49 protein-coding genes (2 of these 49 running past the window's edge) are annotated in these 57671 nt (G+C 61.6%); 20 read left to right on the forward strand and 29 right to left on the reverse strand.

Features of this window, described 5'->3' with window-relative positions; genetic code table 11:
- Window positions 1-730, reverse strand: partial view of a monovalent cation:proton antiporter-2 (CPA2) family protein gene (locus OC71_RS13120; RefSeq protein WP_041069626.1) — the start only. 983 nt of this gene lie to the left of the window's left edge; the window shows 730 of its 1713 coding nt (coding positions 1-730); it begins with the start codon at window positions 728-730; its stop codon lies off the left edge, out of view.
- A 201-nt stretch (window positions 731-931) separates the two neighbouring features.
- Here OC71_RS13120 and OC71_RS13125 point away from each other — a divergent pair, with 201 nt between their 5' ends.
- From OC71_RS13125 to OC71_RS13135, 3 genes are all read left to right on the forward strand, one after another.
- The gene (locus tag OC71_RS13125) at window positions 932-1168 is read left to right on the forward strand and encodes a glutaredoxin family protein (RefSeq protein WP_041069630.1); all 237 of its coding nucleotides are present in this window, start codon (window positions 932-934) and stop codon (window positions 1166-1168) included.
- Window positions 1169-1316: 148 nt separating this feature from the next.
- Window positions 1317-1634: a transcriptional regulator gene (locus OC71_RS13130; protein WP_003226726.1), complete on the forward strand. Its 318-nt coding sequence runs from the start codon at window positions 1317-1319 to the stop codon at window positions 1632-1634.
- Window positions 1635-1715: 81 nt separating this feature from the next.
- Window positions 1716-2606, forward strand: coding sequence for a pseudouridine synthase (locus tag OC71_RS13135; protein WP_041069634.1), 891 nt, complete (start codon window positions 1716-1718; stop codon window positions 2604-2606).
- Window positions 2607-2682: 76 nt separating this feature from the next.
- On the opposite strand, the gene OC71_RS13140 is transcribed toward OC71_RS13135, so the two are convergent.
- Both OC71_RS13140 and mobA read right to left on the reverse strand, forming a co-directional pair.
- Window positions 2683-2904 carry a YgdI/YgdR family lipoprotein gene (locus OC71_RS13140; RefSeq protein ID WP_003226722.1) on the reverse strand — a complete coding sequence of 74 codons (222 nt, stop codon included), beginning with the start codon at window positions 2902-2904 and terminating at the stop codon, window positions 2683-2685.
- A 78-nt stretch (window positions 2905-2982) separates the two neighbouring features.
- On the reverse strand, window positions 2983-3585 hold the full coding sequence (gene mobA / locus OC71_RS13145; protein ID WP_041069637.1) for a molybdenum cofactor guanylyltransferase MobA: 603 nt from the start codon (window positions 3583-3585) through the stop codon (window positions 2983-2985).
- 82 nt (window positions 3586-3667) lie between these two features.
- Between mobA and moaB the strand changes: the two genes are divergently transcribed.
- Together moaB and glp are read left to right on the forward strand one after the other, a co-directional pair.
- Window positions 3668-4207: a molybdenum cofactor biosynthesis protein B gene (gene moaB, locus OC71_RS13150; protein ID WP_003226719.1), complete on the forward strand. Its 540-nt coding sequence runs from the start codon at window positions 3668-3670 to the stop codon at window positions 4205-4207.
- Window positions 4191-5417 (forward strand): gephyrin-like molybdotransferase Glp, encoded by a 1227-nt coding sequence (gene glp, locus OC71_RS13155; protein ID WP_041069640.1) that lies wholly within the window; start codon window positions 4191-4193, stop codon window positions 5415-5417. The genes moaB and glp overlap by 17 nt, the downstream gene beginning before the upstream one ends.
- Before the next feature lie 75 nt (window positions 5418-5492).
- On the opposite strand, the gene OC71_RS28385 is transcribed toward glp, so the two are convergent.
- On the reverse strand, window positions 5493-5801 hold the full coding sequence (locus tag OC71_RS28385) for a hypothetical protein (protein ID WP_174377176.1): 309 nt from the start codon (window positions 5799-5801) through the stop codon (window positions 5493-5495).
- A 321-nt stretch (window positions 5802-6122) separates the two neighbouring features.
- On the opposite strand from OC71_RS28385, the gene yegS reads away from it, so the two are divergent.
- Window positions 6123-7040, forward strand: a complete 918-nt coding sequence (yegS, locus tag OC71_RS13165; RefSeq protein WP_041069646.1) for a lipid kinase YegS — start codon at window positions 6123-6125, stop codon at window positions 7038-7040.
- On the opposite strand, the gene OC71_RS13170 is transcribed toward yegS, so the two are convergent.
- From OC71_RS13170 to OC71_RS13180, 3 genes are all read right to left on the reverse strand, one after another.
- On the reverse strand, window positions 7024-7683 hold the full coding sequence (locus tag OC71_RS13170) for a response regulator transcription factor (protein WP_041069648.1): 660 nt from the start codon (window positions 7681-7683) through the stop codon (window positions 7024-7026). The two genes, yegS and OC71_RS13170, sit on opposite strands and share 17 nt — an antisense overlap.
- Window positions 7680-8573 carry a sensor histidine kinase gene (locus OC71_RS13175; RefSeq protein ID WP_041069652.1) on the reverse strand — a complete coding sequence of 298 codons (894 nt, stop codon included), beginning with the start codon at window positions 8571-8573 and terminating at the stop codon, window positions 7680-7682. The genes OC71_RS13170 and OC71_RS13175 overlap by 4 nt, the downstream gene beginning before the upstream one ends.
- Window positions 8574-9066: 493 nt before the next feature.
- Window positions 9067-9537 (reverse strand): hypothetical protein, encoded by a 471-nt coding sequence (locus tag OC71_RS13180; RefSeq protein ID WP_041069656.1) that lies wholly within the window; start codon window positions 9535-9537, stop codon window positions 9067-9069.
- A gap of 455 nt (window positions 9538-9992) precedes the next feature.
- On the opposite strand from OC71_RS13180, the gene OC71_RS13185 reads away from it, so the two are divergent.
- Together OC71_RS13185 and OC71_RS13190 are read left to right on the forward strand one after the other, a co-directional pair.
- Window positions 9993-10928 (forward strand): chemotaxis protein CheV, encoded by a 936-nt coding sequence (locus OC71_RS13185; RefSeq protein ID WP_041069659.1) that lies wholly within the window; start codon window positions 9993-9995, stop codon window positions 10926-10928.
- A gap of 198 nt (window positions 10929-11126) precedes the next feature.
- Entirely contained in the window at window positions 11127-11933 is an 807-nt protein-coding gene (locus OC71_RS13190) for an MOSC domain-containing protein (protein WP_041069662.1), read from the forward strand.
- Between the two features lie 70 nt (window positions 11934-12003).
- Here OC71_RS13190 and OC71_RS13195 read toward each other — a convergent pair whose 3' ends face one another.
- The 8 genes from OC71_RS13195 to OC71_RS13230 form a co-directional block, all read right to left on the reverse strand.
- Window positions 12004-12288 carry a pyrimidine/purine nucleoside phosphorylase gene (locus OC71_RS13195; protein ID WP_003226701.1) on the reverse strand — a complete coding sequence of 95 codons (285 nt, stop codon included), beginning with the start codon at window positions 12286-12288 and terminating at the stop codon, window positions 12004-12006.
- A 114-nt stretch (window positions 12289-12402) separates the two neighbouring features.
- Complete coding sequence (locus tag OC71_RS13200) at window positions 12403-12945, reverse strand: exonuclease domain-containing protein (RefSeq protein ID WP_041069664.1); 543 nt, start codon at window positions 12943-12945, stop codon at window positions 12403-12405.
- A 70-nt stretch (window positions 12946-13015) separates the two neighbouring features.
- Window positions 13016-14977: an acetyl/propionyl/methylcrotonyl-CoA carboxylase subunit alpha gene (locus OC71_RS13205; protein WP_041069667.1), complete on the reverse strand. Its 1962-nt coding sequence runs from the start codon at window positions 14975-14977 to the stop codon at window positions 13016-13018.
- A gap of 118 nt (window positions 14978-15095) precedes the next feature.
- Window positions 15096-15893, reverse strand: coding sequence for an enoyl-CoA hydratase/isomerase family protein (locus OC71_RS13210; RefSeq protein ID WP_041069670.1), 798 nt, complete (start codon window positions 15891-15893; stop codon window positions 15096-15098).
- Entirely contained in the window at window positions 15890-17047 is a 1158-nt protein-coding gene (gene atuD / locus OC71_RS13215; RefSeq protein WP_041069673.1) for a citronellyl-CoA dehydrogenase, read from the reverse strand. The genes OC71_RS13210 and atuD overlap by 4 nt, the downstream gene beginning before the upstream one ends.
- A 30-nt stretch (window positions 17048-17077) precedes the next feature.
- Complete coding sequence (gene atuC / locus OC71_RS13220; protein ID WP_041069676.1) at window positions 17078-18694, reverse strand: geranyl-CoA carboxylase subunit beta; 1617 nt, start codon at window positions 18692-18694, stop codon at window positions 17078-17080.
- A gap of 3 nt (window positions 18695-18697) precedes the next feature.
- Window positions 18698-19567, reverse strand: a complete 870-nt coding sequence (locus OC71_RS13225) for an SDR family oxidoreductase (RefSeq protein WP_041069679.1) — start codon at window positions 19565-19567, stop codon at window positions 18698-18700.
- Between the two features lie 12 nt (window positions 19568-19579).
- Window positions 19580-21370, reverse strand: coding sequence for an acyclic terpene utilization AtuA family protein (locus OC71_RS13230; RefSeq protein ID WP_041069682.1), 1791 nt, complete (start codon window positions 21368-21370; stop codon window positions 19580-19582).
- 183 nt (window positions 21371-21553) lie between these two features.
- Here OC71_RS13230 and OC71_RS13235 point away from each other — a divergent pair, with 183 nt between their 5' ends.
- The 3 genes from OC71_RS13235 to OC71_RS13245 all read left to right on the forward strand — a co-directional run bounded on the left by OC71_RS13235 (window position 21554) and on the right by OC71_RS13245 (window position 24165).
- A complete protein-coding gene (locus OC71_RS13235; protein ID WP_041069685.1) occupies window positions 21554-22189 on the forward strand; it encodes a TetR/AcrR family transcriptional regulator in 636 nt (211 codons plus the stop codon).
- Between the two features lie 80 nt (window positions 22190-22269).
- Window positions 22270-23067: an ABC transporter substrate-binding protein gene (locus tag OC71_RS13240; RefSeq protein WP_041069688.1), complete on the forward strand. Its 798-nt coding sequence runs from the start codon at window positions 22270-22272 to the stop codon at window positions 23065-23067.
- A gap of 84 nt (window positions 23068-23151) precedes the next feature.
- Window positions 23152-24165, forward strand: coding sequence for a GNAT family N-acetyltransferase (locus OC71_RS13245; RefSeq protein ID WP_041069691.1), 1014 nt, complete (start codon window positions 23152-23154; stop codon window positions 24163-24165).
- Between the two features lie 97 nt (window positions 24166-24262).
- On the opposite strand, the gene OC71_RS13250 is transcribed toward OC71_RS13245, so the two are convergent.
- A complete protein-coding gene (locus OC71_RS13250; RefSeq protein ID WP_027613402.1) occupies window positions 24263-24817 on the reverse strand; it encodes an RNA polymerase factor sigma-70 in 555 nt (184 codons plus the stop codon).
- Between the two features lie 368 nt (window positions 24818-25185).
- Between OC71_RS13250 and OC71_RS13255 the strand changes: the two genes are divergently transcribed.
- Together OC71_RS13255 and OC71_RS13260 are read left to right on the forward strand one after the other, a co-directional pair.
- Entirely contained in the window at window positions 25186-38184 is a 12999-nt protein-coding gene (locus OC71_RS13255; RefSeq protein ID WP_041069694.1) for a non-ribosomal peptide synthetase, read from the forward strand.
- Window positions 38185-38413: 229 nt separating this feature from the next.
- Window positions 38414-39226 (forward strand): alpha/beta fold hydrolase, encoded by an 813-nt coding sequence (locus OC71_RS13260; protein WP_041069697.1) that lies wholly within the window; start codon window positions 38414-38416, stop codon window positions 39224-39226.
- 83 nt (window positions 39227-39309) lie between these two features.
- Here OC71_RS13260 and dsbG read toward each other — a convergent pair whose 3' ends face one another.
- From dsbG to OC71_RS13280, 4 genes are all read right to left on the reverse strand, one after another.
- On the reverse strand, window positions 39310-40080 hold the full coding sequence (dsbG, locus tag OC71_RS13265) for a thiol:disulfide interchange protein DsbG (RefSeq protein ID WP_041069700.1): 771 nt from the start codon (window positions 40078-40080) through the stop codon (window positions 39310-39312).
- Window positions 40056-40925: a TlpA disulfide reductase family protein gene (locus tag OC71_RS13270; protein WP_041069703.1), complete on the reverse strand. Its 870-nt coding sequence runs from the start codon at window positions 40923-40925 to the stop codon at window positions 40056-40058. The genes dsbG and OC71_RS13270 overlap by 25 nt, the downstream gene beginning before the upstream one ends.
- On the reverse strand, window positions 40926-42659 hold the full coding sequence (gene dsbD, locus OC71_RS13275; RefSeq protein ID WP_041069706.1) for a protein-disulfide reductase DsbD: 1734 nt from the start codon (window positions 42657-42659) through the stop codon (window positions 40926-40928).
- Window positions 42660-42783: 124 nt separating this feature from the next.
- On the reverse strand, window positions 42784-43467 hold the full coding sequence (locus tag OC71_RS13280; RefSeq protein WP_041069709.1) for a hypothetical protein: 684 nt from the start codon (window positions 43465-43467) through the stop codon (window positions 42784-42786).
- A 296-nt stretch (window positions 43468-43763) separates the two neighbouring features.
- Here OC71_RS13280 and OC71_RS13285 point away from each other — a divergent pair, with 296 nt between their 5' ends.
- The 5 genes from OC71_RS13285 (at window position 43764) to OC71_RS13305 (ending at window position 48320) form a co-directional block, all read left to right on the forward strand.
- Window positions 43764-44444, forward strand: coding sequence for a response regulator (locus OC71_RS13285; protein WP_007969056.1), 681 nt, complete (start codon window positions 43764-43766; stop codon window positions 44442-44444).
- A complete protein-coding gene (locus OC71_RS13290) occupies window positions 44444-45766 on the forward strand; it encodes an ATP-binding protein (protein WP_041069713.1) in 1323 nt (440 codons plus the stop codon). Before OC71_RS13285 ends, OC71_RS13290 begins: the two co-directional genes overlap by 1 nt.
- Window positions 45767-45970: 204 nt before the next feature.
- Window positions 45971-46456, forward strand: a complete 486-nt coding sequence (locus tag OC71_RS13295; RefSeq protein ID WP_041069716.1) for a GNAT family N-acetyltransferase — start codon at window positions 45971-45973, stop codon at window positions 46454-46456.
- A 143-nt stretch (window positions 46457-46599) separates the two neighbouring features.
- The gene (locus tag OC71_RS13300; RefSeq protein WP_041069719.1) at window positions 46600-48012 is read left to right on the forward strand and encodes an aspartate aminotransferase family protein; all 1413 of its coding nucleotides are present in this window, start codon (window positions 46600-46602) and stop codon (window positions 48010-48012) included.
- 83 nt (window positions 48013-48095) lie between these two features.
- Complete coding sequence (locus OC71_RS13305) at window positions 48096-48320, forward strand: MbtH family protein (protein ID WP_041069721.1); 225 nt, start codon at window positions 48096-48098, stop codon at window positions 48318-48320.
- Window positions 48321-48463: 143 nt separating this feature from the next.
- Here the strand turns inward: OC71_RS13305 and OC71_RS13310 are convergent, their stop codons facing one another.
- Genes OC71_RS13310 through OC71_RS13345 form a run of 8 tightly spaced genes read right to left on the reverse strand, consistent with a single transcriptional unit; the run spans window position 48464 to window position 54724 of the window.
- Window positions 48464-49378 carry a metal ABC transporter solute-binding protein, Zn/Mn family gene (locus tag OC71_RS13310; protein ID WP_041069724.1) on the reverse strand — a complete coding sequence of 305 codons (915 nt, stop codon included), beginning with the start codon at window positions 49376-49378 and terminating at the stop codon, window positions 48464-48466.
- The gene (locus OC71_RS13315) at window positions 49379-50278 is read right to left on the reverse strand and encodes a metal ABC transporter permease (RefSeq protein ID WP_041069727.1); all 900 of its coding nucleotides are present in this window, start codon (window positions 50276-50278) and stop codon (window positions 49379-49381) included.
- Window positions 50278-51123 (reverse strand): metal ABC transporter ATP-binding protein, encoded by an 846-nt coding sequence (locus tag OC71_RS13320; protein ID WP_041069730.1) that lies wholly within the window; start codon window positions 51121-51123, stop codon window positions 50278-50280. The genes OC71_RS13315 and OC71_RS13320 overlap by 1 nt, the downstream gene beginning before the upstream one ends.
- The gene (locus OC71_RS13325; protein ID WP_041069733.1) at window positions 51120-52049 is read right to left on the reverse strand and encodes a metal ABC transporter solute-binding protein, Zn/Mn family; all 930 of its coding nucleotides are present in this window, start codon (window positions 52047-52049) and stop codon (window positions 51120-51122) included. The genes OC71_RS13320 and OC71_RS13325 overlap by 4 nt, the downstream gene beginning before the upstream one ends.
- A gap of 35 nt (window positions 52050-52084) precedes the next feature.
- Window positions 52085-52660: a DUF6162 family protein gene (locus OC71_RS13330; RefSeq protein ID WP_041069736.1), complete on the reverse strand. Its 576-nt coding sequence runs from the start codon at window positions 52658-52660 to the stop codon at window positions 52085-52087.
- The gene (locus tag OC71_RS13335) at window positions 52657-52998 is read right to left on the reverse strand and encodes a hypothetical protein (protein WP_041069739.1); all 342 of its coding nucleotides are present in this window, start codon (window positions 52996-52998) and stop codon (window positions 52657-52659) included. The genes OC71_RS13330 and OC71_RS13335 overlap by 4 nt, the downstream gene beginning before the upstream one ends.
- Entirely contained in the window at window positions 52995-53537 is a 543-nt protein-coding gene (locus tag OC71_RS13340) for a hypothetical protein (protein ID WP_041069742.1), read from the reverse strand. Before OC71_RS13340 ends, OC71_RS13335 begins: the two co-directional genes overlap by 4 nt.
- Window positions 53534-54724: a PepSY domain-containing protein gene (locus OC71_RS13345; protein ID WP_027613387.1), complete on the reverse strand. Its 1191-nt coding sequence runs from the start codon at window positions 54722-54724 to the stop codon at window positions 53534-53536. The genes OC71_RS13340 and OC71_RS13345 overlap by 4 nt, the downstream gene beginning before the upstream one ends.
- Before the next feature lie 406 nt (window positions 54725-55130).
- On the opposite strand from OC71_RS13345, the gene leuC reads away from it, so the two are divergent.
- Together leuC and leuD are read left to right on the forward strand one after the other, a co-directional pair.
- Complete coding sequence (leuC, locus tag OC71_RS13350; protein ID WP_041069745.1) at window positions 55131-56549, forward strand: 3-isopropylmalate dehydratase large subunit; 1419 nt, start codon at window positions 55131-55133, stop codon at window positions 56547-56549.
- Entirely contained in the window at window positions 56546-57160 is a 615-nt protein-coding gene (leuD, locus tag OC71_RS13355; protein ID WP_041069749.1) for a 3-isopropylmalate dehydratase small subunit, read from the forward strand. Before leuC ends, leuD begins: the two co-directional genes overlap by 4 nt.
- 123 nt (window positions 57161-57283) lie before the next feature.
- On the opposite strand, the gene OC71_RS13360 is transcribed toward leuD, so the two are convergent.
- Window positions 57284-57671, reverse strand: the end of a protein-coding gene (locus OC71_RS13360; protein ID WP_041069752.1) for a LysR substrate-binding domain-containing protein. The gene runs 563 nt beyond the window's last position; the window shows 388 of its 951 coding nt (coding positions 564-951); its start codon lies off the right edge, out of view — the gene reads right to left on this strand; it ends in the stop codon at window positions 57284-57286.

Below are 57671 nucleotides of genomic sequence, written 5' to 3' on the forward strand. Positions count from 1 at the left end.
CCAGAAATGCGCCAAGGGCAGGGGACAGGCCGAGCAGGTGCGTCAGCCATGCGGTCAACAGCACAATCACCAGCGCCAGCAGCACGAACAATTCCGCCGAACGCGAGGCCGCCACTTCATGAAACAGCCGTGGCAGCAACCAGCGGCTGGCCAGCAACAGACCGAAAAACAGCACCACGGTCTTCACCAATGTCAGCGGCAAGGCCCAGTACCAGGCTTGCGAGCTGCTTCCGGCGAACACTGGCACCAGGGTCAGCAGCAACACCGCCACCACGTCCTGAAACAGCAAGACCCCGACCGCGTTCTGCCCGTGACTGCTGAACACTTCGCCCAGGCTGCCCAACTCCTTGGTGACAATCGCCGTCGACGACAACGACAGCCCGGCGCCGAGCAGCAGGGCCGGGGCCAGCGGCATGCCCAACAGGAGCAGCACCAGCCCGAGCAATCCGGTGCTGAGCAATACCTGCTGACTGCCCAGGCGGAACACCACCTGGCGCAGCGCGATCATCTTCGACAGGGAAAACTCCAGGCCCAGCGAGAACAGCAGAAACACCACCCCCAGTTCGGCCACGTCCGGCAGATGTTCGCTCTCGTTAACCCAGTTGAAAGCGGTCGGTCCCACCATCAGGCCCACGCAAAGATAGCCCAGCACCGGCGGCAAGCGCAGGCGGCGGAACAGGGCAATCATCACCAGGGATGAGGCGAGGATGATCAACAGGTTGGCAAACACAAGACACTCCGATGTCAGGCTCAGGCTTCTCAAGCGTAGAGGCAAAAAGCGCGGAAGCATCGCCTGATTGGCTTTTCCGTGGACTGATTTGCATCACGGTTTTGCTTGTTTGCTGCGGTGCGCCGGCCATCTGGCTGCGCCGGCTCGACGGGTTTTCGAGGCGGGCCTAGAATGAACGCTCATTTTTTCGGTTGAGCGATCATGCTTCCTGAATGTCAGTTGTTCGGCACCTTGGGATGCCATCTGTGCGAGGTGGCAGAAGCCGAGTTGATGCCGTTTGTCGAGCACGGTCTGCTGGTGGAGCTGGTGGATATTGCAGAGGATGAATCCTGGTTTGAGGCTTACAGCCTGCGGATCCCTGTATTGCGCCGAGTGGATACTGGCGCAGAACTGAATTGGCCGTTCAGTGCCGATCAGGTGGTGGCATTCCTGCGCTAAGCGATTTGTCATCCGCTGGTCGCGAGCGACCATCCTCCCGTTGGCACTCTGCGGATTATTCGTTTACTGTATGCGCATACAGTAATTGGGTTGACCTGCTGCTTGTGAAGTCTTGAGCAGGTGAATCCGGCAGTCAGAGGGACGAACCGTGGTCAATGTCGAACAGTTGAAGAACAGCGTGAACCGGATGTCGGTTGACGTGGTGCGCGAGGCGGTCCTCGAGTTGCGCCTGGACGGGCTGGTCACGGAGGGCAAGACGCCGTTCAACAAACTGCACTTCAACACCTGCTTTGCCGAGATCGAAGCGCTTTTCCAGCGTGCCGGTTATCACAAGCAACTGGATGTGGTCGGTTATCAGGGGTTGTTGTATGCCTTGTATGACCCGGGACGCTGGGAGGCGGTCGATGTATTGCGCTGGCTCAAGGAGTTCACCGAAGCGGCGGCACTCAAGTCGATTCCGGCCTGAGGCGGGCCGCAGATTGCGCACTAGGTTCGTTTCGCTCAGTGTTGGATAATGCCGGCCTGCATTGAGGGATCGAATTTCCGTATGTCCACACCAACGTTTTCTGCTGCGCAGAATCAGGCCAGCACCCTTTACCTTCCTCCGGGGTCCTGGGCGACCGTCCTTGACTGCCTGTGTGAGCATTTCAGGGCGATCAGTCGCGAGCAATGGCTGGACCGGATCGTCCGCGGCCGGGTGCTGGATGCTCAGGGTCAGCCGATTGCGCTGGATTTGCCGTACAAGGAAGGGCTTCGCATTCACTACTTCCGTGAAGTGCCGGATGAAAAGCCGATTCCAGCGGTCGAGTCGATCCTGTATGCGGATGAACATCTGGTGGTAGCGGACAAACCGCATTTTCTGCCGGTGACACCGGCCGGTGAGTATGTCGAGCAGACGTTGCTGCGCCGCCTGATCCGCCGCCTGGACAACCCCCATCTGGTGCCATTGCACCGCATCGACCGGCACACCGCCGGACTGGTGATCTTCTCGGCCAACCCACAAACCCGCTCGGCTTATCAGTCGCTGTTTCCGACCCGGCAGATCGATAAACGCTATGAGGCGATTGCCCGTGCGCTGCCGGAGCTGGAGTTTCCCCTGGTTCACAAAAGTCGCTTGATCGACGGCGAACCGTTCTTCCGCATGCAGGAAGGCCCGGGTCTGGCGAACACTGAAACGGCGGTGGAGGTCCGGGAAAAGAACGGTGATCTGTGGCGCTACGGTCTGTATCCGGTGACCGGCAAGAAGCATCAGTTGCGGGTGCACATGACCGCGCTGGGCGCGAGTATCTGCAACGATCCGTTTTATCCGCAGGTGTTGAAAGACGTTGAGGATGACTACGCCAATCCGCTCAAACTGCTGGCGCAAGGGCTGCGGTTTGTCGACCCGGTCACCGGTGAGAAGCGCGAGTTCGAGAGCCAGATCACCCTGCAGTGGTGACACCATTTACTTTTACGTACCCATGAAAAAGCCCGCATCAATGCGGGCTTTTCTGTATCCGGTGTCGACGTAAAGATTACAGCTCTTTAACGGTACGAACCTGATCCTTGTTGATGCGAGTCTCTTTGCCGTCCAGCTGCTTGAACTCGTAGAAGCCCGAATCTTCGTCATATTTCGGGGTGTCGACGGCCTGGATTTCGCGACCGTCATTCAAGGTGATCACTGTTGGCGACGAGCAACCAGCGAGCGTTGCCAGGCCCAGTGCGAGCATGAAAGTGGCGAGGGTCCGTTGAGTCATGAGTGTGTCTCCGAATGGGAATACTTTTGGTTACTGAGCTTGAGACGTATACAAGGCGTGAGAGTTCCTTGAATGCTGTCAGTCTGACACAGTGTTATGCGCATTTAACAGTTCGGGGGTATTCAGGTTGGCCAGTCGCGGGTCGTTGTCCGGGCATTGCAGGGCCGTTGCGCCGAGGTTGCGCATGACCCGGCCGGGGCTGCGTTCACCGGCGTTCCAGGCGGTTTCGAACGCGGGCAACAGGGCCACCGGAATCACGCACAGCAGGGGCTCCCAATGGTCGTCATGGCGCAACATTAAAGGTTTGTCAGGAAACTGGCCGGCAGTTGCACGCATGTCGTGCAGTAGCGCTGCGTCGATGCGCGGCACATCGCAGGGCAAAACCAGCAGATGGGGCAAGCGCGCAGCCTTTAGCCCCGCGAGGATGCCGGCCAGGGGGCCTGGAAAGTCCTCTTCTTCATCACTCACCAGTTGGTCGGCGTAGGCAGCATAACGCTCGCGATTGCGATTGCAGGAGATGATCAGATCGTCAGTCAGCGGTCGCACCTTGCGCTGCAAATGCGCAATCAGCGCTTCACCCTGCCATTCGACCAGCCCTTTGTCCTGGCCACCCATGCGCTGGCCGCGTCCGCCTGCCAAGAGCAGAATGGAGCAGGGGGGCAATGGCGTATTCGGGGTCATGGCAGCTCTCCAGCAGGGCGGCGAAAAATTCAGGCGCTGTGATATAACACCGGGCTGTTTCTCCTACAACTGGACGAGCCTAATGAAAGCCAAGGCCGATGTACCTTTCGCACCGCTGAATATTGCGGTGCTGACTGTCAGCGATACCCGAACCCTGGAAACCGACACCTCAGGCCAGGTCTTTGTCGACCGCCTGACTGCTGCCGGCCACCGTCTGGCCGAACGGGTCCTGCTCAAAGATGACCTGTACAAGATCCGCGCACAAGTTGCCCACTGGATTGCCGAGGACGTGGTACAGGTTGTATTGATTACCGGCGGCACCGGTTTTACCGGGCGTGACAGCACGCCTGAAGCCGTGGCTTGTCTGCTCGACAAGCAGGTTGACGGGTTTGGTGAGTTGTTCCGACAGATATCGGTGGCTGATATCGGTACTTCAACCGTGCAATCGCGGGCACTGGCCGGTCTGGCCAATGGCACGCTGGTATGTTGCCTGCCAGGTTCGACCAATGCGGTGCGCACCGGGTGGGACGGCATTCTCGCTGAACAGCTGGATTCGCGGCATCGGCCATGCAACTTCGTTCCTCACCTGAAACAGGCGGCGCCTTGTGAATCCCGTGGGTAAGCCGGGCAAGACCGGCAGCCTGATGCCCGTCGAGGAAGCGCTGGCTCGCCTGCTGCAAATGGCCGAGGCCACGCCGATTGTCGAGCGCGAGTTTCTGCCATTGGCGCAGGTCGAGGGGCGAGTGCTTGCCGAAGACCTGGTTTCAACGCTGGACCTGCCGCCTTGGCCAAACAGCGCCATGGATGGTTATGCCTTGAGGCTGGCGGATTGGACCGGCGCACCGCTGCCGGTCAGCCAGAAGGTTTTCGCCGGGCAAGCGCCTGCCCCCTTGAAGCCCGGCACCTGCGCGCGGATCTTCACCGGTGCGCCGGTGCCTGCCGGTGCCGACTGTGTGGAAATGCAGGAGAACGCCGAAGTCCAAGCCGACGGCAGTGTGCGCTTCGTCGAAATCATGAGCCTCGGCCAGAACATTCGTCCACAAGGCCAGGAAACCACCGTGGGTGAGTTGATCCTGGCGGCAGGCACAAGGCTGGGACCGATCGAACAAGGTCTCGCGGCATCGCTGGGATGTGACGGGCTGAATGTGGTGCGCAAGGTCCGAGTGGCGGTGCTGTCCACCGGCGATGAACTGGTTGAGCCGGGCCAGCCTCTGGGGCCGGGGCAGATTTACAACAGTAATCGGGTGGTGTTGTGCAGTTGGTTGCAGCGATTGGGCTGTGAGGTGATCGATGCGGGCATTCTGCCGGACGATCTGGACACCACCCGAGCGCGTCTGGGCGACTTGCAGGATGTCGACCTGATTCTTTCAACCGGCGGGGTTTCGGTCGGGGAAGCAGATTTTCTGGGTGTTGCATTGAGGGAAGAGGGCGAGCTGGCATTGTGGAAACTGGCAATCAAGCCAGGCAAGCCGCTGACGTTCGGCCATTTTCGCAACGTGCCAGTCATTGGCCTGCCCGGAAACCCCGCTTCGACGCTGGTGACGTTTGCCTTGCTGACGCGACCTTACTTGCTGCGGCGTCAAGGTGTAAGAGACGTTGTGCCGCTGAAGTTTACGGTGCCAGCAGGTTTCGTCTGGCCTGTGGCCGGCCATCGGCGTGAATATCTGCGTGGTCGACTCGAGCAAGGACGGGCCATCATTTATCGCAATCAAAGCTCTGGTGTGTTGCGCAGCGCTGCCTGGGCGGATGGCCTGGTAGAAGTGCTGGAGGGCCACACGCTCGTAGAAGGTGATGAAGTCGGGTTCATTCCCCTGAGCGACCTGCTCGACTGACTCTGATCCTCGCTGAGCCTGACCTTGCAAGTGCAGGCTCGACGCCTGAAAGCGTCGATCCTGCATTCTCCCGGGTCAATTGCTCATCAGCGTGACCAACTGATCGAAGCGACTGTTGGCAACCCAACCCAACAGTCCCATTATCACTGCCGTTGCACCTGCCGAATAGGCGAGTCGGTGCTTGATTGTTCTTACATCTGCGCGCACTTCATCCATATCCCGGCGTATGTATCTGAGGTGGGTTTCCAGTTCGGTCACGCGCGGTTCCATTTGTGCTTCTCCAGCGGTTCTGGTGCTCTTTTTGAAATCGGATTTGTGACTGCTGCGACTTTCGTTGAGAGGGGCAATCGGACGGGTTGAAACTCTGGCTTCATGGCTGGACATGGAAATATCCGTCGGCTGTTTTCACTGTCAGCGCGCTGGCCTTTCCGTCATTCGAACTGTCACCAGCTCCGAGGGGGTATCCACTCATTCCCTGCACATCCTTGTGTTGTTAAAAAAACGAAAATTGATACTGCCTGTACAAGGTGTATCAAGGATCGAGTCCGGTCAATTGAGCCGATTCCTTACCTGTTGTAAGAAAAAATACCGCTGTGTAGGACGTGACAAGCCGGGCGCTTGAATTAAATGGTGCTCCGATGGCTTTTTTGCCTGTGCCGGTGGTCAAGATGTTTCATACCGATTCAATTGTGGGGAGTGACCGTTATGAGTGAACGCAGGGCGCTGTTGATTCTGCATGGCAAGCAGGCACTCAATGAGGCGGTTCGCGCCGCTGTCGAAGCAAAGCGCAAGCAGGGATGGGAGTTGGCAGTACGCCTGACCTGGGAGGCCGGTGACGCTCAGCGTCTGGTGGAAGAAGCTTTGGCGGGTGGCTACTCGCAGATCATTGCGGGAGGCGGGGATGGGACATTGCGCGATATCGCTGAAGCCCTTGCCAGGCATCCGCACAAGGCCAGTCTGGTGCTGTTACCGCTGGGCACGGCCAACGACTTTTCCCGTGCGGCGGGGATTCCGCTGGAGCCGGCCGAGGCGCTTGAGCTTCTCGATGTACCGCCGCGCGACATTGACCTGGGCGCAGTCGGCGAGCAGATTTTCCTCAACATGGCGACCGGTGGTTTCGGTAGTCAGGTTACAGCCAATACATCCGAGGATCTGAAAAAAGTACTCGGCGGGGCCGCCTATCTGTTCACCGGTTTATCGCGCTTCAGTGAGTTGCACGCGGCCTACGGCGAACTGCAGGGACCGGACTTTCACTGGAGTGGCGAGCTGCTGGCGCTGGGAATCGGCAATGGCCGTCAGGCGGGTGGCGGGCATGAATTGTGTCCACAGGCACTGGCGGATGATGGCCTGTTGGACATCAGCATTTTGCCGGCACCGCAGGAGTTGGTCGGTACGCTGAAGACCCTGCTCAGTGACGGCTTCGGCATCGACAATATGTTTGTAAGAGCCCGCCTGCCCTGGGTCGAAATCAAGGTCGCCGAGGGCTTGAGCATCAATCTTGACGGTGAGCCGCTTGAAGGCGACAGCCTGCGCTTCGAGGCGCGCCCTGCGGCCTTGCGGGTGCATTTGCCCGAGCATTCGCCGCTATTGGGCGGTGCCGGGTCGATCAGTCGTCAAGACTGATGATCTGTTCGCGCACGGCGAACAGGACCAGACCCGCCACGTCGTAGATCTGCAGGCGTTTCATGATCTGCGAGCGGTGGGTTTCGACGGTCTTGATGCTCAGGCCCAAGCCGTTGGCGATCTCCCGAGTGGATTTGCCGCGCACGATCAACCGCAGGATTTCCAGTTGACGGGCTGTCAGGTTGTGCGAATCGGCGACTTCCGGCGGGTTTTTCTGCGTGCGGGTCAGGGCCTGGTTGATCACGGTGTGGGCGATCGCCGGGCTCAGGTAGCGTTCGTTGTTACGCAGGGCTTCGAGGGCATGTTCTAGTTCGGTGGCCGTGGTGTCCTTGAGCAAATAACCATGCGCTCCGGATTCCAGTGCCTGCATGATCAGCGCCGGATCGGTGTGCATCGACAAAATCAACACTTTGCTTTGGGGCCGCACCCGCTTGAGCCGTTGCAGGGCTTCAAGGCCACCGGTTTCCTTCATCGAGATATCCAGCAAGACGATATCGGGGGCCAGTTGCTCGACCATTTCAAGCAACTGCGAGCCATCGCTGGCTTCGCCAACGACGGCGTAACCGGGAATGTCGAGCACCAGAGCGCGCACGCCGGCTCTGATCAGCGAGTGGTCATCCACCAGAAGTAAGTTACAAGTCAACGCATAACCTTATTCGTACTGGCCCGCTCGAGTGCACGGGGCGCCCAGGGGAATAGTGCTTCGATTTGAGTGCCTTTGCCCGGCTCGCTGATGACGTTCAGCGTGCCGCCCAATTGTTCGATCCTCTCGGCCATCCCGGCCATTCCACGCTGTCCTTCCCGACCCGGATCTGCAGCAGGCGCGAAGCCTTGGCCGTCGTCGCTGATCAACAACGTCAGCCCTTGTGGCAGGCGCTGCACACGGATCAACAGGTTGCTGGCCTGCGCGTGGCGCAGAATGTTGGTCACCGCTTCCTGGGTGATGCGAAAGGCGGCGACCGCCATTTCTTCCGGAATGCCGTTGAGTCGCTGCTGGCAATCGAGGCTCCAGTGCACCGATGTGTTGGCCAGAGTCTTGAGCAAGTGCGCACGCAGGCTGGCTTCCAGTCCGAGGCTGGTCAACTGGCGTGGGTTGAGTATGGCTGAGACGTCGCGCACCTTGTTGAGGGTTTCTTCGAGGGTGTCGCAGAGTGTCGAGCATTGCTCTTGCAAGTCGGTTGGCAAACGTCTTTTCAGCCATTCACTTTGCAGTTTGGCTGCTGTCAGTAACTGACCGATGTCGTCATGCAGTTCACGGCTGAGGCGGTGGCGTTCGTTTTCCTGGACTTCCAGCAAGCGGTCGGCGAGTTCCTGGGGCTGGAACTTGATCGATTTGCGCGACAGCCGATATTGCACCCAGACACAAGCAGTGGCGGCCATGTTCAACAGCAGCAGTCCCAGCGAAAGCGGTGCAGACAAACCGTAGGTCAGCAGGCAGCCGGCGGTGGCAGTGACACACAATATGAGTGTGAACCGGCGTGCATTTTCCCGGGACGGTGGCCATGTGGTGATTGACTTGAGGCTGGCGTACATATCGGATGGAGCCAATGGATATTCGCTGCGGGCAGACCGGCCGTTGGCTGGCGGGTCTCTGTCTGAAAATGCTGTCAATTATGTTATTGATTTGAACGAGGTTCAGTGAACGATGTTTGACCGCCAACTTCGTTGGGGAGGACTGTCACTGAATCACTTTGCCATTAATTGATAGCAACTAACGGGCGGCATAATACCACTTAAGATACCGTTGGTCGCGTTTGCCATATATGTCCAAAGGGTCAGGAAAGTCGCCATGTTGGACGTGAGTTCCATAATGGAAAAAAGTCACCTTATTATGCTGGATAGATATCCCGTGTCGCTTGAAGTTGATCGTTACACGGACACAGGCAAACCCTGAGGCGCGGAAAATTTCTGCGGGTGTCAGGTGTGATTATTTAATTCGAATTGTCGCTGGCGGGCATGAACTATTCATTTGCGACATTCAGCGATTCGGCTCTACAGCCGCGATGTGCGCATTAACCGCTGCGAATCAGGCCTGGCGCTCGGAATAAGACAAGAGCGGGATTGGCCGGGGCGAAAGCGAAGGCTGAAACTGGTGTTGACCGACCTGGAACGCGAAGGCTTCGATCAGCGAGGTTTGCTCGCTGCTATCCAGGCTCAGTTGCCCGGTATTGTGATCGACCAGTTCAATCTGCCAGGCCATCAGGGTGAAACAGTCCTGAAGCGCATTCAGTGCCTGAGCGTGCAGATCGATAGAGTCCGGGGCATGATCGAGCAAGCTGTGAATGTGCAGGGAAAACTCGGAAATCGCTTCCAGTGCCAACGCTTCTGCACGGCTCGCCAGCTTGAGCAGGGTGCTGCGCATGCAGTCAATCGCATCCTTGTCGTTGCTGATCAATTGCAGGTGGCTCAGGCATTCTTCCGACTTGGCCAGGAGTGTTTCCGCTTCGACGAGAAATTCGGGAAAGCGTTGTGCCCAGTCTTTACGGTCGATTGGCATGCTTATCTCCACAGCGTCATGTCTGATGAGGGAATGCCGTGTGTGTCGACGATCATGAACCGTCGGGAGATCGCGCCCCGCCGCGCAAGTGCACTGGCTGAGGTTTTCCAGAGGGTGGGTTTCCACTGACCTGCGATCGCACACAATAGCCTGACTCCGTTCATGCAATGAGAATGGCGTCACATTAATGGCTATTGGATATTGCGAACATCAGGTTGGGCCTGATTGTTACTAGGGGATTCCCTTACACGCGGGAACCTGTGGCGCAAACTGTGGTCGCGCCAGAAGAGAATGTAGCAGATGAAAACGCCGGGCCAGTAAACCATGATGTTAATGTGACATCAATGCCTGCGTGTGGCATTTTGATGGTGATTTTGTGGGGATCAAGAATCGCCATAAACAGCCGATAACCCCACTTAGTAGTGAATTCATCAGAACAAGCCCAGGAGTCATTGATGGCCGGCATTCTCGACACGGTAGACCAACGCACGCAACTGGTGGGTGAGAATCGCCTGGAAATTCTCATGTTTCGACTGGCCGGACGCCAATTGTTCGCGATCAACGTGTTCAAGGTTCAGGAAGTTCTGCAATTGCCGAAGCTGACCCTGATGCCGCAACGTCACCCGTTTGTCTGCGGTGTAGTCAACCTGCGTGGCCAGACGCTGCCGGTGATCGACCTGTCCCAGGCGATCGGCATGCGCCCGCTGGTGCCGGGCCCGAACAGCACCATCATCGTCACCGAGTACAACCGTTCGGTGCAGGCGTTCCTTGTCGGTGGCGTGGATCGCATCGTCAATATGAACTGGGAAGCCATCCTGCCGCCGCCGACCAGCGCCGGACGCCAGCATTACCTGACCGCGATCAGCAAGGTCGACGATCAACTGGTGGAAATCATCGACGTCGAGAAAGTGCTCGCCGAAATCGTTCCGTACAACGCCAAGGTTTCGCGCGACAAACTCGACGATCCGGTGCTGGAGCGTGCCCGTGGTCGCGAAGTACTGCTGGTGGACGACTCCAACGTGGCGCTTTCGCAATTGCGTGACACCCTCGGCCAGCTCGGGGTGAAAATGCACATCGCCAGTGATGGCCTGAAGGCGCTGAACATGCTCAAGGCCTGGGCCGATACCGGCGTGAACATGACCGACAAACTGCTGATGGTGTTCACCGACGCGGAAATGCCGGAAATGGACGGCTATCGCCTGACCACCGAGATCCGCAACGACCCGCGCCTGCGCGGTCTGTATGTGGTGCTGCACACCTCGCTGTCCGGCAGCTTCAACGATTCGATGGTGAAGAAGGTCGGCTGCGATAACTTCCTCTCCAAGTTCCAGCCGGACAAACTGGTCGATGTCGTGCGTCAGCGTCTGATGCTGGATGAAGTGCCGGTCTGAGGAAATCCTGTAGCGAGGGGATTTATCCCCGATGGACTGCACAGCAGTCCCGCTTTCTTGATTCAAGTGGGGCTGCTTCGCGCCCCATCGGGGATTAATCCCCTCGCCACAAACTATCTTTGCAGGCGCGTGCATCAGGCTTTGATTCACAGATAAAGCTCGTATAGGGTGGCTTTTTTGCCCATCAGGAAGCTGGACATGCTGCGTCTGAGTGCGCTTTATCGTTACCCGTTGAAATCCGGCAAGCCCGAGATTCTGCAATCGATTGGCCTGGATAAACTGGGCCTTGAAGGGGACCGACGCTGGATGCTGGTGGACGAGGCCAGCGGCCGCTTCCTGACCCAAAGGGCCGAGGCGAAAATGAGCCAGCTGTCGGCATTGTGGAATGCGCAGGGCGGGCTGACCCTCAGTGCGCCCGACCATGCCGCGCTGGATATTGCGTTACCGCAGGACGATGCCGAGTTGCGCGGTGTGACCATCTGGCGCGACACCCTGCGCGTTCCGGATGCCGGTGATGCAGCGGCCCGCTGGGTCAGCGATTTCATCGGCAAACCGACCCGTCTGGTGCAGGTGCCACTTGATCGCGCGCGTATGACGCAGGCCGGGTATGGCCGCGACGACGATCAGGTCGCGTTCGCCGACGGTTTCCCGCTGTTGTTGATTGGCCAGGCGTCGCTTGACGATCTGGTGCAAAAGGTCGGACGACCGCTGGAGATGCTGCGCTTTCGGCCGAATCTGGTGATCGAAGGCAGTACGGCATTTGCCGAAGATGGCTGGAAGCGCATCCGCATCGGCGATGTCGAGTTCCGCGTGGTCAAGCCTTGCTCGCGCTGCATCCTGACCACGATTGATCCGCAGACTGGCGAGCGCAGTGCCGATCGCGAACCGCTGGCGACCTTGCAGAAGTACCGTGCCCAGGCTGATGGCGCGATGTTCGGGCAGAATCTGGTCAACGACAGCAATGGTCGGCTGGAAGTCGGTATGCCGGTGGAAATCCTCGAATAACCGAGGCCGGAAATGAAAAATGCCCGTGTCCATGGACACGGGCATTTTTTTACCGGGAAAAGCCGTGGGCTTAGCCGCGGTATTCGCACAGGTAAGCAGTATCAACGGCGACTTTCAGCTGGAACTTGCTGTTGGCCGGAACGTTGAACTGGCTGCCGGCGGCGAAGGTTTCCCAGTCGCTGCTGTCCGGCAGTTTGACGGTCAGCGCACCGGAGACCACGTGCATGATCTCGCGCTGAGCGGTGCCGAATTCGTATTCGCCCGGGGCCATGACGCCGATGGTCGCCGGACCTTCAGCGGTGCCAAAAGCGATCGACTTGACGGTGCCGTCGAAGTACTCGTTGACTTTGAACATGGGCGATTCCTCTCGAAAAGGGCAAAAAAGGGTTAAAAAAGGCTGGCCAGTATGCACAACGCTCCCGGCGCCGTCACCTGCCCGGGGCGTGTCCGACGAGTTCTCGCCCCGACTTCAGAGTGGCAAGACCAACGGCAGCAACCGCGCGGTATTGCGCGCATCTTCCAGGGCCCGATGCTGCTGACCGCTGAACTGCATGCCGGCCAGTTGCAGCGCGCCGTTCAGGCCCAACGGTCGTTCCAGGCGGCGGGCCTTGGCAAAGCGTTGTTTGAGATTCATGTGCGGCACTCGGCCCAGCACGCTGTCGAGCTGCAGGCGCTGCCATTCCTGAAGTAACTGCTTGCGGTCGTAATCTCCCCAACTGGCCCAGCCCTCGAGGCGCGTCTGGTGTTGCCCGAGCCAGCGCTCAAAGACTGGCCAGACCTCGTTCAACGGCTGCGCGGCATCGATATTGGCCTGGGTGATGTGCGTGAGTTCACGACAAAATGCCGTCAATAACGGCCGCCGGGTCGGTTTGACGAACCGCTGAAAGTGATCCTGCTCGCGACCGGCTCGATCGACCAGCGTCGCGCCGATTTCGATGATTTCCATTTCCGTAACCGGCCAGCCACCTTCATCTGTGGTGGCTTCCAGATCAATGACCAGCCAATGGGGCATCGCAGGTTTCCTGATTTACGCGTCCTGATAGATCAGAGCGTAGTCAAACCTTGCGTTTGCGCCTGGCGACTCACTCGACCTGCAACAGAACCTGACGATTTTTTACCTGATCGCCGACCTTGACCTGCACCCGCTTGAGCACGCCGTCGATACCGGCCTTCAGCGGATGCTCCATTTTCATTGCCTCCAGCACCACCAGCAACTGACCCTTGCTGACCCGACTGCCTTCGCTGACCAGCACGTCGACGATGGCACCGTCCATCGGCGCTTTCAGTGTGCCGGAGCTGACGCTGCTCTGACTGCTGATCAGCGCATGAGTTCGATCCTCCAGGCGCAGGTTGCCGGGGTGGGTGAACAGCCAGAGTTCTTCGCCGGCGATCCGATACGCATGACGCTGGCGCAGGCCGTCGACTTCCAGCGTCACCGAGCGTTCGTTGCACTCAATGACGGTCAGCGCCAGTGCGCGCTGCATCACGTTCACGGTGAAGCGGCCAGCGCCGTTCGCAAGCAGTTGCAAGCTCCAGTCCTGCTGTTCCAGCCCGAGGCGGTAATCGAGCGGCGCGCCGACATTGTTGCGCCAACCCTTGAGCGGCGCGCGATGCGCCTGCGCGCCAGACTGATAAAACAGCACAGCGGCGATGGCCAGTTCCTCGGCGGTGGGGGCGTAAGTGTGCAGGCACGGGTGGTCAGTGAAATGCTGGGCAATGAATGCGGTGCTGCATTCACCGCTGATGAACTGTGGATGTTGCAGCAGGCTGACCAGCAAACGCTGATTGCTCTGAACACCGAGCAGCACGCTGTCCTGCACTGCGCGCAACAGCTTGCGCCGTGCCTCTTCGCGGGTCGCGCCGTGGGCGATCAGCTTGCCGAGCATCGGGTCATAGAACGGGCTGATCAACTGACCTTCGCGCAAGCCGTGATCGATTCGCGCGCCGGGATTCAAGGCCGGTTCCCATGCCTGCACGCGACCGGTCTGCGGCAGGAAATTCTGCGTCGGATCTTCGGCATACAGACGCACTTCCATGGCGTGACCGTTCAGCGCGACCTGATCCTGAGTCAACGGCAGCGGCTGCCCCTCGGCAACGGCCAATTGCCAGGCGACCAGATCCTGCCCGGTGATCAGTTCGGTCACCGGATGCTCGACCTGCAGACGGGTGTTCATTTCCAGAAAGTAGAATTGCCCACGGGCATCGAGCAGAAACTCGACGGTGCCGGCACCGACGTAATTCACCGCCCGACCAGCCTTGAGCGCTGCTTCGCCCATGGCCTGGCGCAACTCACCGGTCATCACCGGGCAGGGTGCTTCCTCGATGACTTTCTGATGGCGACGCTGCACCGAGCAATCGCGCTCACCGAGGTAGATCAGATTGCCCTGGCAGTCGCCGAACAGTTGCACCTCGACGTGCCGTGGTTCGATCAGTGCCTGCTCGAGGATCAGTTCGTCACTGCCAAAACCATTCAGTGCCTCGGAGCGCGCGGTGCGCAATTGCGCCGGCAACTCATCGCTGCTGTGCACCAGGCGCATGCCGCGTCCACCGCCGCCGGCGCTGGCCTTGATCATCAGCGGGTAGCCGATGCGTTCGGCTTCGCGCAGCAAGGTAGCGTCGTCCTGCGCGGCGCCTTGATAGCCGGCGATGCAGGGAACGCCGGCGTCGAGCATGGCGATTTTCGACAGGCGCTTGCTGCCCATCAGCTCGATGGCGTCGGTGCTGGGGCCGATAAAGGTCAGGCCGGCCTCTGCGCAGGCGCGGGCGAATCCTGGGTTTTCCGAGAGAAAGCCGTAGCCGGGGTGGATCGCGTCGGCGCCGCTGCGGCGCGCGGCATCGAGGATCGCCGGGATGTTCAGGTAGGACTGGTGTACCGGTGCGGCGCCGATGTTCACCGCTTGATCGGCCATCTGCACGTGCAGGGCATCGGCGTCGGCATCGCTGAATACGGCGACGGTGCGATAGCCGAGGGCCTGGGCGGTGCGCTGAATGCGGCAGGCGATTTCACCGCGGTTGGCGATCAGGATTTTGTGGAGGGCGGGCATGGTGATCTTCCTGAGTATTTGGCGGTGGGTTGGCTGGCCTCTTCGCGAGCAGGCTCGCTCCCACAAGGAATTTGCATCGTTCACAAAACCTGTGAAAGCGGGCCTGCTCGCGAAGCTTTCAGGTGGCCCATCGCGGTTTACGCTTTTGCACGAAAGCCATCGTGCCCTCGATCCCTTCGACACCAGTCACCGCTTCACTGAACCATTGCGCTGCGTCATCCAGCAGTTCATTCGATGGCTGTCCGGCGCTGGCCAGCAACAGCTTTTTGGTCATCGCATTCGCGTCCGGTGCGCAGCACAGAACATGGTCGAGTACTTCGTCGAGGCGTTCGGCCAATGCCTGCGGATCCTGTTCGACAAAATGCACCAGCCCCAGGCGTCGCGCCTGATGGCCATCGAAACGCGCGGCTGTCAGTGCCAGCCGACGGGTTTCGGTCAGGCCGATGCGTTGCACCACGAACGGCGCGATCTGCGCAGGCAACAGCCCGAGGCTGGTTTCCGGCAGGCCGAACTGCGCCTGATGATCGGCCATGGCGATATCGCTCACACATGCCAGCCCGAAACCACCACCGAGCACTGCGCCTTGCAATACCGTGATCAGCACTTGCGGCGCCTGCTGTGCCTCTTGCAACAGCGCACCGAAAGCGCGGTTCAAATCGCGATAGGCATCGGCGCCCCGGGCGCGTGCATTGGCCATGTCCTTGATGTCGCCGCCAGCGCAGAAGTGCCCGCCCGCGCCACTGAGCACCAGGGCGCGAACACTGCGCTCATCGCGTACCGCCGCCAATACCGCACGCAGTTCGGCGACCATGTGCAGGCTCATCGCATTGCGGCTGTCCGGGCGATTGAGGGTGATGTGCAACACGCCGCCATGCAGCTCCAGCAGCAGTGTCTGGCATTCCGGCAGGGGGCTCATTTCTTTTTCCCTGGCAGAATGCCCATCAGTTTGCAGATGATCCCCAGCATGATTTCGTCGGCGCCGCCGCCGATCGACACCAGCCGCACATCGCGATAGGCGCGGGCCACCGGGTTGTCCCACATGAAGCCCATGCCGCCCCAATATTGCAGGCAACTGTCGCTGACTTCACGACCGAGGCGCCCGGCCTTGAGCTTGGCCATCGAGGCCAGACGCGTGACGTCCTGACCCTTCACATATTGCTCGGTGGCCTGATAGACCAGCGCCCGCAGGCATTCGATTTCGGTCTGCAATTCGGCGAGGCGGAAGTGGATCACCTGATTGTCGATCAGCGCGTTGCCGAAGGTCTTGCGCTCCTTGCAGTACTCGATGGTGCTGTCGACGCAATATTCCAGACCCTTGATCATGTTGGCCGCGCCGAACAGACGTTCTTCCTGAAACTGCAGCATCTGCATCATGAACCCGGCGCCTTCGTGGCCGATGCGGTTGCGCTGCGGCACACGCACGTTGTCGAAAAACACCTGGGCGGTCTCCGAACTGCGCATGCCGAGCTTGTCCAGGTGCGAGCTGAGGCTGATGCCCGGGCTGTTCATCGGCACCATGATCAGCGACTTGTTGATGTGCGGCTTGTCGTCCGAGGTGTTGGCCAGCAGGCAGATGAAATCGGCACTCGGTGAATTGGTGATCCACATTTTGCTGCCATTGATCACGTAATCGTCGCCGTCCTTGCGCGCGCTGGTCTTTAGACCCGCGACATCGGAACCGGCACCGACTTCCGAGACGCCGATGCAACCGACCTGCTCGCCGGTAATCGCGGGGCGGAGGAATTCGTCGCGCAATTCATCGGAGCCGAAGCGGGCCAGCGCCGGGGTGCACATGTCGGTCTGCACGCCGATCGACATCGGAATGCCGCCGCAATGAATGGTGCCGAACTCTTCGGCGGCGACAATCGAATAGCTGTAGTCGAGGCCCATGCCGCCGAATTTTTCCGGTTTGGAAATCCCCAGCAGACCAAGGTCGCCGGCCTTGCGGAAAATCTCGTGGATCGGAAAGCGTCCGGCCTTTTCCCATTCATCGACGTGTGGATTGATCTCGTGTTCGACGAATTGGCGGACGGTGCGACGCAGTGCTTCGTGTTCCGGGGTGAAGATCATTTTTATTGTTCTCCTTGGGATCCGTGGCAGTCAGAAGCGGCTGACGCCGAAGCTGTTGGGTTGCAACGTGCGGATGTCGGCTTCGTGGCAGATATCCAGCAGGTAACCGAGCAAGGTGCGCGTATCGCGCGGGTCGATGAGGCCGTCGTCCCACAGGTTGGCGCTGCCGTAAAGCGCGGTGGACTGGCTGTCGAGTTTCTGCGCGGTGACCTGTTCGAGCATGTCGAGCATTTTCGGATCCGGCACCAGGCCTTCCTTGAGCTGTTTGGCCTCGGTGACGATGCGCAGCACCTTGCCGGCCTGCGCGCCGCCCATCACCGCGGTGCGGCTGTTGGGCCAGGCGAAGATGAAGCGTGGATCGAGACCGCGCCCGCACATCGCATAGTTGCCAGCGCCGTAGGAGCCACCGACGACAATCGTCAGTTTAGGCACTCGGGCATTGGCCACCGCTTGAATCAGTTTCGAACCGTGTTTGATCACGCCTTGCTGCTCGGACTCGGTGCCAACCATGAAGCCGGTGGTGTTATGGAAAAACAGCAGCGGCGTCTGGCTCTGGTCGCACAGCTGAATGAACTGCGCGGCCTTGCTCGCCCCGGCGGGGGTGATCGGGCCGTTGTTGCCGATCAGGCCGCAGGCACGGCCCTGGATTTTCAACTGACCGCAGATGGTCTGCTGATCGAACTCGCCTTTGAATTCTAGAAACTCCGATTCATCGGCAATCCGCGCAATGATTTCGCGCACGTCGTAGGGCTTCTTCGGGTCGTCGGGAATCAGCCCGAGCAACTCGTCGATCGGGTACAGCGGATCCTTGAATTGCGGTTCCGGCAGCCACGGCAGTTGTTCGTTCCACGGCAGCATGCGCAGGATCTCGCGCACCAGGCGCACGCCATCGGCATCGTTCTCGGCCAGGTATTCGGCGGTGCCGGCAACCTGTGCGTGCATTTCGGCGCCACCCAGTTCTTCATCGGTGACGACCTCGCCCGTCGCGGCTTTGAGCAGCGGCGGCCCGGCAAGAAACAGCTTGGCCTTGCCCCGTACCACCACCACGTAATCCGACAGCCCCGGTTGATAGGCGCCACCGGCCGTCGCCGAGCCGTGCACCACGGTAATTTGCGGCAAACCCATGGCCGACATCCGCGCCTGATTGGCAAAACTGCGTGCGCCTTCGACGAATATCTCCGCCGCATAATTGAGGTTGGCGCCGCCGCTCTCTGCCAGAGTGATCACCGGTAGTTTGTTTTCCAGGGCGATCTGTTGCAGACGCAGGGATTTTTTCAGGCCGGTGGGGGAGATCGTGCCGCCCTTGATCGCGCTGTTGTTGGCCACCACCATTACGCGTATGCCGGACACGTAACCGATGCCGGCAATCAGGCCACCGCCGGCGGCGCTGCCGTCCTTGTCGTCGTGCAGTTTGTAGCCGGCCAGGCTCGCCAGTTCGAGGAACGGTGCGCCGGGGTCGAGCAGCAGGTTCAGGCGTTCACGGGGCAGCAATTGCCCGCGCTTGTCGAATTTGCCCTTGGCTTCGGCAGCCTTGTTCAGCAGGTTCTGTTCCAGTTGCTGGACGTGCTCGATGGCCGCGAGCATTGCCGCGCGGTTGCGGGCGAAAGCATCACTGTGCGGATCGAGTTGGGACTGGATCTGCGGCATGGCTTACTCCTTGTCCTTGAGGACGTCCGGCAGGTACGCCCGATGGAACCCGTTGAACGACTCGCTGTGGCTCGCCTTGTGCAGCGGCCATGCACGGCTGCCGAGGCTGGCCGCACCATCGATTTTCAAGGTGCTGCCACTGATGAACGCCGCCGCCGGACTGAGCAGGAAAACGATCGCCGCACTGACCTCGGATTCGGTACCAATGCGCTTGAGCGGTACGTGTTCGCGCAGGGTCGGGATCACCGCTTTGAACGCGCCTTCATACGTGTCCATGCCGCTGGACGCGATCCACCCCGGCGCCACCGCATTGACCCGCACCCCGGCGTAACCCCACTCGAACGCGGCGGTCTTGGTGAAGTTGTCCATCCCTGAACGTGCTGCGCCGGAATGGCCCATGCCGGGCATGCCGCCCCACATGTCGGCGAGCATGTTGACGATGCTGCCGCCGTGTTTGCTCATCGACTGGTTGAACACTTCCCGGGCCATCAGGAAGCCGCCGACCAGATTGGTGCGCAGCACGGTTTCGAAGCCTTTCTGATTGATCGCGGCCAGTGGCGACGGGTATTGGCCGCCGGCATTGTTGACCAGACCGTGGATCGCCCCGTGCTCGGCGATCAACTCAGCGACCAGTTGTTTTACCGCGTCTTCGTCACGGATGTCGCAAGCCTGCCAGTGCGCGCGGCCGCCGTCTTCGGTGATTTCGGCGGCGACTTTCTGCAGTTTTTCCGGCTTGCGCCCGACCAGCAGCACTCTGGCTCCGAGCGCTGCCAGTTCATGGGCGGTGCAACGGCCGATGCCACTGCCGCCACCGGTGACGATGAGGGTCTGGCCGCTGAACAGATCGGCTTTGAAAATCGATGCGTAAGCCATGAAGCCCAACCTCTAGTCGAGTTGTTCGGCGATGCTCTGCGGCACCGGGATCTGGATTTCCAGCAACTGCTGGGCGAAGGCCTTGCCCTGGGGATCGATGCGCAGACTCGCCACGCCACCGCCACCGAGGGCGTTTTCCAGCAGGAAGTTCAGGCTGTGGGTGCCGGGCAGGTACCAGCGTTCGACCCGGCCGTGAATCGGGTCGAGCACGTGGCGCATCCAGTCGACGATGACCGCTGGCGTCAGCGCTTCGGCGATCCACGGCAGGTATTCCGGTCGACGCGGCAGGACGCCGATGTTGCTGTGGTTGCCCTTGTCACCGGAGCGCGCCACCGCCAGTTTTACCAACGGCACGCTGGCGTCGGCGCGGCCCTGGGGTTTGGGTGGCTGTTCGGGGGTTGGCAGAGCGTGGCTGTCGAGTGGTGTTTGCGCGGGCAGGGCGCAGGGATATTGCTCACCGGCCATGTCGATTTGCAGGGTGCAGGCGTTTTTGTCGATCAGGAACGAGAACAGCCGGATCAGCGGATAGACCGTCGGCCGTCCGCCGACGATGCCGGTCAGTCCGGGCGCCATGCCGGTCGCGGCCTGGGCGATTTCCCGGGAGAACAGGATCAGCGCCGGTTTCAGTGGATGGCGCACCGCGAGTTTGATCACCACCTCGCGGCTGTCACGGCGCTGACCGTGAGGGCCGTAAGTGGCTTCACTGCCGAGCAGTTCGATATCGACTTCGCTGTAGGGCGGCCAGCCGCGCTGGCTGAACATTTCCGAGGTTTTGTCGATGATCGCCTGGCTCACGCGCCGGGCCTTGGACACCGCATCGATGCCGGCGATCAGGCAACTGGCGGTGCAGCGAAAGCCGTCCGGGTAAGTGGCGCTGACCTTGTATTTATCGCTGGGTGGCAAGCCTTTGGCACCGTGCACATGCACGGCGTTTTTGCCCTGTTGCTGCAGTTTCACCTGAGTGAAATCGCAGACTACGTCTGGCAACAGATACGCCTGCGGATCACCGATTTCATAGAGCATCTGCTCGCCAACCGTCAGTGGCGTCACCAACCCGCCGGAGCCCTCGGGTTTGCTGACGATGAACTGGCCGTCGGCGCTGACTTCAACGATGGGAAAACCGATGTGTTCGTAGTCCGGCACGTCGCGCCAGTCGGTGAAATTGCCCCCGGTACATTGTGCGCCGCACTCGATGATGTGCCCGGCCAACGCCGCCTGAGCGAGTTTGTCGTAGTCGTGCCACGCCCAGCCGAACTCATGCACCAGCGCCGCGCTGACCACCGCGCTGTCGACCACGCGCCCGGTGATGACGATGTCGGCGCCCAGGCGCAGAGCCTCGACGATGCCCGGCGCGCCGAGGTAGGCGTTGGTCGATACGCACATCGGCGGCAGCGGTGCGCCGTTGAACATTTCGTGGATGCCTTGAGTGGCGAGTTGCTTGAATTGCGGTTGCAGGTCGTCGCCGAGCAGCACGGCGATTTTCAGACTGACCCCGGCCTTGTCGCAGGCGGCCTGCAGGGCGGCGGCACAGGCTTTCGGATTGATCCCGCCAGCGTTGCTGATCACGCGAATCTTCTGTTCGACCAGTTGCGGCAGCAGCGGCGCGAGCACCTCGACAAAATCCCCGGCGAACCCGGCCTGTGGGTCCTTCATGCGGGCGCCGGCCATGATCGACATCGTGATCTCGGCCAGGTAATCGAACACCAGATAATCCAGGCGCCCGCCTGCCACGAGCTGGGCGGCGGCGGTGCTGGTGTCACCCCAGAATGCGCTGGCGCATCCGATGCGAACGGTCGTGGGCATGGTGATCTCCGACTCAGGAACCTGCGACAGAAGTGTCTGGAGGCTACCAAGCAAGCGCTTGGTTTGTAAACAGCTGAAATATCTTCTGCCCAAGCGCTTGCTTGGTTGCCGCCTGCGGCTTAAATTGCGCGCAACCCTGCGTGTTCAGGGGGCAACAGACTGATCGACTGTAGGAGAGAACGGGTGGACGAGCAAAAAGCCCTGAGGGTCATGCGCGAACTGGTCGACCAAGGCCAACTGACCGACCCTGACAGCGCTCGCGGCAAACTGCTGCAAGTGGCCGCCCACCTGTTCCGCAACAAAGGCTATGAACGCACCACCGTGCGCGATCTGGCCGGGGCGGTGGGGATTCAGTCCGGGAGCATTTTTCATCACTTCAAAAGCAAGGATGAAATCCTTCGTGCGGTGATGGAAGAGACCATCGTCTACAACACCGCGTTGATGCGCGCCGCGCTGGCCGAAGCCGCCAGTGTGCGGGAGCGGGTGCTGGCGCTGATTCGTTGCGAGTTGCAGTCGATCATGGGCGGCAGCGGCGAAGCGATGGCGGTGCTGGTCTACGAGTGGCGTTCGTTGTCCGAGGAGGGGCAGGCCCGGGTGCTGGCCCTGCGTGACGTCTATGAAGAGATCTGGTTGCAAGTGCTGGGCGAAGCCAAGGACGCCGGGTTTATCCGTGGCGATGTTTTCATTACCCGTCGTTTCCTCACCGGCGCACTGTCCTGGACCACCACCTGGTTCCGTGCCGGCGGCAGCCTGAGCCTTGATCAGTTGGCCGATGAAGCGCTGATTCTGGTGCTCGAAGAGCGCCAGTCCACTTTCTAACAGGCCGGGAAACTGGCTAACTGGGCGAAACCGCCTAGCTTGAATGCATTGATTGCCATTTTTTCGGGGAGTGGGGTGTTTTGAAGTCTTCGCCAATTCGGACGACCGCAGGGCTTTTGCTCGTAGCGCTGGCGGTATTTTGGGTGCTACCCGCACAGGCAGCGCAACTGGTTCGGGTGGGCGCGGCGCATTTTCCGCCTTACACCGTGCGTCCGGAAAGTGGTGCCGACACTGGCCTGCTGCCGCAACTGGTCGAGGCGCTCAATGCACTGCAGGCGGACTATCAGTTCGTACTGGTACCGACTTCGATTCCTCGGCGTTTCGGTGATTTCAAGCAGGGCCGGATCGACATGGCGATCTTCGAGAACCCCGACTGGGGCTGGAAGGAGATTCCTCATACCGACGTCGATATGGGCCTGGAAGATGCCGAGATTTTCGTCGCGCAACGTGAAGACGGTCGCCAGCAGAACTATTTCGCCGACCTCAAGGGCAAACGCCTGGCGCTGTACAGCGGTTATCACTATGAGTTCGCCAACTTCAACGCCGATCCCAAATACCTCGCCGATACCTTCAACGCGACGCTGACCTATTCCCACGACAGCAACCTGCTGATGGTGCTGCGCGGGCGCGCCGACATCGCTCTGGTCACGCGCTCGTACCTGTTCGATTATCTGCTGCGCAACGAAAAAGTGCGTGACGAATTGCTGGTGTCGCAACGCATCGATCAGGTCTACCACCATTACGCCATTCTGCGTCCGACGGCACCGATCACTGGCGAGGCGTTCGGCAAGTTGCTGCAGGGTTTGCGCAACAATGGCCAGATGCTGAAGATCTTCGATCCTTACAAGATTGCCGTGGTGCCGGTGGCTCATCCCTGACCGATTTTCATCCAGGCGGCTAAATTTCTCCTCTCGGCTCACGTCCCATCGTTGAACTGTCGACGATTATCGTGAGCCCGACCCATGTCCAATCTGAATGACCTGGCTGCCCTGGCCCTGCCTTCGGGCAGCCAACTGGTAGCCGATGCCACTGAAAGCCGTCTGAGCCTGAGCCTGGACGGGCAACCGCTGATTCGCCTGCGCCTGGATCGTCTGGGCAAAGGCCCGATCCAGCTCGACGAGCGTTATGCACTGCCTGTGGGGCAGGCGCTGTGGGCGGCCTGTTACTGGTTGTTCGCACGCGATCCGGACTGTCAGCAACTGCTCTGGCAACTCGATCAACCACCCACTGAAGCGTTGCTCAGCGGTTTGCTGGTCAGCACCGAAGTGGCTGGCGAATACCGCTGCGAACGCACCCTGTTCTGGCAGTTGCCGCAACCCTGGCTGGGCACGTCGCTGACCGGCAGCTACCCGCAACAAATGGTGATCAGTCACGGCAAGCGCCATCCGCTGCGCCCGGCGAAGCCGCGTGGCGAGGTCTATCGGCGTTTCGATGCGCGTCTCGGTGCGTGGATTTCCCTGCGTACGGTGGAGATCGAGCAGGATCTGGCGCGTTTCAATCGCTGGCAGAACAGCCCGCGAGTCGCCAGTTTCTGGCAGGAGGAGGGCAGTCTCGAGCAGCATCGCGAGTACCTGAGCAAGCTCGATGCCGATCCGCACACCTTGACGCTGATCGGCTGTTTCGACGATCAACCGTTTGCCTATTTCGAGGCCTACTGGGCCAAGGAAGACCGTATCGCGCCGTTCTACGACGCCGACAATTACGACCGTGGCATTCACATGCTGGTGGGAGAGGAAAACCACCGTGGCCCGCACAAGGTCGCGAGCTGGCTGTCGGCGATGGTGCACTACCTGTTTCTGGATGATCCGCGGACCCAGCGTGTGGTCGCTGAACCGCGTGCCGATAACGCGAAGATGATCGGCCACATGCACAACCAGTGCTTCCACTGCGAGAAGGAGTTCGACTTTCCGCACAAGCGCGCGGCGTTGATGATTCTGGGGCGTGAGCGGTTTTTTGATCGGTGCAAGCTGGCGTAAAAGCAAAAGATCGCAGCCTTCGGCAGCTCCTACATGAAAGGTATTCCTCTGTAGGAACTGCTGAAGGCTGCGATCTTTTTTCTGCGATGAACCGGACTTAGCGCCGACCCATCGAGGCCGCATCCCCACGGCTGCCCGACACCTTGCGGCAGTGCACCAGTGCATCGCGAATCATGAAGTTGACCAGGGTCGGCGAGACGCCGAGTTCCTTGGCGATGTCCTTTTGCGGCACGCCGTGCAGGCGGTACATCTCGAAGGCGTACCGGGTGCGGCTGGGCAGTTCGGTCAGCGCGTCGGCAATGTGCTCCAGCGTCGAGAAATTGATGTGCGAGGTTTCCGGCGAAGCGCCCTGAATGACCACATTCAACCCTTCCTCTTCGGGGCCCGAGTATTTCTGTTCCAGCGCCTGTTTGCGGTAGTGATCGATGGCGAGGTTGCGCACGATCTGGAACAGGTAACTCAATTGCGCCTTGATCGACGAGGTGATCGGCGGCGCCGATTGCAAGCGGAAGAACGCATCCTGCACCACGTCTTCGGCGCGCGAACGGCAACCGGTAATGCGCGCTGCGATCTTGACCAGAATCAGTCGATTGTCGACGAAGGCCTGAAGTAGCGGTGAATCGCACCTGCTTGTGGATACTTGTTCCGTCATGGAAATCACCTTGCTGCCAATAGGTTAGTGGGACGCCGGGGGACGAGGCCGTCCTACACATCGAGCGACAAATTATGTTGAATGATAATGATTGTCAATTGAGAAAGAGAACTAATGCTCCGTAAAGGTGCGAATCGAGAACTGCGACACACCGCCACACCCCGGCCCCCGTTGGCGATCCTGCCCGCTGACTAATTATTTGCAGACGTCATCCGTTCTCATTGGTGAATGGCTTCGGGCGCACAGCCCCGGCCAGACAGCATTCCCAAGCCTTGCGCGGTCGGCACAGACCACGCCCTGCACGCCCTCGACCGGCGTGACGCAGCACCTCGATTCCACTAGCAAGCCGAATTCAGGCAGGAAACCTCATGACCGACGCGTTCGAACTCCCCAGCACTCTGGTCCAAGCCCTCCAGCGCCGTGCGGCACACACGCCGGAGCGCCTGGCCCTGCGCTTTCTCGCCGAAACCGAGGAGCAGGGCGTGGTGCTCAGTTACCGCGAACTGGATCAACGCGCGCGCACCATTGCTGCCGCATTGCAGGCCCAGGCTGAGTTCGGTGATCGCGCGGTGCTGCTGTTCCCCAGCGGCGCGGATTACGTCGCGGCGTTTTTTGGTTGCCTGTACGCCGGGGTGATCGCGGTGCCGGCCTATCCGCCGGAGTCCGCCCGTCGTCATCATCAGGAACGCCTGCTGTCGATCATTGCCGACGCCGAACCGCGTTTGCTGCTGACCAGCGCCGGCCTGCGCGATGCCTTGCAACACATCGAAGGCGCGCCGCCGTTGCTGTGCGTCGATACGCTCGACAACACGCTGGCCGAGTCCTGGATTGAGCCGACCCTGCCGCAGGACCACATCGCCTTTCTGCAATACACCTCCGGTTCTACCGCGCTGCCCAAAGGCGTGCAGGTCAGCCACGGCAATCTGGTGGCCAACGAGCTGCTGATTCGCCACGGTTTCGGCATCGACGTAAACCCCGACGACGTGATCGTCAGCTGGCTGCCGCTGTACCACGACATGGGCCTGATCGGCGGATTACTGCAGCCGATTTTCAGCGGCGTGCCGTGCATCCTGATGTCGCCGGCGTACTTCCTCGGTCGCCCGTTGCGCTGGCTTGAAGCGATCAGCCAATACGGCGGCACCATCAGCGGCGGGCCGGATTTCGCCTATCGTTTGTGCAGCGAGCGGGTCAGCGAATCGGCGCTGGAACGACTCGACCTGAGCCGCTGGCGCGTGGCCTATTCCGGTTCCGAACCGATCCGTCTCGACACCCTCGAGCGCTTCGCCGAGAAGTTCACCGCGTGCGGCTTCAGCGAAGACAGCTTCATGGCGTCCTACGGTTTGGCCGAAGCGACCCTGTTCGTTGCCGGCACACCGCGTGGCACCGGTATTCCTGCATTACGCGTGGACGATCAAGCGCTGGCGCAAAATCGTGCCGAGCCGGGCGACGGCAGTGCGATCATGAGTTGTGGCATCAGCCAGCCCGATCACGCGGTGCTGATTGCCGACCCGGTCACGCTCAAAGAACGAGCTGACAACTTCGTCGGTGAAGTCTGGGCCGCCGGGCCGAGCATCGCTCACGGCTACTGGCGCAACCCCGAGGCCAGCGCCAGGACCTTCGTCCAGCACGCCGGTCGCACCTGGCTGCGCACTGGCGATCTGGGCTTCATCCGCGACGGTGAACTGTTCATCACCGGGCGCCTGAAAGACATGCTGATCGTGCGTGGTCACAACCTCTATCCGCAGGACATCGAGCAAACTGTCGAGCGTGAAGTGGAAGTGGTGCGTAAAGGTCGCGTCGCGGCATTCGCGGTCAATCAGGACGGTGAAGAAGGCATTGGCATCGCGGCGGAAATCAGCCGCAGCGTGCAGAAAATCCTGCCGCCTGAGGCACTGATCAAAGCCATTCGCCAAGCGGTGGCCGAGGCCTGTCAGGAAGCGCCGAGCGTGGTGGTGCTGCTCAATCCGGGCGCGCTGCCGAAGACGTCCAGCGGCAAGCTGCAACGCTCGGCGTGCCGCACGCGTCTGGCCGATGGCAGCCTCGACAGCTACGCGACGTTCCCACCGGCCACCGCTGAAACCCGCGAGTCGACCGCGTCCACCTCCGAGCTGGAAGCCTTGATCGGCAAGCTCTGGGCCGAGCAACTCAATCTCAAACAGGTCAACGCCGACGACCACTTTTTCCTGCTCGGCGGCAACTCGATTGCAGCAACTCAAGTGATCGCCAAGGTGCGCGAAGAACTGGGCCTGGAGCTGAACCTGCGTCTGCTGTTCGAGGCGCCGACCCTGTCCGCGTTCGCCGCTGCCGTGGCGCAACAGCAACAGGACGGCGGCAGCGCCCAAGGCGAAATCACCCCGTTGTCGCGCAGCGAAGCACTGCCGCAATCGTTGGCGCAAAACCGTCTGTGGATCACCTGGCAACTCGACCCGCACAGCAGCGCCTACAACATTCCCGGTGCCCTGCGTCTGCGTGGCGAGCTGGACGAGGACGCGGTGCGCGCCAGCTTCCAGCAACTGATCGAACGCCACGAATCGCTGCGCACGCGCTTTTTCGAACGTGACGGTGTGGCGCTGCAACAGGTCGAGGCGGCGCCTGAATTCAATCTGCAACTGATTGACCTCAGCGACTTGCCAGTGCACGAGCGTGAAGCCCGCGCGCAACAGATCCGCGAAGACGAAGCACGCACACAATTCGATTTGGAAAAAGGCCCGCTGCTGTGGGTGACGCTGGTGCGCCTCGACGACGAAGATCACCAGTTACTGGTGACGTTGCACCACATCATCGCCGACGGCTGGTCGCTGAACGTGCTGATCGATGAATTCTCGCGCCTGTACGCTGCGGCATCCCAAGGCCAGCGCGCCGAACTTGCGCCGCTGCCCACTCAATACGCCGACTACGGCAGTTGGCAGCGCCAATGGCTGGCGCAAGGTGAGGGCGAGCGGCAACTGGCGTACTGGAAAGCCCGGCTGGGCGACGACCATCCGGTGTTGGAGCTGGCCACCGATCACCCGCGCTCGGCCAGACAATTGCACAGCGCCGCGCGCCACAGCGTGCGCCTCGGTGTCAGCCTCAGCGACGCGATCAAGCAGACCGCGCAGGCGCATCAATCGACGCCATTCATGCTGTTGCTCTCGGCGTTCCAGAGCCTGTTGCACCGCTACAGCGGTCAACGCGATATCCGCATCGGCATCCCCAATGCCAACCGTCCGCGCCTGGAAACCCAGGGCCTGATCGGCTTCTTCATCAACACCCAGGTACTGCGGGCCGAGGTTGATTCGCGGCAGTCGTTTGTCGAGTTGCTGGCGCAGACCCGCGAGGCTGCGCTGGGGGCTCAGGCCCATCAGGATCTGCCGTTCGAACAACTGCTCGAAGCGTTCCCGCAGGCTCGCGAGCAGGGACTGTTCCAGGTCATGTTCAACCACCAGCAGCGCGACCTGAGTGCGCTCAAACGCCTGCCGGGCCTGCTCGCCGAAGAGTTGCCGTGGCACAGCCGCGAGGCCAAGTTCGACCTGCAACTGCACAGCGAAGAAGATCGCAACGGACGCCTGACCTTGTCCTTCGACTACGCCGATGAACTGTTTGACGCGGCGACCATCGAGCGTCTGGCCGAACACTTCAGCAATCTGCTGCGCGCTGTCTGCGAACAACCGCAACAGGCGATCGGCGACCTGCAACTGCTGACTCCGTGTGAGCACGAACAGCAACAGGCATGGAGCGTCGCCCCGTGCACCCCGGCGCAGCAATGGCTGCCGGAACTGCTCAACGAACAGGCGCGGCAGACGCCGGAACGCACCGCGCTGGTGTGGGACGGCGGCAGCCTCGACTTCGCCGAATTGCACGCCCAGGCCAACCGCCTCGCGCACTATCTGCGCGATAAAGGTGTGGGCCCGGATGTGTGCGTGGCAATCGCTGCCGAGCGTTCGCCGCAACTGCTGATCGGCCTGCTGGCGATCATCAAGGCTGGTGGCGCTTACGTGCCGCTGGATCCGGATTACCCGGCCGAACGTCTGGCCTACATGCTCAGCGACAGCGGCGTCGAACTGCTGCTGACCCAGACTGCTTTGCTCGAGCGTCTACCTGCCAGTGACGGCGTCAGCGTCATCGCCATGGACGCGCTGCACCTGGAAAACTGGCCGAGCCAGGCGCCCGGTCTGCACCTGCACGGCGACAACCTCGCCTATGTGATTTACACCTCCGGTTCCACCGGGCAACCGAAAGGCGTCGGCAACACTCACGCGGCGCTGGCCGAACGTCTGCAATGGATGCAGAACAGCTATCGCCTGAACGACAGCGACGTGCTGATGCAAAAGGCGCCGATCAGTTTCGACGTGTCGGTGTGGGAGTGCTTCTGGCCGCTGATCACTGGCGCGCGTTTGCTGATTGCCGCGCCGGGCGAGCATCGCGATCCGCATCGCATCGCGCAACTGGTGCAGGAATACGGTGTGACCACGCTGCACTTCGTACCGTCGCTGCTTTCGCTGTTCATCGACGAGCCGCTGAGCGCCGAATGCACCAGCCTGCGTCGGGTGTTCTCCGGCGGTGAAGCGTTGCCGGCGGAACTGCGCAACCGCGTACTGGCACAACTGCCGGCGGTGCAACTGCACAACCGTTACGGCCCGACCGAAACCGCGATCAACGTCACTCACTGGCACTGCACCACGGCCGATGGCGAGCGCTCGCCGATTGGCCGGCCGCTGGGCAACGTGATCTGCCGCGTGCTCGACGCCGAGCTCAATCCTGTGCCGGCCGGTGTACCGGGTGAACTGTGCATCAGTGGCATCGGTCTGGCCCGGGGTTACCTTGGTCGTCCGGCGCTGACGGCCGAGCGCTTTGTGGTCGACCCGTTGGGCGAGCAGGGTGCACGCCTGTACCGCACCGGTGACCGTGCACGCTGGACCTCGGACGGCGTGATCGAATACCTCGGGCGTCTCGATCAGCAGGTCAAACTGCGTGGTTTCCGCGTTGAACCGGAAGAAATCGAAGCGCGCCTGCTGGCGCAAAACGGCGTCGCCCAGGCCGTGGTGCTGGTGCGCGAAACCGCGGCCGGCGCGCAATTGATCGGCTACTTCACCGCTGTCGATGCCGGCGAAGATCAGCACGTGCAGATCGCCCGCCTGAAAACTGCACTGGCCGCCGAGCTGCCGGAATACATGGTCCCGACGCAACTGATGCGTCTGGACGCAATGCCCCTGAGCCCGAGCGGCAAACTTGACCGTCGCGCCTTGCCTGAGCCGCAGTGGCAAGTGCGTGAACACGTCGAACCGGTCACCGAGCTGGAACAACAGATCGCCGCGATCTGGCGTGAAGTGCTGGGTCTGCCACGGATCGGTCTGCGCGACGATTTCTTCGCCCTTGGCGGGCACTCGTTGCTGGCCACACAAATCATCTCGCGCAGCCGTCAGGCCTGTGACGTCGAGTTGCCGCTGCGCGCCTTGTTCGAACACAGCGAACTCGGCGACTTCGCCGAACAGATCCGCCTGATCCAGGCCAGCGGTCAGACCAACCAACAGCCGCCGATTGCCAAAGTCGATCGCCGCCAGGCGGTGCCGCTGTCCTATTCGCAGCAACGCATGTGGTTCCTCTGGCAGATGGAGCCGGACAGCCCGGCGTACAACGTCGGCGGCATGGCCCGCCTGCGCGGCGTGTTGCATGTCGAGCATTTCGAGTCGGCCTTGCAGGCGTTGATCCTGCGCCACGAAACCCTGCGCACCACGTTCCCGAGCGTCGATGGCGTTGCCCGTCAACAGGTGCATGCCGAGACTGGCGTGCGCATGGGCTGGAAGGATTTCTCGAAACTGCCGGCTGACCAGCGCGAACAGAAAGTCCAGCAACTGGCCGACGAAGAAGCGCATTTGCCGTTCGACCTGGAAAGCGGCCCGCTGCTGCGCGCCTGCCTGGTCAAGACCGCCGAGCACGAGCATTACTTCGTGCTGACCCTGCACCACATCGTCACCGAAGGCTGGGCAATGGACATTTTTGCCCGCGAGCTCAGCGCGCTGTACGAAGCCTTCGTCGATGAACGCGACTCGCCGCTGGAAGCGTTGCCGGTGCAGTACCTCGATTACAGCGTCTGGCAGCGGCAGTGGCTGGAGTCCGGTGAACGTCAGCGCCAACTCGACTACTGGACCGCGCAACTCGGTCGCGAACATCCGCTGCTGGAACTGCCCGGCGACCGTCCGCGTCCGCCGGTGCAAAGCCATCAGGGTGAACTGTTCCGTTTTGATCTCAGCGATGATCTCGCCGCCCGCGTCCGAGCGTTCAATGCGCAAAACGGTCTGACCCTGTTCATGACCATGACCGCCGCGCTCGCCACCTTGCTCTACCGCTACAGCGGCCAGACCGACCTGCGCATCGGCGCGCCGGTGGCCAACCGGATCCGCCCGGAAAGCGAAGGGCTGATCGGCGCATTCCTCAACACTCAGGTGCTGCGTTGCCAGCTCGATGGGCAGATGTCGGTGGGTGAGTTGTTCGAGCAAGTGCGCCACACCGTGATCGAAGGCCAGTCGCATCAGGACCTGCCGTTCGATCATCTGGTCGAAGCGCTGCAACCGCCACGCAGTGCGGCGTACAACCCGCTGTTCCAGGTAATGTGCAACGTGCAGCGCTGGGAATTCCAGCAGAGCCGGATGCTCGCCGGGATGACTGTCGAGTACCTGGCCAACGATGCACGGGCGACCAAGTTCGACCTCAATCTTGAAGTCACCGACCTCGACCATCGCCTCGGTTGCTGCCTGACCTACAGCACCGACCTGTTCGACGAACCGACCATCGCGCGCATGGCCCGGCATTGGCGCAATCTGCTGGAAGCGCTGATCGCCGATCCGCAACAGCGTCTGAGCCAGTTGCCGCTGCTCGACCCGGCGGAGCAGCAACACCTGCTCGACAGCCTCGGTGTCGAACCGGGCGAACGGCGTCTCGATCAATGCATCCATCATCTGTTCGCCGAGCAGGCGCTGGCGCGCAAAGACGCGCCGGCGCTGACGTTCGCCGGGCAGACGTTGAGCTACGCCGAACTCGATGCCCGCGCCAATCGTCTGGCCTGGGCCCTGCGCGAGCGTGGGGTCGGTCCTCAGGTGCGGGTCGGTCTGGCGCTGGAGCGCTCGCTGGAAATGGTCGTCGGCCTGCTGGCGATTCTCAAGGCCGGTGGCGCTTATGTGCCGCTGGACCCGGAATACCCGCTCGACCGTCTGCATTACATGATCGAAGACAGCCGCATCGGTCTGCTGCTCAGTGACCGCGCGATGTTCAACGCCCTCGGCGATTTGCCGTCGAGCGTGGCGCGCTGGTGCCTGGAAGATGACAGCGCGGCGCTGGTGGATTACCCGGTCAGCGAGTTGCCTTTTATCAGCCTGCCGCAGCATCAGGCCTATCTGATTTACACCTCGGGCTCGACCGGCAAGCCGAAAGGCGTGGTGGTGTCCCACGGTGAAATCGCTATGCATTGCCAGGCCGTGATCGAACGTTTCGGCATGCGTCCGGACGACTGCGAACTGCACTTCTATTCGATCAACTTCGACGCTGCCACCGAGCGTCTGCTGGTGCCGTTGCTCAGCGGCGCGCAGGTGGTTTTGCGAGCGCAAGGGCAGTGGGACGCGGAGGAAATCTGCGACTTGATCCACACTCATCGGATCAATGTGCTCGGCTTCACCCCGAGCTACGGCAGCCAGCTGGCGCAGTTCCTCGCCACGCAGAATGAAACCCTGCCGGTGCGGATGATCATCACCGGTGGCGAAGCGCTGACTGGCGAGCACCTGCAACGGATTCGCGCCGCGTTCAAACCGAGCCTGTTCTTCAACGCCTATGGCCCGACTGAAACCGTGGTCATGCCGCTGGCCAGTCTGGCGCCGGAAGTGCTGGAAGAGGGCGCCGGCAGCGTGCCGATCGGCAGCGTGATCGGTGACCGTGTGGCGTACATTCTCGACGCCGATCTGGCACTGGTGCCGCAAGGCGCGACCGGTGAGTTGTTCGTCGGCGGCGCCGGTCTGGCCCAGGGTTATCACGACCGTCCAGGCATCAGCGCCGAGCGTTTCGTGGCTGACCCGTTTGCCGCCGATGGCGGGCGCATGTACCGCACCGGCGATCTGGTGCGCCAGCGTGCCGATGGGCTGGTGGAATATCTGGGGCGGATCGACCATCAGGTGAAAATCCGTGGTTTCCGCATCGAGTTGGGCGAGATCGAAACCCGTCTGCTCGATCACCACTCGATCCGCGAAGCGGTGGTGCTGGCGCTGGATGCGCCGAGCGGCAAGCAACTGGTTGGTTATCTGGTCAGCGACGTCGCCGAGCAAGGCGAAGCGCAACAGGCCGAACTGCGTGAAGCACTGAAGTCACACCTCAAGGCGCAACTGCCGGATTACATGGTGCCGACGCACCTGATCCTGCTGGCGAGCATGCCGCTGACCGCCAACGGCAAACTCGACCGCCGCGCCTTGCCGGCACCGGATCCCGAGCTGAATCGTCAGCACTACGTCGCCCCGAGCAGCGAGTTGGAGCAGACCCTGGCACAGATCTGGTGCGAGGTGCTCAACGTCAAACAGGTCGGTCTCAACGACAACTTCTTTGAACTCGGTGGCGACTCGATTCTGTCGATTCAAGTGGTCAGCCGGGCGCGGCAGCAGGGCATTCATTTCAGTCCACGGGATCTGTTCCAGCATCAGACGGTGCAAACCCTGGCCGCTGTCGCCAGCCGTAGCGAGCAAGTCACCGCCGAGCAGGGGCTGGTGGTCGGCGAGTCGGCCATGACGCCGATTCAGCACTGGTTCTTCGACACTGATATTCCTGAGCGTCAGCACTGGAACCAGGCGCTGCTGCTGGAGCCAAGCGTGGCGCTGGAACCGCATCGTCTGGAACAGGCGCTGCTGGCGGTGATCGAGCAGCACGACGCCCTGCGTCTGCGTTTCACCCAGGTCAACGATCAGTGGCAGGCCACGCATCAACCGGTGTCCGACGCCGAGGTGTTGTGGCAGGTGCGGGTGGCGGCGATGGACAAGTGCGCAGCGCTGTTTGCCGATGCCCAGCGCAGTCTCGATCTGCAAACCGGCCCGCTGCTGCGTGCCTTGCTGGTGGACGGGCCCGAAGGTCAGCAACGCCTGTTCATTGCGATCCATCACCTGGTGGTCGACGGTGTGTCGTGGCGCGTGCTGCTTGACGATCTGCAAACCGTGTATCGCCAGCTCGACGCCGAACAGTCGGTACAACTGCCGGCGAAAACCAGTGCCTTCAAGGATTGGGCAGCACGTTTGCAGGCCTATGCCGGCAGCGAATCGTTGCGTGAAGAACTGAACTGGTGGCAAACCCAACTGGCCGGGCCGAACGCCGAGCTGCCGTGCGAAAACCCGCAGGGCGGACAGCAGAATCGTCACGCGCAAACCGTCAGCGTACGCCTGGATGCCGAGCGTACCGGACAATTGTTGCAGCAGACGCCGCGTGCCTACCGCACGCAAGTCAACGATCTGCTGCTGACCGCGCTGGCCCGCGTGCTGTGCCGCTGGAGCGGGCAGCCGTCGGCATTGATTCAACTGGAAGGCCACGGCCGCGAAACCCTGTTTGACGAGATCGACCTGACCCGCACCGTCGGTTGGTTCACCAGCGCCTATCCAGTGCGCCTGACTCCGCACAACATCGAAGAAGCGGCCGGGCAGGGCGCTTCGATCAAGGCGATCAAGGAGCAACTGCGCGCGGTGCCGCACAAAGGCCTCGGTTATGGCGTGCTGCGTTATCTGGCCGATGACCTCAGCCAGCGCAGCATGGCGGCGTTGCCGAATGCTCCGGTGACCTTCAACTACCTCGGCCAGTTCGACCAGAGTTTCGCCAGCGATGCACTGTTCCGTCCGCTGGATGAGCCGGTCGGTGCAGCCCACGATCCGCAGGCGCCGCTGCCCAACGAGCTGAGCATCGACAGTCAGGTGTATGGCGGTGAACTGTTGCTGCGCTGGACCTTCAGCGCCGAACGTTATGACGCGCAGACCATCAATGACCTGGCCGACGCTTACCTCGGCGAGCTGCAAAGCCTGATCGAACATTGCCTGCAGGACGACGCCGGCGGCCTGACGCCGTCGGACTTCCCGCTGGCGAAACTGACCCAGGCGCAACTCGATGCCCTGCCGGTGCCAGCCGCGCAGATCGAAGACGTCTATCCGCTGACGCCGATGCAGGAAGGCATGTTGCTGCACACCTTGCTCGAACCGGGCACCGGTCTGTACTACATGCAGGATCGCTACCGCATCAACAGCGAGCTCGATCCCGAGCGTTTCGCCCAGGCCTGGCAAGCGGTGGTCGCCCGTCATGAAGCGCTGCGTGCATCGTTCTGCTGGAACGTCGGCGAAGACATGCTGCAAGTGATCCACACGCCGGGGCGCACGCCGATCGAGTACCTGGACTGGAGCGCCGTTGCCGAAGAAGAGCAAGAACCGAAGCTGCAGGCGCTGCTCAAAAGCGAGCGCGAGGCCGGGTTCGATCTGCTCAATCAGGCACCGTTCCACCTGCGCCTGATCAAGGTCGGCGCGGCGCGTTACTGGTTCATGATGAGCAACCACCACATCCTCATCGATGCCTGGTGTCGTTCGCTGCTGATGAACGATTTCTTCGAGATCTACACCGCCCTCGGTGAAGGTCGCGAAGCACAGTTGTCGCTGCCGCCGCGTTACCGCGACTACATCGGCTGGCTGCAACGCCAGAGCCTGGCCGAGGCACGCCAGTGGTGGCAGCAGAACCTGCGAGGGTTCGAGCGCACCACGCCGATCCCGAGCGACCGGCCGTTCCTGCGTGAACATGCGGGTGAAAGCGGCGGCATGATCGTTGGTGACCGCTATACCCGATTGAACGTTGAAGATGGCGCCCGTCTGCGCGAGCTGGCCCAGGCTCATCAACTGACCATCAACACCTTCGCCCAGGCGGCATGGGCCTTGGTGCTGCGACGCCTGAGCGGTGATCGCGACGTGCTGTTCGGCGTGACCGTGGCCGGGCGCCCGGTGGAGTTGCCGGAGATGCAACGCACCGTCGGCCTGTTCATCAACAGCATTGCGTTGCGGGTGCAGATCCCGGCGGACGACCAACGCGCCAGCGTGCGGCAGTGGTTGAGCGGACTGCTCGACAGCAACATGCAACTGCGCGAGTACGAATACTTGCCGCTGGTGAGCATTCAGGAACAGAGCGAACTGCCGAAAGGCCAGCCGCTGTTCGACAGTCTGTTTGTGTTCGAGAACGCGCCGGTGGAAGTCTCGGTGCTGGACCGTGCGCAGAGCCTCAACGCGACATCGGACTCCGGTCGTACCCACACCAACTTCCCGCTGACGGCGGTGTGCTACCCGGGCGATGACCTCGGTCTGCATCTGTCGTATGACCAGCGTTACTTCGACGAATCGACCATCGAGCGCATGCTCGGCGAGTTCAAGCGCCTGCTGCTGGCGCTGGTCGATGGTTTCCACGGCGACATGGCCGACCTGCCGCTGCTGGGCTTTGATGAGCAGGAATTCCTGCTGCACGGCTGCAACCAGAGCGCCCACGATTATCCGCTGGAGCAGAGCTACGTGGCGCTGTTCGAAGCGCAGGTCGCGGCGCATCCGCAGCGCATCGCCGCTACGTGCCTTGATCAGCAACTGAGCTATGCGGCGCTCAACCACAACGCCAACCGTCTCGGTCATGCGCTGGTAGCGGCCGGGGTGCAGATGGATCAACCGGTGGCGCTGCTGGGCGAGCGCAATCTGGATCTGCTGGGGATGATCATCGGCAGCTTCAAGGCCGGTGCCGGTTACCTGCCGCTGGATCCGGGCCTGCCGAGCCAGCGTCTGCAGCGGATCATCGAGCTGAGCCGCACGCCGGTGTTGGTGTGCAGCGAAGCCTGCCGCGAACAGGCGCAGACCTTGCTCGATGAATTCAGCTGCGCCAATCGACCACGGCTGTTGGTCTGGGAAGACGTGCAGGCGCTGGCGACATCACTGCACAACCCGGGGATCTACTGTGGCCCGGACAACCTGGCCTACGTGATCTACACCTCGGGTTCGACCGGGTTGCCGAAAGGCGTGATGGTCGAGCAGCGCGGCATGCTCAACAATCAGTTGAGCAAGGTGCCGTACCTGCAACTGACGGACGCCGACGTGATCGCGCAGACCGCTTCGCAAAGCTTCGACATTTCGGTCTGGCAGTTCCTCGCCGCGCCGCTGTTCGGTGCGCGGGTGGACATTGTGCCGAACACTATCGCTCACGATCCGCAGGGTCTGCTGGTGCATGTGCAGGCGCAGGGCATCACCGTGCTGGAGAGCGTGCCGTCGTTGATTCAGGGCATGCTCGCCTCGGAACGCCTGAGCCTCGATGGTCTGCGCTGGATGCTGCCGACCGGTGAAGCAATGCCGCCGGAACTGGCGCACCAATGGCTGCTGCGTTATCCGGACATCGGTCTGGTCAACGCTTACGGCCCGGCGGAATGCTCCGATGACGTGGCGTTCTTCCGCGTCGACCTGGCCTCGACTCGCGGCAGCTATTTGCCGATCGGTACGCCGACCGACAACAACTTGCTGTACCTGGTCGATGGCGCGCTGGAACTGGTGCCGCTGGGCGCGGTGGGTGAGTTGTGCGTGGCCGGGACCGGCGTCGGTCGCGGTTACGTCAGCGATCCGTTGCGCACCGCGCCGGTGTTTGTGCCGAACCCGTTCGGCGCGCCGGGCGAGCGTCTGTATCGCACCGGAGACCTCGCGCGGCGACGCAGTGACGGGGTGCTGGAGTACGTCGGCCGGGTTGACCATCAGGTGAAGATTCGCGGTTACCGCATCGAACTGGGTGAAATCGAAGCGCGTCTGCACGAACAACCGGAAGTCCGCGATGCGGCGGTCGGCGTGCAGGAGGGGGCGAACGGCAAGCACCTGGTGGGTTATTTGGTGGCGGCTGATAGCACGTTGAATTCGAGCGAACGTCTGGAGCGGATCAAGCAGCGCCTGCGCAGCGAATTGCCGGAGTACATGGTGCCGCTGCACTGGTTGTGGCTCGATCAGCTGCCGCACAACGCCAACGGCAAACTCGACCGCAAGACCTTGCCGGCGCTGGAGATCGGCCAGTTGCAAAGCCAGGATTACCTGGCCCCGCGCAACGAGCTGGAGCAGACCCTGGCCGATATCTGGGGCGAAGTGCTCAAGGTCGACAAGGTCGGCGTGCGCGACAACTTCTTCGAGCTGGGCGGTCACTCGCTACTGGCCACGCAGATCGCCTCGCGGGTGCAGAAAACCCTGCAACGCGATGTGCCGCTGCGAGCGATGTTCGAGTGCAGCACGGTGCAGGCGCTGGCCGAGTACATCGAAGGCCTGGCGGCGAGTGACATGACCGAGGACAAGGTGGATCGCTTGAATGATCTGATGGCGGAGCTGGAAGGCTTGTAAATCTTCAGCGCCTGTTCCGGCCCCATCGCTGGCAAGCCAGCTCCCACACGTTTCATGGTGAGCACATAATTTGTGTACACATTCGATCACTGTGGGAGCTGGCTTGCCAGCGATGGCGTCAGTGCATTCAACACCGATAAACCGGCATATTCACGTACATATCCAGGGTTGACGATCAACAACCGGCAGCTCAGTCTGCCGGTTCTCTTTTTCATCGCGGGGGTGGTCGATGCCTTTCTTCACGGTTGACGGACAAGCGCTGCACTACATTGATCAAGGCACCGGCCCGGCCGTGTTGCTGGCGGGCAGTTATCTGTGGGACACGGCCATGTGGGCGCCGCAGATCGCTGCACTGTCACCGCACTACCGGGTGATTGCGCTGGATTTGTGGGGCCATGGTGAGTCCGGGCGTTTACCTTCAGGCACCACCTCGCTGGATGACATCGCGCGGCAGGTCGAGGCCTTGCTCGATCACCTGCAGATCGAACGGGTCACGCTGGCGGGGCTGTCGGTCGGCGGCATGTGGGGCGTGCGTCTGGCGTTGTCGGCACCGCAGCGGATCAACGGTCTGGTGCTACTCGACACCTACGTCGGCGTCGAGCCTGAGCCAACCCGTCAGTACTATTTCTCGCTGTTCAAGCAGATCGAGGAAAGCGGCGAGATTGCGCCTCAGTTGCTCGACATCGTGGTACCGATCTTCTTCCGCCCGGACATCGATCCGCAGTCGGCGCTGTATCAGGACTTCCGCGCGAAACTGGCGGCGTACACCGCGGATCGCCTGCGCGAAAGCATCGTGCCCATGGGGCGTATCACCTTCAGTCGGGATGACCTGCTGCCGCGTCTGGGCGAATTGAATGCCGCAACCACGCTGGTGCTGTGCGGCGATCAGGACAAACCGCGACCGCCGTCCGAAGCACAGGAAATGGCCGAATTGATCGGCTGCCCGTGGGTGCTGGTGCCGGAGGCGGGGCATATTTCCAGTCTGGAGAACCCGCAGTTTGTCACTGAGGTGTTGTTCGCCTTCCTGGCTGAGCGCCATTGAAAAAGATCGCAGCCTGCGGCAGCTCCTACAGAAAACGCGTTCCCCTGTAGGAGCTGCGGCAGGCTGCGATCTCTTGATCTGGCTTATTTCGGCCCGAGAATTTTCGCCAGTTTCTCCGGCGAAGGCGCGCCTTGCTGCTGTTGCAGCTCACCCTTGTCATCCATATAGAAAATCGCCGGCGTCGCCTGGAGTTCCAGGTCTTCCATCAACTGCATGTTGGCGGCCAGTTTGGTCTGCACCGCTTTTGGAATGTCTTTCAAGGGCTTGAGGGTGCTGGCCTTGCCGGCCTTTTCGTGGTCTTCCAGGGCTTTGGCCGGATCTTTCGCGGCCAGCAGGGCGGCGGATTTGGCCGGGCTGTCTTCGCGGATGATCCCGACCATGATGTGCCGCAGTTGCACCTTGCCGGCCTTGACCCATGGCCGCGCCTGTTCCCAGAACATGTTGCAGTACGGGCAGTTCGGATCGCTGAACAGGTACACGGTACGTGGCGCATCCTTGTTGCCGTCCTGAATCCAGTTGCTGGCTTCGAACTTGCCCCAGATTTCCTTGGCCATCGGCGCGTAGACCAGTTTTTGCAGCGGTTCGCTGCTCAAGTCCTTGCCGTCGGCGTCGTACAGATTGCCGAGCAACACATGCTGGCCGTCCGGCGTCAGGTACAGCGCCATGCCACGGTTCTGGTACTGCGCCGCATAGCCGCGCAAGCCGTCCGGGGCGTCGAACTGGCCGACGATTTTTGCGCCCTTGGCTTCGATCTGCTTGATCGCGGCGGGCAATTCTTCGGCAGCCTGCACCGACGGCAGGTGCAGCAGGGCAGTGCCCAGGGTCAGCGTCAGCAGGTGGCGGAGGCGGGGCATGGCAGTTTCCTTGCAGAGGTGGCCGGTGCGGCGGTTGGATTCGGGGTGTCGAAATTTTCCAGGGCGCGGGCCAGGCTGGCGTTCGACAGTTCGCCCAGATGGCTGCTCAGCAAGCGGCCGTCAGGGCTATAGAACAGCGTAGTTGGCAGTGCCATGGAACCCACGGCCTGGCCGAGTCGGCCACTGCGGTCGAACAGCACGTTGTTCAGGCTCAGGCCCTGGGTTTCCAGGAAGGTGGCAACGCTTTGCATGCTTTCGGCCTGATTGACGAACAGAAAGGTCAGGTCCGGGCGTTGTTGTTGCGCATTTTCCAGCACCGGCATCTCGCGCCGGCACGGCGGGCACCAGGTTGCCCACAGGTTGATCACCAACGGGCCGCCCTGATAGTCGCTGAGCTGGATGGTCTCCCCGGCGGCGTTGCGCAGGGTGATGTCCGGCAGGCGCGTGCCTTGTTCGTAGATATTCAGTGACAGGGTCGCCAACAGCCAGAACACTACGCCACTGGCCACGCCAAAGCCCAGTGGCCGACGCAGCCCCGGGCGACGCCAGCCGCGATAGAGAGCGGCGAGCAGCAGCACGATCACCCCCGGCCAGGCGAGGAAACCGCCATCGCGCAGGTCGATGATCTGCCACGGATCGTTGCGATAGTGGCCCCAGTACAGGGTCACAAATGCCACGCGCGCCGCGAGCATGCCCAGCAGGAACAGGCTGAACAGCGCCGACTCGGGGTTATCGCCACCACGCTTGGCCACCCGCCAGCCGACAAAGGTCGCCAGCGCCAAGGCACTGATCAGCAACAGGTGGTTGAGCGCGATGGCAAAGGTGCCGAGGGTGAACGTCAGCATTTAATTGGCGTCTCGGGTGGTGGTCCAGTGTTGCAGGAACGTCTCGGCATCCACTTCGCCGGTAATGCGCTGGCTGCGCCGCTCTTCGCCGTCGGTGCCGATCCAGACAAAACTCGGTGGCCCCGGGACTTTGTAGCGGCCAAGCAGCTCGCGGCTGGCGGCATTGTCGGCAGTGACGTCGAGGCGCAGCAGGCGCACATCGCTGAGTGCCTGCATGACCTTGTCCTTGCCGAACACCTGTTTCTCCATGACCTTGCACGACACGCACCAGTCGGCGTAGTAATCGAGCAGCACCCATTGGCCCTGAGCCTTGGCGCTATCCAGTTCGCGCTGCAGGGCTGCCGGATCCTTGATCGTGGTGAACGCGTCATGCCCGCTCGGCGTGGTGCTGGCGCCCCGGCCAGCGCTGTACACCTGCAACGGTTGATACGGGTCGTCACTGCCGCCAGCGGCACCGATCAGCAACAGACTGCCCCACAGACCGAGCAGCAACGAACTGGCGCCGAACACCTGGGCGACGCGGCCGAAGCCTTCCGATTGCTTCCAGGCGCAGAACGCCGCGATCAGCAGCAGCGCGCCGCACAGGCCCAGCCACAGCGACGAGTCCAGCACCGGGCGCAACATCAGCAGCGCGGTCGCGAGGAACAGGAAACCGAAGATGCCTTTGAGCAGGTTCATCCACGCCCCCGGTTTGGGCAGGAAGCGGTTGCCGACGGTCACCAAAAGCAACAGCGGCACACCGATGCCGATGCCCAGCGCGAACAGGATCAAGCCACCGTGCAGCGCATTGCCGCTCTGCGCGATGTACAGCAAGGCGCCGGCCAGCGGTGCGGTCATGCACGGGCCGACCAGCAGACCGGACAACGCGCCGAGCACTCCGGCGCCGATCAGGCTGCCGCCGTTACGGCTGCGCGAAGCGTGTTCGAGGCGATCACGCAAGGCTACCGGCAATTGCAATTCGAAGAAGCCGAACATCGGCAGCGCCAACACCACGAAAATCGCCGCAAAGGCACCCAGCAGCCACGGATTTTGCAGCCACGCCTGCAGGTTGGCGCCGAGCAGCGCAGCGATCACCCCCATCGCGGCATACACCAGCGCCATGCAGATCACATAGCTGCTGGCCAGGGCGAAACCACGGCGTGGGGTGGCGCCGCTGCCGACAATCATGCCCGCCAGAATCGGCAGCATCGGCAATGAACACGGGGTAAACGCCAGCAGCAGGCCGAGGCCGAAGAACACCAGCAGGCTCCAGCCCAGCGCCCGTTGTTGCAGGCTGCTGGCCAAGGCTTGATCCGGCGCTTCAGCACTGGCCGTTGGTGTTGCTTTGCCGCCCAGGTCAATGACCCGGGTCTGCGGCGGATAACACAGGCCGGCATCGGCGCAGCCCTGATAGCTGACCTTGATCTGACCGCTGGCCGAGGCCGGGACTTTCACCTCCAGCCCTTGGCGATACACCGGTTGTTCACCGAAGAATTCGTCACTGTGCGACTCGCCCTCGGGCAACGTCGGCTGCTGCTCTGCCGACAAACCGTCGAATTTCAGGCGTTTCTGGTACAGGTAATAGCCGTCCGTGATCTGCCAGAACAGTTGGGTTTCCCCGGATTCCAGGCGTTCGGAGGTCAGCACGAAGGCTTTGTCGACCGGCAGAAATTCCGGTTTGGTCTCGAATGGATTGTTCCCGGCCTGGGCCAGGCTGGAGATCAGCAGTGCAAACAAAAGAAAAAAATGACGCATGGAGGAGCCTTGTCCCTGTGCAAGTCTGGTGCACAGTGGCGGGTGGCGATTAACCGATGATTAACCGCCCCGCACGATGTCGGATGGGCGACCCGACGCCGATTCACTGGTGCCTGCGAGTGGCTCAGTCCTTCAGCAGTCCCGGCCAGGTTGAGTCGGAGATTGTATACGGGCCAAATACTTTTTTCGCGCTCTGTTCATAACGCAGGTAGCGGTTGTCGTTCAGGAAAACATAAAAGTAAGTGTCGAAGGTCGGGTAGTCATTGGTGACGGCTGTCATCATTTGGCTTTTATATTCTTCCAGCGATGCCCAGGGCGAACCTTTAAGAGGTAGTAGTTCCAGGGTCTTTGAGTATATTTCGTAGATCAGATAGTTTCCGTCATTTAACAAGAACCAGTAACTCTCTCTTTGCGCAGTGCTTTCAGCCCACATGACGCCAACGATTTTGTCGTAGTAAGGCAATATTTTTTCCCACTTTGATTTTGCGATGGGGGTTTTCGAGAGTGCCTTGTCGGATTGTTGGCTGAACTCACAAACGGAGGGTGTTGTTCCTTCGTCGTAGAACAGCCAGAGCGTGTCGACGCCACCGTTCCAGTGGGTGGTCGTCGTGGTAAAGCCAAAGCGCAAGTCTGCAGCGGTCTTGTCGAAGCCTTCCCATTTGCCATCCACCGGCTTGGGGAAGCCGGAAAGTACTTTGTTATCCTCGAAGTCGAAACGGGAATAACTGTTTTTCTCCGGGAAGAAGAAATAAATGCGGTCGGGGCCGGTGCGCCAGTCAACGGCTACGAAGTTTTTTGTAATGCTCATTCATGGTTCCTTTAATAGGTTGATTTATGTTTTTAAAGTTTTGATTAGTTGTATGTAACTTGCGAAAGCGAGATTAGTTTTTAGTTGTGGGTTTGTATAGTTTGAAGGTGTTGAATTTCATGTCGGCTAGTTTGTTTTTATGTTGATTGAGCCTTGTTCTTGCGCAAGTTGTCTGTTGGCAGTTTTGAGTCCGGACCCGGCGAACAAACGAGTCGCTGCCGTGTTGGTTGTCGCCCTGCCATAATTGCGGCTTAATCCTGTTCTGTTCGACTTGCCTTTTATTTCAGGGAACCACCATGCACGTACTGGTTTGCGAAGACGATGAGTTGATCGCCAGTGGCATCGTCGCCGGCCTGACAGCCCAAGGCTTGACGGTCGAGCACGTCAATACCGCCTCGAAAGCACGGGCGATGCTCAAGGTCGCCGAATTCGACGTGATGGTGCTCGATCTTGGCCTGCCCGACGAAGATGGCCTCAAGTTGCTGCAACAACTGCGTCAACAGGGCCTGGAAATTCCGGTGCTGATCCTGACTGCGCGCGATTCGGTGACCGATCGGGTCGACGGCCTGCAAGCCGGGGCTGACGATTACCTGCTCAAACCCTTCGATCTGCGTGAATTGTTCGCGCGCCTGCAAACCCTGCTGCGCCGGGTCGCCGGGCGTAGCGTCAACCTGATTGAGCACGGTGCGCTGACCTACGATCCAAGCAGCCGCGAAACCACTCTGGCCGGGCAACCGGTGGATTTGTCGCGCCGCGAGCAATCGCTGTTGCAGGCGCTGTTGCACAACCGTGGCCGGGTGTTGTCCACCGAGCAGTTGAAGGACAGCGTCTACGGCTTCAATGATGAACTGGAGAGCAACGCCCTCAACGTGCATATCCACCACCTGCGCAGCAAACTCGGCAAGGGCATCGTCGAAACCGTGCGCGGTCTGGGTTATCGCCTTGGGCCGGCCGATGGTGGAGAACAACAGAAGTGATGAGCCTGCGTCTGCGCCTGAGTCTGACCCTCGGCGCCGCGTTTGCCCTGATCTGGGCCCTGGCCGCTGCCTGGATGCTCAGCGACTTGCGCAATCAGATGATGTTTTCCCTTGATCAGCGGTTGGTGGCTTCGGCGCGCATGGTCGCCGGGCTGCTGGAGCAACTGCCGGCGCTGCCGAGCAAGGGCGAGGGCACCCATTTCAGCGCCGAACAATTGAACATTCCCGGCGGCATGGCCTGTCAGGTCAGTTCGTTGCGCGGGGAGATTCTCGCGCGTAGTCACAGCAGTCCCGAGCAAACCCTGGAAGCAGAAAAAATGGGCTTCCATGACCAGATGATCGATGGCGCGCCGTGGCGCAGTTTTACCCTCGCGCGAGGCGACGTGCGGATCACCACGGCTGATCGGCAGATCGAACGCGAAGCGCTGAACATGTCGATCCTGCTGGCGGCCTCGGTGCCGGTCGGCGTGGCGTTGCTCGGTTGTCTGTGCCTGTTGTGGCTGGGCATCGGCCAGGGCCTGGCGCCGCTCAATCGCCTGCGCGAAGCCTTGATGCGGCGTAACGCCGATTCGCTGGAACCGTTGCAGTTGCAGTCGTTTCCCAGCGAACTGAAACCGTTGCTCGATACGCAGAACCAGCTGTTCCAGCGCATCGGCAAGACCATCGAGCGCGAGCGACGCCTGACCGGTGACGCCGCGCATGAACTGCGCAGCCCGCTGACCGCGATCAAGACCCACCTGCAAGTGGCGCGCATGACCGAAGGCAGTGCCCGCGATCAGTCGCTGGCGCGGGCCGAGGAGGGCGCCGACCGCATGCACCGCACGCTGGAGCAACTGCTGTTGCTGGCGCGGGTCGAGGGCAGTCTGTCGTTCGATGATGGCGTGCAGTGCAGCGCCGAGCAGGTGGCTAAACTGGCGATGCAGGATGCAGCGGGCGGTGAGCGTCAGCGCATCAAACTGCACTTGCCCAAGCAGCTCTCCAGTGCGCCGGTGCAAATGCCGGCGGTGCTGTCGATTGCCGCGTTGCGCAATCTGCTCGACAACGCCCTGCGCCATACCCCGGCGGATGCTGAGGTCGAGCTGAGTCTGGAAACGGTCGGCCAACGCGCCCGTTTTGTGGTGCGCGACCACGGCCCGGGGATTGCGGCGCAAGATCTGCAGCACCTGACCCAACGCTTCTGGCGCAACGGCCAGAGCACCGGCTGCGGCCTCGGCTTGGCCATCGTCCAGGCTATCGTCCAGCGCTGCGCCTGCACCCTGCATTTCGACAGCCGCGCGGATGGGCTGCGCGTTGAGCTGACCATGCCGCTACAGCCCCTCTGAAAACACTTCCCCCCTGTAGGAGCTGCCGCAGGCTGCGATCTTTTGATCTTGAAAAAATCAAAATCAAAAGATCGCAGCCTGCGGCAGCTCCTACAGGGGATTTGTGTTGGTCTACATCAAATGTAACTTCTCTCCATTAGTGATTCACAGCTCTCGACGCTAAGGTCGGGGCTGCTCTGACTCAATGGATTGAGGGAACGCGCCATGCAAGCACCGATCTGCATTCGTCCAGCGAAACCTGCCGACGCCGGCCTCATCAGTCGCATCATCGAGCGCTCGATTCGCGTCGGTTGTGCGCTGGAACACCGCAACGACCCGCAGCAGGTCAACCGCTGGATTGACCGGCAATCCGCCGACATCATCAGTGCGCGCCTTGCCGACTCGCATTGCTACCTGAACGTCGCCCTGCTACAGGACAAACCGGTGGGGGTCGGCATGGCCACAGCCAGCGGTGACATCGGCTTTTGCCATGTGCAGCCGGAATGGTTTCGCCGTGGCGCAGGACGTGCGCTGATGAGCGACCTGGAAGGCTGGCTGCGGATTCGTGGTGTGCCGCAGGCGTGCATCGCCAGCACCCGCAGTGGCGCGGCTTTTTATCGACATCTGGGCTATTGCGATTCGGCGCCACCCGCCAGCGATCAGGGCTTGCACCGCGTGACGCTGTACAAGCCGTTGGCATTGCCTGGCTGACAACTTGATCAAGGGTCTAAATCCTCGCCCCGCTTAAGCGTTTCCAGAACAGGAAAACCTGCATGTGCGCCCCGCGACCGGAACGCGCACCTGTGCGGTGTGCTGTTTTGGTCACTATCCATAGCGTATTGAGGGGTCGAGAGATGTCAGTCGCCACCAGCCTTATCGAAGAGTCGTCGGGGCGGATCACCGCCGCGCCGGCGGAAACCCTGTACCAGTTCAACGAATCGCCACTGTTGGCCCGGCAGAGCCAGCAGGAGTCCAATGCCCGCAGCTACCCGCGACGCATTCCGCTGGCCCTCAAACGCGCCAAGGGCTTGTACGTCGAGGATGTCGAAGGCCGTACGTTCATTGACTGCCTGGCTGGTGCCGGCACGCTGGCCTTGGGGCATAACCACCCGGTGGTGATCGAGGCGATCCAGCAAGTGCTCGCCGATGAGCTGCCGCTGCACACCCTCGACCTGACCACGCCAGTGAAGGATCAATTCGTCCAGGACCTGTTCGGCCTGCTACCGCCGGCATTGGCAGCCGAGGCGAAAATCCAGTTCTGCGGGCCGACCGGCACCGATGCGGTGGAAGCCGCGCTGAAACTGGTACGCACCGCCACCGGGCGCAGCACGGTACTGTCGTTCTCCGGCGGTTATCACGGCATGAGCCAGGGCGCCTTGAGCCTGATGGGCAGCCTGGGGCCGAAAAAGCCGCTGGGCGCCTTGCTCAGCAACGGTGTGCAATTCATGCCGTTTCCGTATGACTACCGTTGCCCGTTCGGTCTCGGCGGCGCAGCCGGGATCAAAGCCAACCTGAGTTATCTGGAAAACCTGCTCAACGATCCTGAAGCCGGCGTGCAGTTGCCAGCAGCGGTGATTGTCGAGGCGGTGCAGGGCGAAGGCGGGGTGATTCCGGCTGATGTCGAGTGGCTGCGCGGTTTGCGCCGGATTACCGAGAAGGCTGGCGTGGCGCTGATCGTCGATGAGATCCAGAGCGGTTTCGCCCGTACCGGCAAAATGTTTGCCTTCGAACACGCCGGTATCGTCCCCGACGTGGTGGTGTTGTCCAAAGCCATCGGCGGCAGCCTGCCATTGGCGGTGGTGGTTTATCGCGACTGGCTCGACACCTGGCAGCCGGGTGCCCACGCTGGCACGTTCCGTGGCAATCAGATGGCGATGGCCGCCGGTTCCGCGGTAATGCGTTATCTGCTTGAGCACAAGGTCTGCGAACACGCCGCCGCCATGGGCGAGCGCCTGGGCGAACACCTGCGCATCCTGCAACGCGACTTTCCGCAACTGGGCGACATTCGTGGTCGTGGCTTGATGCTCGGCGTCGAGCTGGTTGACCCGAACGGCGCGCCGGATGCTCTCGGTCACCCTCCCGCGTTCGCGCGTCTGGCACCGCTGGTGCAGCGCGAATGCCTCAAGCGCGGACTGATTCTCGAATTGGGCGGCCGGCATGGCGCGGTGGTGCGCTTCCTGCCGCCGCTGGTGATCACCGCCGCCGAAATCGACCGCGTCGCCGAGATCTTTGGCCGGGCCTTGGCCGCTGCCACTGGCGCTGAGTAAATTTTTCGCAGCGCCGGACGTTCTTTCTACATAACCGGCTGCACTCGGCTGCAGCCCACCCTCACAACGATTGGAGAACCAGCATGACGTCAGTATTCGACCGCGAGGACATCCTCTTTCAGGTCGTGGTCAACCACGAAGAGCAATACTCGATCTGGCCGGATTACAAAGCCGTGCCGCAAGGCTGGCGCACCGTGGGCAAGAGCGGCCTGAAGAAGGAATGCCTGGCCTACATCGAAGAGGTCTGGACCGACATGCGTCCGCTGAGCCTGCGCCAGAAGATGGAAGGGCAGATGGCTGCTCAGTAATCTGACAGGCAAAAACAAACCCGCTGGACTGGTGACAGTCAGCGGGTTTTTTCATGGCCTTCAAACGATCGCAGCCTGCGGCAGCTCCTGCAGGGTGTAAATATTCCCGTGTAGGAGCTGCCGCAGGCTGCGATCTTTTGATCTTAGGCCGAAGGCCCGCCGCTCAACCCCTTGAGCAACAAATCCACATTCCCCTCCAGCTCCGCCACCGGATCCGCTGCATCTGTACTCAACACCAGCAGATGACTCCCCGAGGCGGCAATTGCTGCTTTCACTGCCTCCGACGGCTGACGATGATGCAGCACCAGCGCCACATCGTTGTCCTTCAGCGTCGCCGTGAGTTGCTTCAGGTCCTGCGGCGTCCACTCGCTATCGGGTCGTGGATCCTCGCCGATCAGCTCCAGATTCAGGCTGCCGATCAGGTAACCGAAGTGATCGCTGAGGCTCATCACACTCAAGTTGTCGACCTCGGCCAGGCGCGCTTCGCTGTCGGCGCTGAGCTTGAGCAGGCGCTGTTTCAGCGCCGCCAGATTGGCCTCGATCTTCGGTTTGGCCGACGGCGCCAGGCGCACCAGATCCGCCGCGATCACGTCGGCCATGCGCCCCATGTTGTTGCTCGCCAGCCATGGCTGACTGTTCAAGCCATCGACCTTCAGCCCCGGCTGCACAGCGATCCCCGGCAGGGCGCCGTCCACCGGACGTGCTGCGTCGACCTCGACAATGCGAATGTTGCTGCGCCGTGCGATCGGGTACAGCGGATCATCCGCCCACAGCGAGCGCACGCCGATCACCGCGTCGGCATTGCTCGCCAGTTTGCCCAGCGCCGGTGCGCCGCGACCGGTGAAGTACGCAGTCTGACGGCTGCCCGGCAGATTGGCCGGGGCCGCGCGTTCCAGGCTGACGTCGGTGCCTTTGAGCAGCACTTCGCCGAGGCCGTAGGTGATGGGCAGCGAGGCCAGTACGCGTAGCGGTTGAGGGTTTTCAGCCGCCAGCAACGGGCTGCCGATCACGCCGCACAGGGCCATGGCCAGGGTCAGTTTTCGCAGTGAGAAAGTCATTTATCCAAGGTTCCCTTTCAGACTCGGGACAACCCCGCGCGCGATGGCGGCGAGGGCGAAGGCGATGCCGGCGACCAGAATGATCGCGGCGCCGGACGGGATCGGCAGATCGAAGACGATCGGCGCGAGGATCCCGAACAGCGTGCTGACGGTAGCAATCAGCACCGAGCACCAGAAGAAGCCCTTGAGCGACTGGCTGAGCAAGCGTGCTGCCGCCGCCGGAATGACCAGCAATGCGCCGACCAGAATCGCGCCGATGACCTTCACCGCCGCGACGGTGATCAGCGTCACCAGAATCACGAACAGGTAATCCAGAGTCTTCACCGCGACGCCGCGCACCGCCGCCAGTTGCGGGTTGAAGCTGGCGAGCATGATCCGGTTGTACAAAGGCAGTGCCAAAGCCATGACCAGCGAGCCGACGATGGCCAGCACCAGCAGGTCATTGCCATTGACGGTGAGCACCGAACCGAACAGCACGTTCTCCAGAATGTGCACGTTGATCTTGCCGGCCAGAATCAACAGCAGGCTCGCGCCGAGGGCCAGCGACACCGAGAGGAACACACCGATCAGGGTGTCCGGCGCCAGACCGGTGCGGTTGCGCAGGTAATTGAGCAGGATGCCGAACAGCAGGCAGTAACCGAACAGGCTGCCGTACGGCCCGGTGTAGGGTTCGCCGAGCAGAATGCCGATGGCCACGCCGGTCAGCGCCGCGTGGCCGACCGCTTCGGAGAAAAACGCAAAGCGCTTGACCACCACCAGCGTGCCGAGGCCACCGAGCACCGGGCCGATCAACAGGCCGGCAAGCAGCGCGTTGACCACAAAGCCGTAGGCCAGCGCTTCCGGCAGGTAACCGGACGACGCCCAGCCCTGAACCATCAAACGAATAGCTTCGTAGCTCATCAGACTGCGCTCCGTGGATGGGTGGAAAACAGACTGAGCAGACGTTCCGGGGTCAGCGCCTGTTGCGGCGTGGCGTCGAACAGCACGCGGCGGTTGAGACCGGTGACTCGGTCGGCCAGACGCTTTACCGCTTCCAGATCGTGCTCGATCCACAGCACGGTGATGCCGGTCGCGCGCCAGTCGCCGAGCAGGCGTTCGAAGACCTGAATTCCGGCTTCGTCGAGCGCCGACATTGGCTCATCCAGCACCAGCAATTGCGGGGCCGGGATCAAGCCTTGAGCGAGCAACACACGCTGGCGTTCGCCACCGGACAGCGCGCCCATGCGCCGCTTGCGTTTGTCCTGCATGCCGACCCGTTCCAGCGCCTCGCCGATGGCGTTGGCGTAGTGCTTGCTCAAACCGAGAAAGGCCGGCCGGCGCTGACACATGGCGGCCATGAAGTCGTCGACGGTCATCGGCAGGCCACGTTCGAACTCCAGGGCCTGCGGCACGTAACCGATGGTCCCGGGTTGACCGGGCCAGTGCAGGCTCAGTTGACCTTGGTGCGGCATCTGCCCGAGCAGGGTTTTGATCAGCGAGCTCTTGCCACCGCCGTTGGGGCCGACCAGGGCGTGCACGTGGCCGGGTTGGACCTGAAAGGTGACGTTGTCGAGGATTGTCGTGCGCCCGAGCGTCAGGCTGACTTGTGCGAAATCCAGTGTCGGCCCCAATCCTTGTGGGAGCGAGCCTGCTCGCGAATGCGGTAGTTCATTCAATAATGATGCTGACTGACCGGACGCTTTCGCGAGCAAGCCCGCTCCCACAGGGGATGGTGGGGTGTCAGAGAGGGTTTCTTTTGCTGTCATGCCCCGGACTCCTGAATCGCCCGCACCACGGTGTCGAGGTTGCCGGTCATTTCCTTTTCGTACTTGTCGGCGCTGTATTCGCCGTAGGAAATGTGCGACAGCGGGTACAGCTTCACCCCGGACTCACGCTGGATGGTTTCGACGTAGGTCGAAGGGAAATCCATCTCCGAGAAGATCACCTTCACATCGAGCTCGCGCAGTTGGTCGATGGTCTTTTTCAACTGGCTCGGGCTCGGTTCGATGCCATGGGCCGGTTCGACCACGGCCGTCACTTCCAGACCGAATTCGCGCAGCAGATAGTCATAAGCCGCATGCACTGTGGCCACGCGCAGTTCGGCGTTCGGTGCCTCGGTCAGTTTGGCCAAGGCATCGGCGCGCATCTGCCGCAGGCGTTTGCCGTAGGCGCGGGCGTTCTGGGTATAGGTCTTGGCGTTGTCCGGATCGAGCTTGCCCAGCTCGCGGGCAATATTGTTGACCTGAGCAATCGAGGCGCTGATCGACAGGAAGGTGTGCGGGTTGACCACTTTGCCGGCGCCGCGCGCCGCGGTACCGGTGGCCGCCAGCAGCGGCACGTTTTCGTTGGCTTCGATGGTCTTGATGTTTGGCGTTTCGCTGGCGGCGATCATGCGGTCGGCGAAGTCGTCATGACCGACCCCGTTGAGCACGATCACATCCAACCCGCTGATGCGCTTGATGTCTTCCGCGCGTGGCTCGTAGGCGTGCGGGTTGAAACCGGCGGGAATCAGCGGCACCACCTCGGCCTTGGCGCCGACGATATTCGCCACATAGCTGTAATACGGGTGCAGGGTGATGCCGATGCGCAGGCGTTTACCCGGATCGGCGCTGGCCAGCGGGCTCAGCAGGCACGCGCACAGGCCTAAGAGCAAGGTGCGCAGGAGGGGACGGCGAGTCAGTGAAATAAGCATGGGCAAGCGGTCTTCTCTCGGGTGAAGGCGAAGGTTCAGTGGCGATGCTCGCGGGTCACACCGGCATCGAACTGCGCGACGATCTGTTTCCAGCCAGCGGCGGACAGCGCGGCGTCGGTGAGGTCGGCGGGCGTCTGCAGCTCGGCGGCGCGGTTGAGCCAGATGTCCGGCGCGGCAGTGGCGTCGGCGCTCAGCCGCATCACGAATGAACCGGCGACGGCGGGCGCCTGGCTGTGGCCGAAATAGGCGGTGTCCGCCAGCAATTGCCAGACGTGACCGCCTCGGCTGACCGAACTGGCGTCCTGGGCGAACGGGGCGAAACCTTCTTCAGCCAGGGTCTGTGGCGTCGGCAGGCTTTGCTGTTCTGCACGCAGCAGGCGGATTTCATCGAGGGTCACCCGCAGGTCGGCGTAGATGCCTTGCTCGGCGGCGCTGAGGTCGCGCCGCGCATCGAGCTGATGGCTGGCGACTGGTTCCGGTTCATGGGACACACCGCGCCATGCCACCACCGAGCCGGCGACGGCAAGGATCAGCAAACACAACAGCAGAACGTTAAGGGTTTCATGCCCGGCACCGGCCGGGCGGACGACTTGCGTGGTGGGCGTGCTCATGGGGCCTCGATGTCGGCTTGGTCGATTTCCACGACGTGGCCGGGGCCGGCGTCGAACAGCACGTAAAACTCGGCTGCCGGTTTCTTGAACGTCACGGTCGAGTCGGCGCCGAGCTTGCCCGGCAGCAGAATGGTTTCGTCGTAACCGATCACATCGAGGGTCACCCCCGGCGCGCCGCTGCCGTCGGAGAAGCCGCCGGTGCATTTGATCTGCTCGGCATCGACGGCTTTGCATTCGCACATTGGGTTATGGGCCAGGGCGCCGGCGCTGAAACCTGCGCACAGCAGCAGTAACGCGGCGCGCAACCGCAGGCGGGAAGGGCGTTGAACGCGGTTCATGGTTTGGCTCCTTGTTTGGTCAGCCAGGCGAGGGTCGCGGGAGAGGCCTGGCTCAGGGGAATCGAGGCTTGGTGCAGGCTGCCGTCCCAGCCTTCCATGGTGATCCACAGTTCGGCATCGGCCTTGGTCTTTTCCGCCACCGGCAGTTGCGCGCCCATGCGATACGGGGTGCCGAAGAAAATCACCCCGGCGGCGCGCAGGCTGCGCGGTTTGCCGATGCGCAGGTAGGTGGCCTTGACCTGTTCGACACAGGCATCGCAGAGGGCGGCATTGAAGTCCTTCATGTAACCGGCGGGGCCGCTCAGGCGCGGTGCTTCGTTACGCAGTTCGGCCAGGCGCAGGCTCCACGGGCCGACCTGGATCTCGCCTACCTCATGTTCACCGAGGCCGACGTCACCGCGAAACAGCGCGGCATCGGCGAAGTACTTGGGCATGAACCCCAGCGGAATCAGCAGCAACAAGGCGTTCAGGTGAAAGCGCCATTTGTGCCAGAAGCGGCGCAGGGCGGACGGTTGGGCAGTGCGATTGGACGGGCTCACAGGCTGACCTCCGCCGGTTCACGGCTGACGCGGGGGCTGCGGGCCTTTTTATTTTCGCGCTTGAGGGCGTTGGCGGTGGCCAGCGCGGTGCGCTTGGTCCAGATCAACAGGCCGCTGAGGACCATCATGCTCAGCAGCAGGCCGAAGAAGAACCAGATCAGTTTGATCCACAGACCGCCGAAATCACCGGTGTGCAGCGGTCGCATCGACTCGGTGACGAACTCCAGCGAGGAGCGGTCAGTCAGCAGTCGCGTGGCGGCCATCTCACCGTTGTACGGGTTGAGCGTGGCGGTCTGGAACATCAGCGGATACCAGCCGCGACCGCCAAGGCTCAGGTGGCTGTAGGCATTGCCCGGCAGGCTGACGAAGCTGACTTCCAGCCCGGGGATGTGCTGTTCGGCGATCTGCACCGCGCGATCAAGGCTGATCCGTGGGGGAGGACTGGCGTCGCTCGACATCGGTACGCTTTCCCGGGACATGGCGGGAATGATCGGCTCGCTGCTGATGGACACCTGGTTGTCGGCCAGAATGGCCTGGATCAAAAACCAGGTGCCGGTGATCGAGATCACCGCGATGAACCAGATCGACCAGATGCCGCTCAGTCGGTGGAAGTCGCCCCAGAAAATCCGCGCGCCGTGGCGAAAACGCAGGGTGGGTTTGAAGAAACCTTTCCAGAAGCGCTTGTACACCACCAGCCCTGTGACCAGCGAAGCGAGCATTGGCAGGCCGAGGAACGACACCAGGTACCAGCCCCAACTGAAACCGTTGGTGAACGGCACCAGCCACCAGCCGTGCAGGGCGCGGGTGAACGCCTTGAAGTTGAAGTCCGGCGCCGGGCCCTGGATCACCCCGGTGTACGGGTTGACGTAGACCGTCTGCGAGCGGCCGTCGGGGTAGCTGACCTCGACGTCGAGGGCGAAGTGCGATTCGTCGGGGCGGCTGATGCTTTCCACCAGCGTCTGCGGTTCGGCCTGTTTGATCGCGGCCAGCACTTGATCGTAACTGAGCCGCGGTGCGTCATCCGATGGCTGGCTGGCGCGCATCTGCGGGTTGGCCAGCCAGACGATTTCCTGGCTGACCACCGCCAGCGTGCCGGTGACACACACGATCAGGACAAAAAACCAGATCGGCAACGCGAGCCAGCTATGCACCAGGAACCACAGTTTGGAACGGGATTTCTTCGACATGATTGCGCGTCTTGATTTCGATGAAAGGGCACGCGGCTACGGGCTTCGCAGCGCGGGTGTCCGCAAAAAGGCGCGGTCGTGGCGGTTGCCTGTGCGAACGGCCTGCATTTCTATAGGACGGATGAGCCGGACAAATCCCGAAAGGTGATATGAAAGCAAATGTTTCGCACTTCCCCCAGTCACCACCAATCCCTGTGGGAGCGAGCTTGCTCGCGAATGCGGTAGATCATTCAACATTGATGTCGACTGACACGACGCCTTCGCGGGCAAGCCCGCTCCCACAGGGGCGTTCGGTGATCAGCCGATCAAACACGCTTCATGAATGCTGCTCTCACTGCCTGCCGATTGATGCGATCACAGCGCTGCCTATGATGGAAAGCACTGGATTCCCCGAGTGAGCCCCCTGATGAGCCCCAGAACCCTCTACGACAAACACATCGATTCGCACACCGTGTGCCGCCTCGACGATCAGGGCCATGTGCTGCTGTATATCGATCGCCAGGTGATCAACGAATACACCAGCCCTCAGGCGTTCAGCGGTCTGCGTGCTGCCGGGCGCAAGGTCTGGCGGCCGGGCACGGCGCTGGCGGTGGTCGATCACGTCAACCCGACCACGCCGCAACGGGTGGCGGCAATGCCCGATGCCGGCGGTGCGCGGCAGGTGTCGTATCTGGCGGAAAACTGCCGGGACTTCGGCATCGAACTGCTGGATATCCTCGACAAACGTCAGGGCATCGAGCATGTGATCGCCCCGGAGCAGGGTTTCATCCTGCCGGGCATGGTCATCGCCGCCGGCGACAGTCACACCACCACCTACGGTGCGCTGGGGGCGTTCGGATTTGGTATCGGCACCTCGGAAATCGAGCACCTGCTGGCCTCGCAAACGCTGGTCTACAAGCGCCTGAAAAGCCTGCGCGTGACGGTGGAGGGCGAGCTGGCGCCGGGGCTGACGTCCAAGGATGTGATCATGGCGCTGATCGGCCGCATCGGTGCGTCGGGTGCCACGGGCTATGCGATCGAGTTCTCGGGTTCGACCATTGATGCGCTGAGCGTTGAAGCGCGGATGACCATTTGCAACATGGCGGTCGAAGCCGGCGCACGCGGTGCGTTCATGGCGCCGGACGAAAAAGTTTTTGCTTATCTCAAGGGCAAACCCCGCGCACCGCAAGGCGAACTGTTAGCGCGCGGCGTGGAAAAATGGCGTGAACTGCGCAGCGATCCCGGCGCCGTGTTCGACCGCGAAATCCATCTCGACGCCAGTCTGCTGGAGCCGATGGTCACTTGGGGCACCAGCCCGGATCAGGCGGCGCCGATCGGCGCGCAGGTGCCGGACCCGCAGGCCATCGACGATCCGATCCTGCGTCAGGACATGCGCCGCGCCCTGCATTACATGGGCCTGGAGCCGGGCATGGCGCTGCGCGATATCGTCATCAGTCACGCGTTTATCGGCTCCTGCACCAACGCGCGGATCGAGGATCTGCGTGACGCAGCCAGCGTCGTGCGTGGACGGCAGGTGGCTGGGCATGTGCGGGCGATGATCGTGCCCGGTTCCAGCGAAGTGCGTGCTCAGGCTGAAGCGGAAGGGCTGGCGCAGATCTTTATCGACGCCGGGTTTGAATGGCGTCAGTCCGGTTGCTCGATGTGCTTGGCGATGAACGATGACGTGCTCGCGCCCGGCGACCGCTGCGCCTCCAGCACCAACCGCAATTTCGAAGGCCGGCAGGGTGCCGGGGCGCGCACGCACCTGATGAGCCCGGCCATGGTCGCCGCTGCGGCGATCAACGGCCATCTGACCGACATCTGCCACTTCGGAGAACGCCCATGAGCCTGCAACCCTTCACGCAAGTCAGCGGCCGGGCCGCGCCGCTGCTTGCGGCCAACGTCGATACCGACGTGATCATGCCCAAGCAGTTTCTCAAGGGTATCGACCGTCAGGGGCTGGATCGTGGGCTGTTTTTCGATCTGCGCTTTCTCGCCGACGGCACGCCCAACCCTGAATTCGTGTTGAACCAGCCGCCCTGGCAGGGCGCGAGTTTTCTGGTAGTCGGGGCGAATTTCGGCTGCGGTTCCAGCCGCGAACACGCGGTGTGGGGGTTGCAGCAAATGGGCATTCGCGCGCTGATCGGTAGCAGTTTTGCCGGGATTTTCTACGACAACTGCCAGCGCAACGGGGTGTTGCTGATCACGCTGGATGAAGCGCAGGTGCAGCGTATCGGCCGGTTGGTGAGTCAGCCTGAATCGGCCCGGATCAATGTGGGTCTAGAGGCGCAGCAGATCCATCTGGCGGACGGTGAAGTCATCGATTTCCAGATTGACGGCTTGCGCAAGACCGCACTGTTGCTGGGGCTGGATGCGATAGGCAGTACCTTGCAGCGGCGTGAGCAGATCAAGGCGTTCGAGCGCGAACATCTGGCCGCCAACCCGTGGCTGACCTGACACGCCTTTTACCCTGTGGGAGCTGGCTTGCCAGCGATGAGGCCAGCACATCCGACATTTATATTGGCTGAGCTGACGCCTTCGCTGGCAAGCCAGCTCCCACAGGGTTTTGTGGTGTTTTGGCTACAGAGAAAGATCCTTGAAATGCCCCTGCAAAAACTCCACACACGCCCGTAGCTTCCCGGAGTTGGCCAGCCGCGTCGGGTACACCGCCCAGACATTGGCGCTCTGGCTGTAATCGGCCAGCACCGGCAGCAGTCGGCCCTGTTCCAGCAACGGTTTCACATCCCACAACGAACGCAGCAACACGCCGCGTCCGTCGAGCGCCCATTGCAGGACGATCTCGCCGTTGTTGGAAGACAGCGGCCCACTGACCCGCACGCTTTCCTGTGTGCCGTCGCGATCCAGATGCCAGACGCCGAAAGCGTTGTCGCGCTCCTTGATTACCAGGCAGTCATGCTGTTGCAGATCCTCCAGCGTTTGCGGTGTGCCACGGCGTTGCAGGTATTCG

It is taken from the genome of Pseudomonas sp. W15Feb9B (assembly GCF_000828175.1).
GTDB lineage: Bacteria > Pseudomonadota > Gammaproteobacteria > Pseudomonadales > Pseudomonadaceae > Aquipseudomonas > Aquipseudomonas parakoreensis.

Coding starts and splice junctions, on each gene's coding strand:
- OC71_RS13180 (WP_041069656.1), bottom strand. CDS start 9,537: ATGCCAATCGACCGTAAAGACTGGGCACAACGCTTTCCCGAATTTCTC.
- OC71_RS13125 (WP_041069630.1), top strand. CDS start 932: ATGCTTCCTGAATGTCAGTTGTTCGGCACCTTGGGATGCCATCTGTGC.
- OC71_RS13260 (WP_041069697.1), top strand. CDS start 38,414: ATGCCTTTCTTCACGGTTGACGGACAAGCGCTGCACTACATTGATCAA.
- OC71_RS13280 (WP_041069709.1), bottom strand. CDS start 43,467: ATGAGCATTACAAAAAACTTCGTAGCCGTTGACTGGCGCACCGGCCCC.
- mobA (WP_041069637.1), bottom strand. CDS start 3,585: ATGACCCCGAATACGCCATTGCCCCCCTGCTCCATTCTGCTCTTGGCA.
- OC71_RS13295 (WP_041069716.1), top strand. CDS start 45,971: ATGCAAGCACCGATCTGCATTCGTCCAGCGAAACCTGCCGACGCCGGC.
- OC71_RS13335 (WP_041069739.1), bottom strand. CDS start 52,998: ATGAACCGCGTTCAACGCCCTTCCCGCCTGCGGTTGCGCGCCGCGTTA.
- OC71_RS13255 (WP_041069694.1), top strand. CDS start 25,186: ATGACCGACGCGTTCGAACTCCCCAGCACTCTGGTCCAAGCCCTCCAG.
- OC71_RS13230 (WP_041069682.1), bottom strand. CDS start 21,370: ATGCCCACGACCGTTCGCATCGGATGCGCCAGCGCATTCTGGGGTGAC.
- yegS (WP_041069646.1), top strand. CDS start 6,123: ATGAGTGAACGCAGGGCGCTGTTGATTCTGCATGGCAAGCAGGCACTC.
- leuD (WP_041069749.1), top strand. CDS start 56,546: ATGAGCCTGCAACCCTTCACGCAAGTCAGCGGCCGGGCCGCGCCGCTG.
- dsbD (WP_041069706.1), bottom strand. CDS start 42,659: ATGCGTCATTTTTTTCTTTTGTTTGCACTGCTGATCTCCAGCCTGGCC.
- OC71_RS13200 (WP_041069664.1), bottom strand. CDS start 12,945: ATGCCCCATTGGCTGGTCATTGATCTGGAAGCCACCACAGATGAAGGT.
- OC71_RS13305 (WP_041069721.1), top strand. CDS start 48,096: ATGACGTCAGTATTCGACCGCGAGGACATCCTCTTTCAGGTCGTGGTC.
- atuC (WP_041069676.1), bottom strand. CDS start 18,694: ATGCCGCAGATCCAGTCCCAACTCGATCCGCACAGTGATGCTTTCGCC.
- leuC (WP_041069745.1), top strand. CDS start 55,131: ATGAGCCCCAGAACCCTCTACGACAAACACATCGATTCGCACACCGTG.
- OC71_RS13325 (WP_041069733.1), bottom strand. CDS start 52,049: ATGCTTATTTCACTGACTCGCCGTCCCCTCCTGCGCACCTTGCTCTTA.
- OC71_RS13225 (WP_041069679.1), bottom strand. CDS start 19,567: ATGGCTTACGCATCGATTTTCAAAGCCGATCTGTTCAGCGGCCAGACC.
- OC71_RS13330 (WP_041069736.1), bottom strand. CDS start 52,660: ATGAGCACGCCCACCACGCAAGTCGTCCGCCCGGCCGGTGCCGGGCAT.
- OC71_RS13175 (WP_041069652.1), bottom strand. CDS start 8,573: ATGTACGCCAGCCTCAAGTCAATCACCACATGGCCACCGTCCCGGGAA.
- OC71_RS28385 (WP_174377176.1), bottom strand. CDS start 5,801: ATGTCCAGCCATGAAGCCAGAGTTTCAACCCGTCCGATTGCCCCTCTC.
- OC71_RS13320 (WP_041069730.1), bottom strand. CDS start 51,123: ATGACAGCAAAAGAAACCCTCTCTGACACCCCACCATCCCCTGTGGGA.
- OC71_RS13300 (WP_041069719.1), top strand. CDS start 46,600: ATGTCAGTCGCCACCAGCCTTATCGAAGAGTCGTCGGGGCGGATCACC.
- OC71_RS13185 (WP_041069659.1), top strand. CDS start 9,993: ATGGCCGGCATTCTCGACACGGTAGACCAACGCACGCAACTGGTGGGT.
- OC71_RS13190 (WP_041069662.1), top strand. CDS start 11,127: ATGCTGCGTCTGAGTGCGCTTTATCGTTACCCGTTGAAATCCGGCAAG.
- OC71_RS13315 (WP_041069727.1), bottom strand. CDS start 50,278: ATGAGCTACGAAGCTATTCGTTTGATGGTTCAGGGCTGGGCGTCGTCC.
- OC71_RS13195 (WP_003226701.1), bottom strand. CDS start 12,288: ATGTTCAAAGTCAACGAGTACTTCGACGGCACCGTCAAGTCGATCGCT.
- OC71_RS13270 (WP_041069703.1), bottom strand. CDS start 40,925: ATGCTGACGTTCACCCTCGGCACCTTTGCCATCGCGCTCAACCACCTG.
- OC71_RS13135 (WP_041069634.1), top strand. CDS start 1,716: ATGTCCACACCAACGTTTTCTGCTGCGCAGAATCAGGCCAGCACCCTT.
- moaB (WP_003226719.1), top strand. CDS start 3,668: ATGAAAGCCAAGGCCGATGTACCTTTCGCACCGCTGAATATTGCGGTG.
- OC71_RS13210 (WP_041069670.1), bottom strand. CDS start 15,893: ATGAGCCCCCTGCCGGAATGCCAGACACTGCTGCTGGAGCTGCATGGC.
- OC71_RS13245 (WP_041069691.1), top strand. CDS start 23,152: ATGTCCAATCTGAATGACCTGGCTGCCCTGGCCCTGCCTTCGGGCAGC.
- OC71_RS13140 (WP_003226722.1), bottom strand. CDS start 2,904: ATGACTCAACGGACCCTCGCCACTTTCATGCTCGCACTGGGCCTGGCA.
- OC71_RS13290 (WP_041069713.1), top strand. CDS start 44,444: ATGAGCCTGCGTCTGCGCCTGAGTCTGACCCTCGGCGCCGCGTTTGCC.
- OC71_RS13345 (WP_027613387.1), bottom strand. CDS start 54,724: ATGTCGAAGAAATCCCGTTCCAAACTGTGGTTCCTGGTGCATAGCTGG.
- OC71_RS13250 (WP_027613402.1), bottom strand. CDS start 24,817: ATGACGGAACAAGTATCCACAAGCAGGTGCGATTCACCGCTACTTCAG.
- atuD (WP_041069673.1), bottom strand. CDS start 17,047: ATGATCTTCACCCCGGAACACGAAGCACTGCGTCGCACCGTCCGCCAA.
- OC71_RS13310 (WP_041069724.1), bottom strand. CDS start 49,378: ATGACTTTCTCACTGCGAAAACTGACCCTGGCCATGGCCCTGTGCGGC.
- OC71_RS13285 (WP_007969056.1), top strand. CDS start 43,764: ATGCACGTACTGGTTTGCGAAGACGATGAGTTGATCGCCAGTGGCATC.
- OC71_RS13205 (WP_041069667.1), bottom strand. CDS start 14,977: ATGCCCGCCCTCCACAAAATCCTGATCGCCAACCGCGGTGAAATCGCC.
- dsbG (WP_041069700.1), bottom strand. CDS start 40,080: ATGCCCCGCCTCCGCCACCTGCTGACGCTGACCCTGGGCACTGCCCTG.